The sequence below is a fragment of the Fastidiosipila sp. genome, from assembly GCA_012511175.1.
Taxonomy (GTDB): domain Bacteria; phylum Bacillota; class Clostridia; order Saccharofermentanales; family DTU023; genus UBA4923.
Genome location: JAAZGO010000011.1, coordinates 1 through 57,671 on the forward strand (window position 1 = coordinate 1; position 57,671 = coordinate 57,671).

Below are 57,671 nucleotides of genomic sequence, written 5' to 3' on the forward strand. Positions count from 1 at the left end.
CCTACGACGGCCCCATGGACCAACAAACGGGGGACTCCGCTCTACCGTTTGCAAAAAGCAATCACCGATGGCGGCTTAGGGAGAGTCCATTGAATTCTCTTCTGACCTACAATAACTTGACTCGGTCGCTGGGTCTTTGCTAGAGGGAGTTTGTACCCGATTATGCTAAACTGATTCCGTCATCGGGGCCCCCGGTGGTTGAATCAGGAAAGGAGCGGCTTGCCAGTGAAGCGACGCGGACCCAGGGTCATGCTCATTGTTCTTGTGACCGTTGCACTCTTGGCAGCTTTAATTCTGACGGCCCTTCCCGGAACAACGAGGTCCCGTATCGGCGATTATTTTGGGGGGATCTTCGACCCGCTCGTATCGAATTTCCAAAAGGGATTTTCACTGATAGGAGGTTATTTCGGGGCTGTCAGCGAGAATAGGAAACTGCATCGCCGGATCGAAGAACTGGAGGAGGAAAAAGCCGGCCTGAATATGCAAATTCTGCAAAACCTGAATAAAATCCGGGCCTACGAGGAATTGAAAGATGCCCTGAAACTGACGACTTCTTTTGAAGACAAGGATATTCATGGGGCGGCAGTCATTAACCGGGAACTGGGTCCGGCCTTTGATTTGATGAGAATCAAGGCGGGACGGGTACACGGGATTTCGCCCGGAGCCAACCAAACTCTTCCCGTCGTTGATCAGAACATGGCTCTGATCGGGCGCATTCACTCGTCGGAGCTGATGTCGAGCAAGGTGCTCCCCCTGCTCCACGAGGCCTTTGCTGTCAGCGCACAGGTGGAAGGCAGTTACCGGTCTTCTTTTCGCGTTCGCGGCGATCTTGAATGGCAGCAGCAGGGCATGTGCCTGGCGGACAATATTGCTGAGGGTATTCCCATTCGTGTGGGTGACCGGCTTGTCACTTCGGGTGAAAGCGGTATTTACCCTGAGGGAATTCTGATTGGAACCGTGGCGGAAATCATTCCGGATGCCAGTGGCAGCATAATGTCCTGCCTTGTGATACCGGCAGCTGATTTTGATGATCTTCGCTACGTGTTCGTATTGGCGGATCCAGATCATGAATCGTGAAGTGAATTTGGGAAGGCGCCTGGCTGTCTATGTGCCTGCCTTTATCATTTTGTCACTCCTGCAGCTTAGGATGTCCCTGGATACTGCTTTGCCCTTTCCTGACTTTCTTTTGATTTTCCCTTTGCTGGTCGCTTTGTGGACGCCGGGTTATGACAGTTTTTTCCTGGGTCTTGCAGCGGGATTTATCCGCGACTACGCAGCAGGAAGAGGCTATGGCCCGGGCATGCTGGCAGCTATGATTCTCAGTCTTTGCGCAAACGCTCTGGCGGGCAATGGCTGGAAAAACTTTGCCGTCCGGGGCGGGCTTCTTCTCCCGGGCGCAACAATGGTCCACGAGCTGACCATGGCCGTGTATGCCTGGCTGATTCCGCTCGATCAAAACCTTCCTTCATTCGGCACTGCCATCAAGGTGTCATTTTCCCAGCTGCCATTGAAGCTTGCGGCCAACATGGCGGGAGCGCTTGCGGTCACCGGATTTTTCAGCCTGGCCTTTTATGAAAGGCGGGCCGGCAAAGAAGCGGAGGGGCTGACGGGGATAGTCAGGGAGGTGGATCATGATTGATCAGGCTGGCAGACCTGAACCGGTGCAACCGTCCTTTCTGCCTGCAGCAACTGTCAGGAAGACAGAAGGGGACAGAACTTCCCTGCTCTTTCCCGGGGGCCGGAGGTTTGCCCTTCTGATCAGCATGGTTGTCGCAGCCCTCCTGATTATTCTGGTACGGACAGGGTCGCTTCAGCTCTTCGGCAGACACGACGCCTTCATTCCTGAAACGGTGGGAAAGATGAGCGAGATCACGCTTGAAGCGCCGCGAGGTGATATTGTGGACCGTAATGGGATACCGCTGGCTGTTTCCGATGCAGTTGACCGGGTTGAACTCGTCTCCACCCGGATGACCAACGAGCAATTGAACAGATTCTTGCTTGATTTGGCCATCCTTTTCGACGACTACCACAGCAGTTTTAACAGTCCTTTACTGAACTGGTTCGACCTGCCGCAGGAATACAGGGAAGAGAATCTTCTCAAGACCGAGGAATCGCTCCGGTTTGTATTCCGCCGGCCGGCTGACGAGATCAATTATTGGCAAACTGACAAGGATCTCTTCAACTTGATTGATCGCGACAAGGCAACCACGGAACGCCAGAAGCGCCGCATGGTCCGGGAAGACCCGGATGAGTTTTTCGACTTCCTGCTCTACGACTTCTTTCGGATTGAGCCGGACCGGGCTTCAGGCAGCAGACTTTATACCGATGGAGAGGCTTTCCTGATCATTCAGCTCCGCTATCTTCTTCTCGAAAACAACTGGCTCTTCGCCAGCCGCCGGCCTGTCACGCTGGCAGACGCAGTTCCGGAGGGGCTTTCGGCCAGACTCATCGAGCAAAACTATAAATACCCCGGCGTGGTTGTGACTAAACACTACAAGAGGCGCTACACCGAGAACAGCCGCTATCTTGGCCATGCACTCGGCTACATGGGCCGTATTTCATCGCCGGAATACAGCCGTTTGAAGTCGGCAGGCTATTCCATCAATGACTTGATTGGTAAAACGGGCGTCGAACAGGCAGCCGAACCTTATCTGCGTGGCGAGTCAGGGACGGCGACACTGGTTTCCTGGCACGGCGAGGGTTCAGCCAATCCGGTTACCTTCCCGGGGGAAACGTCTGTACGGCCCATGGCGGGGAAAGAAGTCAAACTCACCCTTGATCTGAACCTTCAGAAGGTAGCCCGTGAAGAGCTCGAGCGCAAAATCATGGAATTCCGGGGCGGCACACACAAGGACAGAAAGATGGAGGCGCCGGGCGGCTGTGTGATCGTCCTTGATGCCAGGACCGGCGCCGTACTGGCCAATGCCAATTACCCGGATTACGATCCAGCCGACTTTTTGCTGCAGGACAAGGACCCCGAGGCTGCGAAACGCGTGGCGGACCTGCTCAAAGATACCCGCTACCGTCCTCTCCTGAACAGGGGGATCTCGGAAGCCTACACGCCGGGATCGACATTCAAGCCTGTGACTGCCATGGCCGCACTGGAAGCCGGGGTCATCACACCCTACCGCAATGTATTGAAGTGCCGGGGTGTCCAGGAGATCGGCGGCTTTATCTGGCGCTGCTACGGATGGCATGGGGATATCGGACTGACCCGTGCCATCGTGACTTCCTGCAACCTGTACTTTTTCCAGATCGGGGTTGAGACGGGGATTGACCGGATCAGCGAACTGGCCCGGTCTCTGGGGCTGGGTGAGATGCCTGGCCTTGACATCTCCGGTGAAGCAGCTGGTGTGCGCCCTTCGCGGGAGGTCAAGAAACAGCTGAATGCCCTGGCTGAGGACCAGACATGGTTCATTGCCGATACCTGTCAGACTTCTATTGGCCAGTTTTACAACAGTTACAGCATGCTGCAGATGGCCAGGGCCATTGCCGGCCTTGCGACCAACCGGCTCCCTACACCCCACTTCATCAAGGAAATTACCTCCCCCGAAGGGGAAATTATCATCCCCGAGCAAATCGAATCGGTCGAGCTTGGACTTAATCCTCTTAATGTGTCCGCGCTTCGCGAAGGCATGGTTGGCCTGTCGAAGGAAATGAGCAACCGGACAGGAGTGCTCCTGCACGATTTTCCGGTTCGCGTGGCCTGCAAGACCGGAACAGCGGAATCCTATAATGAAAAAATGGAGCCCATCTCCAATTCTGTCTTTGTCTGTTACGCGCCGGCGGACGATCCTGAGATTGTCATCGCTCACGCCATATCGGACGGTGCCTACGGAGAGTACTCAGCAGATATCTCATACCGGATACTGTGTGAGTATTTCGGTGTCGAACCGGTCCACGCCCGGATGGGATCCTATGATGCCTATCGGGGCCGCTAGCTCTTGTGCTCCTGGCTGGCATCGTTTACAATAATGAACAGCGCTTCAGGTAAAGTGCATAGAATCGGGAAAGGGGATACGTCTGCGTTGCCGGCGTATCAGGGTATACGGCATGAAAATTGTACTGCTGTCTGATATGACCAGAAATGAATTGCTCGTAAACTTTTGCATTGCATATAAACAGATTTTGAGCAGGCATGATCTCATTTCGCCGCTTGGCACGGCCCGGCTTATCAAAGAAGCGACTTCGCTCCTGCCGGAAACCTATTCGTCAGATATTGACAGCATATACAGCCGACTGGCTTCGCTGGCCCTGTACAACGAAATTGATGCGGTCATCTGTTTGCGCGATCCGGCTCAAACCGCCACCGAATCCCAGCAGCGTCTTTTCCAGGCATGTGATGTGAACAGCATCCCCTTTGCGACCAACACGGCGACAGCCGAAATCCTGGTGCACGCAGTCAACCGGGGGGACCTTGACTGGCGCGAGCTCCTGCGTCAATGATGAGATGGCTGCCAATTACAAGTGAACTATCCTATTCCCCGGAAAGATTCCGCCGCTGCAATACTTTTTTGCTGACGCTTGCCGGTCAGTCAGTTCTCTTCGATCCTTCCATTTTGCCGGATTTAGTGCCGGGTTATGAAACTGTCAGGACCCTCTACGCAACACATGCACATTATGACCACATTGGCGCCATCAAGCTCTGGAAAGAAAAACTGCCCGCGGCTCACTTTGTCATGCATGCCGAAGATGAACCCATGCTGGGGGATGCGGTGGCCAATGCCTCCATTCTTTTTGGCCGGCCTTCCACCTTCTGCCGCCCCGACCTGATACTGGGGAACGATGACGAAAGGATCTTTGATGACCGCTTTGGTGTAAGGCTTGTCCACACACCCGGCCATACCATGGGTTCATCCTGCTTTTTGATTGCCAGACGAGACGGAAACCAATGGATTCCACAGGCCCTCCTTACAGGGGATACCCTGTTTGACTGCGGCTGGGGCCGGACAGACTTCGTGACAGGGAACGACCAGCTGATGCGCCGTTCACTGGAGGCCTTGTATCGTCTGCTGAAGGACTTGCCCGCCGATCTGCCCGTGTGTCCGGGGCATGGGGGGATTACCAATGCCTCCCAGGCATGCCGCTTTCTCCATAGCAGCGGCTTTTCCGGCTGATCCAAGAAGAAAACCCAAGGACAAAAAGGCCAAAGCCGACGGCCTGTGTCAGGAGCAGGCCGTCTTTGTCAGGCCAGTCCACGCCATGATAGGTGGCAAAGGAGGGGGACATGGGGTTTTCTCTTGAAGCCATGGTGGCGATTCCCTGCTGTCTGACCATTTTGGCTAATCTGACCGGCCTGGCCGGCCCTCTTGCTGTGAGCGTCAGGACGACAGGAAGCATTGCGGCCTATGCGGCCATGCGAAAAGAGGACAGCGGCTATACCTGCCGGCATTACACCGCAGAAGGTGCAGGGTCGGCCATTCCCGCCGTTGAGACATGTCCGCAAAAACTTGTTGAAGCACTTTCCCTGGCAAAAGATCTGGCAGGATATATCCGGCCAGGGGGGCATGGAGCGGCTCCTCCGTGATGCCACGCCAGCCCAAATCCCCCCCCGGGCTTAAAGCCGCCGGTTCAGTCAGCCTTGCCCTGTGCCTGGTGCTGCCTCTCATCATGGTTTTGTTCAGCAGCATTCTCTTGCATAGCAGGAGGACACGGGCCGAGGTCGACCTGGTCCGGGGAACGGCACTGACAGCCGAATCAATTCTCGCGCTTTATGACCGGGAGCTTTACCGGAAATTTGGCCTTTTCGCCTATGACTGCCTGTCAGCCGATCGCGCCTCCTCAACTTTGATAGGCCCCGGCAGCGATGTCCGTTACGGCTATACCCCGCAGGCACCTTTGAGCGATCCATCTGCCATCAGGCAGGGTATTGCGCGCCACATGACCATTCGGTCGGCGACCTCATTGATTGCTGAGGCGGTGGACAAATTCGGAAAGATTCGGGCACTGAAAAGGGACATACCGCTTGACGCCCTGGAAGATCTGATCCCCGGCGCAGCAGACAGCAGCTATGCGTCTGCTGACCCTGACCTGAGCTACGAGGACGAACCTGACTGGTTGGACCAATACCAGGCTTACATGGACGATGAGTTGCGTGCCGTTTACCAGAAAGGATTATCCCAGCTGGCGCCCGCCCTTCTTCCCGCTCCGGACGGGAAGATGGAATACTTGCATTACGACCCCTTTGACAACAGTGGGCTGGACCGCCTGGGAACCTTGGTCGATCATGCGCTTTTCGTAGTTCCCGACGGTTTCCTGGACCGAATCCTCCTCATGGAATACACCTTGTCTTATTTTTCGAATGGCGTTCCTTTTGTCGTCCGTGACGGGATCAGGATCGATGACAGGACGCCGGACGGCCGGGTGCTTGCATCTTTTTCAGCCCTGCGGGATCGCGAGGCTGAGGAGATCGCAACGGGCCTGGGCGGAAATGCAGGTTCATACGCCCTGACTCTTTTCATCAGCTCCATCCGCATGGTCATGCATTTTCTCCACGTATTGACGGATGAGTCGCTGCTGTCCATGTACGAAATTGCTGCCGGGGTTATCGCGACTGCTGTTGCGGCCATCACCCTTGGCGAGGTAGTCCTTCCCCCCGAGGCGGTGATGTGGGTGCTGGTGGCCGCAGCTGTCCTGGGTCAGGCGGCCCAGGATACCTTCCGCTTGCAGAGAGGTTATGAAGTAGACCTCTGGCCTGGAACCAGCTCAATCAACGTAGGCATGCGCTACCGCGACTACCTGCGCCTCCTGATTCTGGTGCAGCAGCCCGAGGTCATATCGGAAAGGATTGCCGTGGTGGTCGGCCGGCTTGTTCCCGGGCCTCATTATACGGAGGTGATATGCCATGGTGAATGGGAGGGTGTGAAGGTGACACATGCTGCCTCCTATCTTTCGCGGGAATATGCCCCCGCCTTGCCATGAAAAGCCTGAATGATAAAAGTGAGAAGGGTCGACTGCACGGGATGCTGTCCCTCGAGGCAGCTCTCATTTTTCCGGTCATCCTCACCCTGCTCCTTGTCTTCGTCGGGGCAATCCATGGTGAACAGGATGCCATGATCATTTCGCATGCGCTTGATCAGACCTCACGGGAAATCGCGCTCCTTTTGCCTCTGGCTGATTTGCTTGACAATATGGCTGAACCGCTTTCCGGAATCAGGGAGCTGATTCCGGACCGGACCTTGGCCGGCATGGTGGAGAGCGGCCTTTCCGACATTGCGGCAACCGTATTGGCATCACCTTTCATACTCCAGCGGGTTGATCACTGGGTCCGGGCCACGGCACACAGCCAGGGAAGAAGAGCGCCATCCGGAGCCAGGCGGCTTGCCATCGATTTTGACAAGGATCGGAGGACCATCTGGCTTTGCCTCTCATTTCAACAGAACGGATTTCTGGCCGGTCAAATAATTGAGGTCAAGTCACGGGTTCCTGTTTGGAATGCGCATCCGTTTTCTGAGGGGCCGGAAGAGGATGAGCAGTCTAAAGAAGGAATCTGGTCACTCCCCAATTTCGAACGGGGACAGGCCTTCAGAAGAATTTTTGGCGGCCATCTGCCGCACTTTTATCCGGTCATCGCCGGCTGGAACGGCCATGAAGCAGTCTCGATCAAGAGCATGGACTTGACCGCTCCCTCCTGGTCCTCGTCTGCAGCAGCCGGACGCCGTGTCAGGCAGCTGGTCGACCAGCTGGCTTCCTTTGAGGGAGCAGGGGGCGAAGGGCCCCTGCCCGGACAGATTCAATCAAGGAGGCTGATCCTGGTCATTCCAGACAATGAAATTGCCTGGAAGACATCCGAAACCCTTGGTCAATGGAGGTACCAGGCCAGCCTGGCCGGCGTTTCGCTCGATATCCGTGAATACGGCACCAGTCACGCCCATCAGTCTCCTGATTGGCCGGCAGGCGCACCTTAACTTAAAATAGAGTAAGATAAACAAGATATGACGATGGCCGGGATGAAATGAAATGAGTTTGATTGAAAGAGTAATCGGAACCTATTCAGATCGCGAGCTGAAGAAGATCCGCCCCCAGGTGGCTGCAGTGATCGCGCAGCAAGAGCGTTTTCGCGATATGTCCGAAGCTGAACTCCGGGGATCCACGGATCAGTTCAGGCAACGCCTCGGGCAGGGGGAAACACTGGACGACCTGCTCCCGGAAGCCTTTGCGGCTGTCCGCGAGGCCAGTACGCGTGTGCTCGGCATGACCCACTTCCCTGTCCAGATACAGGGTGGCATTATCCTGCATCAGGGCCGTATCGCAGAGATGCGGACCGGCGAGGGCAAAACACTGGTGGCTACTCTGCCAGCCTACCTCAATGCCCTGACGGGTGAGGGTGTCCATATCGTCACGGTCAACGATTATCTGGCAAGGCGGGACAGCGAGTGGATGGGAAAGATCTACCGCTATCTGGGCCTCGAGGTCGGACTGATTGTTCACGGCCTGGACCGGGATGAGCGGCGGCGCTCCTACGCTGCCCATGTGACCTACGGCACCAACAATGAATTCGGCTTTGACTATTTGCGCGACAACATGGTCATGTCCATTGAAGACTGCGTCCAGCGCCGGTTGAATTTTGCCATTGTTGACGAGGTTGACAGCATTCTGGTTGATGAGGCGCGCACACCCCTGATTATCTCCGGTGCAGGAACCGACTCTTCCGAGCTCTACCTGCGAGCCGAAGAGTTTGTCCGCAAATTGAAACCCAAATACGTCATTCAGAAGGAGGCCATGCGTACGGCGGAAGAGCTTGATGAGGCGGAATCCGGTGCGGATTATATTGTTGATGAGAAGGCAAAGAGCTCGGTTTTGACCAAGCGCGGCGTCAAACGGGCAGAAGACTATTTTGGCGTCGAAAACTTATCTGATCAGGAAAACTATGAGATCAACCATCACATCACCAATGCCTTGAAAGCGCACGGCACCATGCACGCCGACAAGGATTATGTCGTCAAGGACGGCGAAGTCATCATCGTCGATGACTTCACAGGCCGTCTTATGTTTGGAAGACGGTACAGCAACGGCCTTCATCAGGCGATCGAGGCCAAGGAAGGTGTCCATATCCAGGACGAAAATAAAACACTCGCAACCATCACCTTCCAGAATTATTTCCGCATGTATAAGAAGCTTTCCGGCATGACGGGCACGGCCCTGACAGAGGAAAATGAATTCCGTCAGATCTACAACCTCGATGTGGTATGCATTCCCACCAATATGCCCATGATTCGTTATGATGCGCCGGATGCCGTTTACCGTACGGAAGAGGGCAAGTACCGGGCTCTTCTGGAACAGGTCAGGGAGATCCACCAGACGGGCCAGCCGGTCCTGGTTGGTACCGTTTCAGTCGAAAAGTCCGAGCTCCTGTCGCGCCTTTTCCTGCGTGAAGGGATCAGGCACAACGTCCTGAATGCCCGCCATCACGAACGTGAAGCTGAGATCGTTGCCCAGGCGGGCCGTTTCGGTGCGGTTACCATCGCCACCAACATGGCAGGCCGGGGAACGGATATCCTGCTGGGAGGCAATCCTGAGTTTCTGGCAAGGCAGGAAATGCGCCGCCAGGGCTACGAAGATGAGCTTATCGAACAGTCAACGGCTCACAACGTCACGGATGATGAGGAGATCATCAGGGGGAGGCAGCTTTTTTCCTCCCTCCAGGACCGGTATGCAAAAGAGATCGCGGAAGAGAAAAAACGGGTGATTGAAGCCGGGGGGCTGTGCATCGTAGGGACTGAACGCCACGAGTCCCGCCGGATTGACAACCAGTTGAGGGGCCGGGCCGGCCGGCAGGGAGACCCGGGTTTTTCAAAATTCTTTCTCTCACTTGAAGATGATCTGATGAGGCTTTTCGGAGGCGATCGCATGGATCGGATCTTCTCCACTCTGGGTGTGGATGACGAGATGGAAATCGCGCATCCCATGTTGTCACGAAGCATTGAAACGGCGCAGAAGCGGGTGGAGGGCATGAACTTTGCCATCCGGAAAAATGTTCTGGAATATGACGATGTCATGAATATTCAGCGCAACCTGATCTACCGGCAGCGACGGGAGGTCCTGGAGGGCCAGAACCTGCATCCTTACTATCAGCGGATCATCCCGGCCATTTTGGAGAGCACCCTGGCGGACTTCGTCACTGCATCGGGAAACACTTCCAATTGGGATCTGGAAGCATTCTCTACCAGGCTGCTTGATCTCTTTGGGCCGCTGCCGTCGCTGGAACACTTTCTGCGGACAAAAGAACCGGAAGATGGCTACGAGTTGCAGCAGCTGCTCCAGGAAGATGCGCTTGGGAGGCTGGAGGCCAGGGCAGCCGAACTCGGTTCACAGGAATTACTGCAGGTCGCTGAACGCGTCATCCTGCTCCAGGCCGTCGACAGCCACTGGATGGACCATATTGATCTCATGGATGACCTGCGGGACAGCATCGGCATGAGAGGTTATGCCCAGCATGATCCCGTTGTTGAGTATAAGCGCGAAGGCTTTGAAATGTTTGAGGCCATGAATGACGCCATTCAGGTCGACGCGGTCCGCATGATCATGCGGGCCAGGCTGACCCGGGAAGAGGAGCCGGTAAAACGCCGCGTGCCCAAACGTTTGCTGGAAGGGCGCGGATCCAGCGGCTGGTCCAGGGAAGCTGCCATGACAGCCGCCCGCCAGCTGGCAGGGGAGAGCCAGTCCATGCAGGCCGGGGAACAGGCCCAGGCAAAGACCGATCCCGTGCGTGTGAAACAGCGGCCGGGGCGCAATGATCCCTGCTGGTGCGGCAGCGGAAAAAAATATAAGAACTGCCATCTGGCGCAGGATGAAAAGGAAATGAATTAATGGGGAGACAGACTTATGAAAAACAGATGGATGGATGATCGTGCGGTCACGGCAGTCCGTGTCCTTTCGATCGAGGCAGTGGAGAAGGCCCGTTCCGGCCACCCCGGCCTGCCTTTGGGGGCAGCGCCTATGGCCTTTGAGCTCTGGGCCCACCACATGAAACACAATCCGGCAAATCCCGGCTGGCTGAATCGGGATCGTTTTGTCCTGTCTGCCGGGCACGGTTCCATGCTTCTGTACGCGCTCCTTCACCTTTTTGGTTATGGGCTTCCCACTGAGGAACTGGCTTCCTTCAGACAGTGGGGCAGTCTGACTCCCGGCCACCCAGAGTATGGGCTCACCGTGGGGGTGGAGACAACGACCGGCCCCCTTGGCCAGGGATTTGCGACGGCCTGTGGCATGGCCATGGCAGAGGCGCATCTGGCAGCCATGCTCAACACTGCTGATCACCGGATCATCGATCACCGGACCTATGTCCTTTGCAGCGATGGCGACCTGATGGAAGGTATTTCAAGTGAGGCCGCCTCGCTTGCGGGATCGCTCAAACTGGGAAAACTGATTGTTCTCTATGATGACAATGACATCAGCATTGAAGGATCAACTGAGCTGGCTTTTACTGAAAATGTCAGCCTTCGATTTGAGGCTTATGGCTGGCATGTGCTCGAAGTGCCGGACGGCAATGACCGCGATGCGGTATCACGGGCGCTTGATGAGGCCAGGTCACGCGATGACCGCCCCTCGCTCATCCGGGTTAAAACCAGGATCGGCTACGGATCGCCTCTGGAAGGTTCAGAAGCCTCACACGGAGCGCCTCTCGGTCCGGAAAATCTCGAGATCACCAAGCGGAAACTTGGCTGGCCTGAAGATCTTGAGCCCTTTACGGTTCCGCAAGAGATTCTCGATTACTGCAAGTCGCTTACGGGCAGACTCAGCCAGGCCGAAGCGGGCTGGCAGGCGGTCTATGATGAATGGGCTCTGGCAAACCCCCTGCTTGCGGGCACTTTCCAGGCAGCCTTGGAAAAGAGAGATCTTGACGACCTCACCCTGGCGGAGCTTGTTGATTTGACGGACAAAGATGAAGCGACCCGTGTGACCTCGGGGCGTGCCTTGAACTATCTTTCGGGTAAAACACCCTACCTCTTCGGCGGCAGCGCAGATCTGGCGCCCTCCACCAATACTGCCATCCGGGGAGCCAGCTCTTTTTCGCACGCACACCCGGAAGGCGCCACCATCCATTTCGGCGTCCGCGAAGCCGCCATGGCAGCGGCGGCCAACGGCATCGCCCTGCATGGAAGCTTGAGGCCCTATGTAGGGACCTTCCTGGTCTTTTCCGATTATCTGAAGGGATCGATCAGGCTTTCTGCCTTAATGAAACTCCCGGTTATCTACATCCTTACCCATGACAGCATCGCTGTCGGCGAGGACGGGCCGACCCACCAACCGGTTGAGCATTTGAATATGCTCCGTTCCATCCCAGGGCTGAAAGTTTACCGGCCGGCAGGCTGCCGCGAGACTGCAGCCGCCTGGTACCAGGCCATCCACAACAAGGGACCCTCGGTGCTGGTTCTGTCACGCCAGTCAATCCCCGCAGCGGGGACGGATCCGCAGGGTGTCAGCAGGGGAGCCTACATTGCCCGAGACTGCGGGGAACCGGACATCCTGATCCTTGCCTCGGGATCCGAGCTGCCGCTTGCCCTGGAGGCCGCAAGCATGCTTGAGCCTGAAGGCATTAAAGCACGCGTTGTTTCCATGGTTTCCATGGAGGTTTTCGAAGATCAGGACCAGGAATACCGCGACAGGATTCTGCCGCCTGGCCTGCGAAAGAGGCTGGCCGTGGAAGCGGCTTCCCCGATTCCCTGGTACCGGTACACGGGGCTTGACGGCAGGATCATGGGAATCGGCCGCTTTGGAGCGTCGGCGCCTGGATCCAGGGTCATGAAGGAATACGGATTTACAGCCGAAGCCATCGTCGAGGCCTCCAAGAAGCTTGCCAGAGATTGAGAAAGGGTTGAGAATCCAAAGGGCTGTCTTTCATGGGGGATGGCGAACGCTTTGAGATTGAGCCGGATTAAAGCAAACCAGGTGAAAAGTCAGGGCTTCGTTGTTCGATTATCAAAAAGAAGATGTACTAAGAAAATGACATACGGTGAGCGTCGGCTTCCTTTAAGATACTTACTTTTATTTGACCTATACATCGAGTTGTGTGATTATACACTTTGGGAGTCGGGATTGATGTGAATCAACCACAGCCACTGAAAAGGAGATGCCGATGAAGAAGGGATTTGCAATTATTCTGGCCGTTATGCTGGCCTTGGGGGTGGTCGCGCTCTGGCAGGGTTCTGCTGAAGAGATCTTTGCGGATCCGCAATTGATTGATCCTCAGGATCCGAATGTTGATGGTAATATCAGGACCCATGGTACGGGAGGCTACCTGCTTATGGATCCTTTAGTAACGGAAACCGCGTATACGGCTACGAGTTTTCGATTCGATCTCACTTATGAAGTTCCCGCTAGTGTGCAGGCGGGTGACTTCACCTTCATCGAGCTCTGTGGGCCTCTTTTGCAAGGTTATGGCGAGGCTGAAATTACAGACGGCGCAACGACTCTCGCCCACCTTACCTTTGCCGACAAGCTCCTGACTGTCACTTATACGGACGCCTTCAGCAATGGCTACAAAGAGATCAGCTTTGAATTTTTTGCTGACCTTGATTGGCAAAATGCCATTGACGGTGAAACCTATGACGTCGGATTAAAGTTTAATAACGAAGAACCGGAGATACTGGGCAGAATCCAGTACGAATATGCTTTGGAATTTGATGATGAGGCTCTCAACAAACATTTCCAAGGGCTGGTATCAGCTGATGCGTCCGGTGTTGTGATGGGTTACAGGATTCGGATCAATGCCTCAGGATGTGAGCTCGGCGCTGTCTTGCTTGCGGATGAGATCAAAAAAGCGGGACCCTCTTACGTAAAAGACAGTGTGAAAATTTGGAAGGTGAAATTCACCTGGGATCCGGTTGAAAAAACCTACCAATTTGATGCCAACAAAAATTCCTGGATTGATGTTACAAATCAATTCCAGGCAGATATTATATTCGCAGAGAGCACTGAAGGGCTGCCCGTATTTGGCATCTGGCTTGGCAACCTGGAGGAAACCGATCAATACATTATCGAATACAATCTCAGGGCGGACTTCGCAGACAAAGTTTCGTTTGTAAACCAAGCAGAGCTCATGTCATTCGGCGAAATATTTCTCGGCCAAGTGACCTTGTTTAACGATTACATCAAGCCCGAAGGTGGTGAAAAAGAGTCCGCTGATTTCCGGATACACAAGGTGGATGAGAAAGGCTTGCCGCTGGAGGGCGCCAGCTTTATGTTGAGAAGTCTCGATGACAGTCAAAGTGAGTTTGAGCCTTATGTAACGAATGAGAGTACTGATGAAAACGGTGAAATTCTATTTGAAGGTCTTGAAATAAGAGATTATGAGCTTATCGAAACTTCTCCGCCCGAGGGTTACGAGTTGGATGACCAGGTCAATCGCTGGATTATCGAAGCAAAAGCCTTGAAGTCAGACGAAATCCTCGTCAAAAGAATTGTGAATAAGAAGAAAGCTGCGCCGCCTACGACCTCGGTTCAGGAAAAGGACGAGGAGTCGGTCCCCGCAACGGGCATCAAGACGCGCTTTGCCGTCGCGGGGGCCTTCTTCCTGTCACTGGCTGCCCTGCTGCTTGTATTCGGCCAAAGAAAAGTCGAAGAGAAATAAGGCGGGCCATCAATCGGTTCATCCCATCTTAAAATGGGTGCTGTCCCAAAAGGAGACAGCACCCATGGAGCCGAAGGTGAGAATCGAACTCACGACCTATTCATTACGAGTGAATTGCTCTACCGCTGAGCCACTTCGGCGGTCGATACCCATCTTACAAGTCAAAAAAAATCGTGTCAAGCAAAATTTTTCCGGAACCGCAAAGACGGCCCCTTCGGGGCCGCCTTTCAAGTCGGTTCTTTTTTTGTCTAGTCCTCGAGGTAGGGGATCTCATCGGGAACAAATTCGCGTGCGGCGTATTGCCTGTCCAGAGACAGGACGGCACCCGGATGATCACCGGCCCGCTTCCAGAACATGACGTTGTCGTTTCCGTTCACTTCCTCTTCAACCTGTTCAAGGATGTACCAGTCAAGGAAAAGCCTGGCGGCGCGATCGCCGTCCTCTTCAGCCGCGATGGCCATTTTATCGATGGAATCCGTGATGTATTCCTCATGCGCCAAAGCGGCTTCGAATACCTCAAGGGGGCTGTTCCACTGACCCTCGGGTGCCTCCATGGGCAGGAGCTCGACCGGTTCACCGCGCATCATCAGGTAGCGGATGAATCCCTCTGCGTGAACGACCTCCTCTTTGTACTGAACATACATCCAGTTGGCTGCCCCGGGCAGATCGTTCTGGTTGAGCCAGTTGCTCAAGGCCAGGTAGAGGTAAGCTGAAAAATACTCTTTGTTGATCTGTTCATTAAACAGTTTTCTTAATTTTCCGGTCATCTTCATCGTCGTTGTTCTCACTTTCATAAGATAGAGATGGTGGCTTGAACGGATGACAAGCCATCAAAAACTGATTTGAATATTGCTTCCAATATTATAGTCCCCCAGCGGCCGGTCACTGTTTCGCGTGTTACTGAGAATCGCAAGAATCCGGATTTTTGGCCTTGCATTTGGATCGGGCCCCGTGAATTCATGGTAAAGTAATGAGGCAGGTAAGAATGGGTGATTGGACGGGGGAGCGGGGCTACCATGCAGATTACGGAGATCCGATGGGCTACCGGACACCCCGGCAAGGAAGGTCCGCGTTACCGTATGACGCTCAGGCCGGGAATCACCTTCATTCATTTCCGACCGTCCGAACAATCCACCGCCCTGCTTTGCCGGCTCCAGTCAGACCTGACCCGCCCTCCGGACGATTTTCTGAATGATGACGGCAGCCCCGGGGATTACTGGCAATTTATTTTTCACGAAAAAGATCTTTTCTATTCGTATTCCAGCGATCAATCGACCCGGGAAGCTGACCAGTTTTTCCGGCAGGCCATTGTAGGCTGCGAAGGTGAGGTGCTTGAGAGCCGGATCAATTATGCCGCCCTGTGCAATACAGAGGAATCACCGGAGGTTAAAAGGGAGCGGCTGGAACAATTGCTTTCGAGACTGGATGAGTCACGCAGCTATCTGTACGACCAGGCCGGGGGGCAGGGGAAATTGCTCTCTCTCCAGGCGGGTATCCGGAAGTGCAGCCAGGAGATCAGCCGGTTGAGAGACTGTGCAGAAACCGCCCCCAATCTGTCTGAAGCCCTCACAGAGGCGGAAAAGCGGCTGGCAGGTCTGAAAGCAGAAGATCAGAAACTGGCAGACGAACAGCGGCGGATCAAGCATCTTATGACCCGGGCCGAATATGAGATCTACACCGGATTTCGGCGGGAACTGAAGGAAACTCTGGACAGAGAAGGGGTTTTTGGATCCCGCATCACTGAAAAAGGGCACAATATCACGGTGCACGAAATGACCTGCCTGACAGGTCTGCGAAAAGAGCTGGCCGACATTGAGGAGGAAGCCGGATCCGTCGAGCGAAAACTCGGATCCGTGAAAGCAGACCGGATCAAAGCGGAGCAGGAGCGGATCATGACCGGGCGCCAGCTCCAGGGGCTTAACCGCGAGAGAGATCAGATCCTGGAGCAGGTAAGGCAGGCGGAAGCAGGTGATCGACAGAAGGTGATTTCCTCCGACAAAGGGGGCCATCTCTTTCCGACGAAGACCCAGCTTGCCTGGCTGGCCGCCTTGCTGCTCTTCACAGCCGGTCTTCTCCTAACGCTTTTTGCGCGAATCCCGGGCTTGGTTCTCAGCGGCCTGGGAGTTTTGTCCTTCGTTGCAACCGCCCTATGGACTTTCAGACGGAATCTCCTGACAGGCATCCGGTCACTTTCCGGAAACCGCCGCCAGGAGGAATTAAGTCAGTTGCGAAGCCAAGGCCATCAGCTTTCAGCCCGAATCGCCACAAGCACAATCAATCTGGATCGGCTGGAGAAACACATCCTGGAGCTTGACAGCAAAGAAAAAGGGCTGCTGGCTGACGCCGCCAGGATAGGAAGAAAGTACAGGCAGACAGAAAGTGAGCTGATGCGCCTGATCAGGCAATACGCGGGGCCCAGTGAAAGCAGTGAAGCGGATGAAATTATTACCGCCCTGTCGCGGCAGCGGGAATCGAGCGCCTATTACAGTGAAATGGTTGCCGATCTGCAAAGGAAGATGGCTGACCTCAGGCATGGCCGGTCCGAAGAAGAGATGGAAAGGGAGTACCAGCACGCCTGCAAAGAGCTTGGTGAAACGGAGGAAGGGGGGGACATGGCCGGCCTGAAAGATCTGTCACTGGAGATTTCCAGACAACGGATTAAACTTGCCGCAGCCATTGAGGAAGGCCAGGAAACGCTTCGCGAAAGCAAAGAAAAACTGAAGACCTCGAGAGAATCGGTCCTTGCCCTGGGAGGGCTCGAACGCAAATGCCAGGCCTTGTCCGAATCATACCAGTCAACTGTCCACGATTACGTGTGCATCAGAGGGGCAATCGGCTGGCTGAAAGAAATACTCAGTCAATGGACGAAGATAGATGTCATGGCGTGGATGTCCTTGTCAGCGGGCTATCTCAATCGTTTGACCGGGAGGCGGCCGGAAGGTCAGCCCCTGTCGCTGCCCGGGGTGACCCCCCGCGAAAGAATTCGCCCGCCGAGATTCTCTCCTGCAAGATCAAAAGCGGATCAGGCCGGGGCGGCCGGCCTTTCTGCTTTTTCAACGGCACCCCAGTCCGCCCGCTATCTGGCAATCAGGCTGGCCTTGATTGCCGCCCAGATCAAGAGCGGATGGCCCGGGACACCGCTTTTGTTTTTTGACCCCGAGATCCCTGCCGGCCGCGCACAAAGAGAGAATATCCTCAGTACACTGGAAGAATGGTCCATGGAGACAGGTTTGCAAATCATTTATTTTAGTGATGACCAACAGCTGGTTTCGATCGCCAGGGCCAGGGAAATGACGATATACTATCCAGGGTGAGAGTCAGCTACATGATAAAGAGCAAAGGACGAGGTGAGCCATGAAAGAAGGAATCAGAATCATCGAACAGGAACTGGAAGCTCTGAAGGCATCGGGAGTCTACAGTGAGGAACGTGTCCTGACGGTGCCGCAGGGGAGCAGGATCGACACCAGCGACAAAAAGGATGTCGTCAACATGTGCGCCAATAATTACTTGGGGCTGTCCAATCATCAAGAGTTGCTTCAGGCGGCCAGGGACAGTTATGACCAATGGGGTTACGGCCTGTCCTCCGTCCGCTTCATCTGCGGAACCCAAGTTTTGCACAAGGAGCTGGAGGCCAGGCTGGCCGAATTTTTCGGCTTTGAGGATGCCATTCTCTACTCTTCCTGTTTCGATGCCAACGGAGGGCTCTTTGAGACCATTTTGACTGAGGCGGATGCGGTCATCAGCGACCGCTTGAATCATGCCAGCATCATCGACGGGATCCGCTTAAGCAAAGCCAGGCGGTATGTTTACGATAATAATGATATGCGCCAGCTGGAGGCCCGTCTCAAGGAAGCAGACGGGGCGGGGGCCCGCATCAAGCTGATCGCGACAGATGGCGTCTTTTCAATGGACGGGATTATCGCGGATCTGAAGACGATCTGCGACCTTGCTGACACTTACGGAGCCCTGGTCATGGTGGATGATTCACACGCGTCCGGTTTTGTCGGCAGGACGGGGCGCGGGACACCGGAGCACTGCGAAGTCAAAGGCAGGATCGATATCATGACCAGCACACTGGGCAAGGCCATGGGGGGGGCATCCGGCGGCTTCACCATGGCAAAAAAACCGGTCATCGACTGGCTCCGGCAGAAGAGCAGGCCCTACCTTTTTTCCAATACCCTGGCTCCGGCAATCGCCGCCACATCGCTCAAGGTTCTTGAGCTGCTCCAGCGTGACAGCCTTTTAATCGATCGCTTGAACGACAACACGCTTTATTTCCGGCAGGGGGCTGAAAGAATCGGTCTCGATGTCATCCCCGGTACGCATCCCATTGTTCCCGTCATGATCTATGACGCTGTCAAGTCCATCGAAGTGGCGGATTATCTGCTTGAACTTGGCCTTTATGTCATCGCTTTTAAATTTCCGGTTGTCCCTCAGGGCAAGGCCCGCATCCGGACGCAGGTATCAGCCGCCCACTCCCGGGAGGACCTTGATTTTGCCCTTGACTGCTTTGCCAGAGCCAAGGCCAAATTTGATCTTTGACAAATAAAATAAGTCCTCCTATAATGACCGGTGTTCGCACCATTAGCTCAGCTGGCAGAGCAACTGACTCTTAATCAGTGGGTCCGGGGTTCGAATCCCCGATGGTGTACCAGAAAAGGCGGCGACTGTTGGTCGCCGCCTTTTCCTGATTTGATTATTTGGCCGGTAAGTTACCGGTATTCCACGGTCTTGAGCGCGCTGTCATCCACGACAATCACCCAGGTCAGGCCCGGATTCAAAATCAGCTCCTCGCCGTCCAGGAAGTAAACAATGGGTTCCGTGTGCGACGCTTTCTTCCAGCTAATCTGATATTTACGGGCGCCGGTAAGATAGACAGCTTCCGCCTCATCGACCCAGTTGATCTTGTTATGGACACCGTTTGGCATCAAGCTGTGCGGGCGGTGCAGGACAATGATATTGGCGATATCCAGCACTTCACCCGTCGCTTCATCCACCAGCACTTCGCCATTGTTGAACTTGTGGTAAACCTTCTTGTCGGCGTCATACTTAAACGATTCCTGCAGACTCGTGTAGTGGTAATGGAGCTCGGTCACCCTTTCCCCGATGCCCGGCCGGGCGAAATGGTCACGGACGTGGAGGCCTTTGACAGGTTCCACGGGCAGAATGGAACCGTACTTCTTCTCAGCCCGGCTGTAACACTTTTCCAGGCTGGTGTAAAGATTGTGTGGCACCACCCGGTGGTCCGTGCGGTTAAAGATTGAATAATCACCTTTTAATGCGTCGAGAATCCGGATCTCATCAACCAGAGGGCTGGCCTCTATAACACGATAGTTGCCCGCATAGCAATAAAAGGCCTGATGCTGGGCGACCAGGTCAAGATAGGCGGGCCGGGCACTTCGGACGGGTCCGATGACCCCCTCGTCAGCATCGGTCAGAAGGAGCAGGCGGGTGGTGCGTGCCTCGGTCATCATCTGGTAGATCAGTTTTGCCTTGGACAAACCTGATTGAGGTCTGGCGGCAGCCACATTATTGATCATGAATGCAATCGGATACCGGTCAGGAAAAAGAAACCTGATGACCGGTACCGCTTCAGCTTCCGTCTCTGCCGGCCTGCTTGACGGGTCGGTTGCAGGCCTTTCAGGAACCGGCCCCGGGTCAGGCAGACCGGTTTCTGATCCTCCCGGCTCTCTTTTGCCGCAGGACATGGCGGTCACGGCAAGGAACACTATCAGCAACAGGGTTACCGTCTTTTTCATCTTCAGGCATGCAGGCAGACCTCCATCCGGCCGCTTGCTTTACCTCCCTACGTGATGGATATGGCTCAATCATAACACGGCGGCCTGTGCTATCATGCAAGTGTCCGGGGATGGCAGCAGCATACGGCTGCGTGGCATGGCCTGGATATGGGCAGACCATGACTGATCAAAGATTTATCTCTAAACTTACCCAATGGCTCCACGAATCGGCTGACACAGTTTTTTTCGGCGGAGCCGGCGTTTCGACGGAATCGGGTGTGGCTGATTTTCGAAGTGCCACGGGCATCTACTCCCAAATGGGCGGGGCGGAGCGCTATCTGACCCTTGAATTCATGAATAGTCAGCCAGAGGAGTTTTATTCATTTTACAGAAAATTTTTTATGAAGGCGGGGATACGCCCCAACCCTGCGCATACAAAGCTGGCGGAAATGGAAGCGGCAGGAAAGCTTTCCGCCATCGTTACGCAAAATGTTGACGGCCTGCATCAGGCAGCAGGCAGCAGGCGGGTTTACGAACTTCACGGGAACGGGAACAGATTCTATTGCCAGCGCTGCTCCCGTAAATATACTTTTGACGAAGCGGCATCAGCTGCCGGTGCTTTTTATTGCCGGGACAATAATTGCGGCGGTCTTGTGCGCCCGGATATTGTCATGTATGGCGAGCCGCTGGACGAAGAAGTGATTGGCGGCGCTGTCAATGCCATTGCCGGGGCTGATTTGCTTATCGTGGGCGGCTCATCCATGACCGTTTATCCGGCAGCCGGTATGATCCACTACAGAAAGCCCGGCTCCAGACTGGTACTCATTAACCTGGAAGCAACCCCTTACGACAGCACGGCCGACCTGGTGGCACATGAGTCGATCGGGGAGCTGTTCTCAAGCATTGAGCTCGAATCCCGTTGAAAACCAGGATGTTTTTTGCTAGCATGGCTTAGGTCCCTGTGGACAAGTGGAGGTAAAGCCCTTTGGACGGCAGCAGCTGTACCGGCCCTCTGATGAGGGCAATTCTGGAAAAACAAGTTATCGTCGCAAGCAATAGCGGTTCGCTTCTGTTCGATTTGATCCTGATATTCGTTCTCATACTCATCAATGGCTTTTTTTCGGCTGCCGAAATGGCGGTCGTGACACAAAATGACAACCGGATCAGGCAGATGGCGCAATCAGGCCACAGCAAGGCCAAGCGGCTCTTGAGGTTTGTCGATAACAAAAGCCGCTTTCTTTCGACGACTCAAGTGGCCATCACAATTGCGGGATTTCTCTCAAGCGCCTTCGCGGCTGATAAAATTGCGGGAAGGATCTACACTGCCCTTGATCCTCTTTATGAGACGCCATCGCTGCGAACCATCGCTGTCATTGGGCTCACCATCCTGCTTTCCTACATAAGCATGGTTCTGGGAGAACTGGTTCCGAAAAGGCTGGCCATGCGCAGGCCCGAAGCGCTGGCTCTGTCAATTGCAGGCATTTTGCGCGGATTCGATATCTTTTTCTATCCTTTTACCCGCTTGCTTGAATTCTCAGGCAACGTGGTCATCCGTCTTTTCGGCATCGATCCTTCCGAGACGGCCAAACAGGTCACGGAGGAGGAGATCAGAATCCTGGTTGAGGCGGGGACGGGAAGCGGTGACCTTCACGAAGAGGAAGCTACTTTGATCAATAACATATTTGCTTTTGACGATAAGTACGTTTCAGAGATCATGACACCCCGTGTATCCGTGACGGGGGTCCCGCTTGACTCCAGTTACGATGAGGCGGTTGAAATCGCGGCCAATGCACGTTATTCACGATTTCCCGTCTACGAAGAGGACATTGATGACATCGTGGGTGTCCTGACAGTTAAGGACCTTCTGCGGGTCACCCGGGACCAGCGGGAAAGCGGCTTCAATCTGGGCGACATACTCAGGCCGACCTATTTCGTCCCGGAAGGAAAAAAGATCGACGTCCTTTTCAATGAGATGAAGAGGCGCCAGATCACCATGGCGGTCGTTGTCGATGAGTATGGCGGAACGGAGGGCATTGTGACCCTGGAGGATCTGCTGGAGGAGATCGTCGGCGAGATTGAAGACGAGTACGATGCGCCTGAGACGAGTGTAACCCTGAATCCCGACGGATCCTATGTCTTCAGCGGTCTCCTCACCCCCGCAGAGGCGGGCCGCTATGTCCCTGAACTTGACGCCCTGAAGGAAGATGATGATTTTGATACCATTGCCGGCTTTGTTCTTTCCCTGCTGGGGCATATCCCCATGCAGGATGAAAAACCGGAGGTCATATTCAATCACCTGAAATTTACTGTCCTGGAGATGGAGGACAGGAGGATCGCCAAGATTAAGCTGGAGATCCTTCCGGAAAAGAGTAAGGACAGCGGCCCGAGGGACGGGGAAGCCTCCGGTTCACACGATCCCCTCTGAGTGAACAGAAATGAAGAAAGCGCTTGAAAAAGGGGCAGGGCCCCCGGCCGGGTTGATTTCCAATGAGGAGGCCTGTACAGTGCCGGTGCCCGAGGTCGTTGCCCTGCTGCAAACCGATCCCCTGGCGGGCCTGACTGTCAGTGAGGCAAAGGACAGGCTTGCCAGGGTCGGACCTAATGAACTGGAGGAGGAGAAGAAGACGCCCCTGGCTGTGAAACTCTTCTACCAGTTCAAGGATTTCCTGATTGTTATCCTGATCGGGGCCGCCGCCATTTCCGCTGCGCTTGGGGAAACAGCTGACGCCATCATCATCTTTGCGGTTGTCCTGATCAATGCCGTACTGGGAACCATTCAGGAGCACCAGGCGGAAAAGGCTCTGGATGCCCTGAAAAAAATGGCGGCGCCCTACGCCCGGGTCATCCGCTCCGGAGAAACACGCCAGGTTCCAGCCGCGGAACTGGTGCCGGGAGATCTCGTCCAGCTGGAGGCGGGTGACATTGTTCCGGCGGACATCCGGCTTCTGACAAGCGTCAATCTGAAAGCCAATGAATCAGCCCTGACAGGTGAGTCAGTACCTGTGGCCAAAGACGCCGCCGTCTATTTTGCGGAGATTCCCGGTCTTGGAGACCGGGTCAACATGGTCTTCAGCAGCATGGAAATCACTTACGGCAAGGGGGAGGGTCTGGTAGTATCGACCGGGCCAGCCACCGAGATCGGCAGGATTGCCGACCGCCTGAAACAGATTGAAACTGAAATGACCCCCCTCCAGGTCAATTTGAATAAGCTGGGTAAAGTTCTCGGGATCGGCTGTCTTCTAATCTGCGCGGTGATTTTCGGTGCAGGCCTGATCCAGGGAGGTGAGCCGCTGGCCCTCTTCATGGCAGCGATCAGTCTGGCTGTTGCCGCCATCCCCGAAGGCCTGCCTGCTGTTGTGACTATCCTGCTGGCAGTCGGAATGAAGAGGATGGCCAGGGAGAATGCCATCGTCAAACGCCTTCTGGCGGTTGAAACGCTGGGAAGCGTCAATACCATTTGCTCGGATAAGACGGGAACCCTGACCCGCAATGAAATGACGGTGACCCGCCTTTTCGCGGGCGGGCGGAGATTTCTCGTAACGGGAACCGGTTATACAAGGCAAGGGGCGATTTATCCGGAAGACGGGGAAGGGGAAGAGGCTTCTTCCCCGGTGGTTGACCGCATGCTCATCATCGGCGCACTCTGCAATGATGCGGTGCTGGTCGAGCCGGAACAAGAGGGCCAGGTTATTCTGATCGGGGATCCAACGGAAGGTGCCATCCTGGCAGCCGCCGCAAAGAGCGGTCTTTCTGTCGGAGATATCCGCCGTTCCTATCCGGTCGTCTGGGAGAAGCCCTTTGATTCGGAGCGGAAAATGATGTCTGTCGGATGCCTGTTCGATGACGGGCAGTTCCAATCGCTGACAAAGGGCGCGCCGGATCAACTTCTGATGCGATGTGACCGGGAGATGACTGATTCGGGACCGGCCCCCCTGACGGAGGAAAGGCGACGGTTCATTTTGGAGCAGAATTCCTCCTATGCCCGCCAAGCGCTTCGTGTGCTGGGTTTTGCCTTTAAGGTCCATAAGAACGACCGTTTCGACGGGGCGGAAGAAGGCATGGTATTCACCGGCCTGATGGGCATGATCGATCCGCCCAGGCCGGAAGTGAAAGTGGCCATTGAGGTTTGCCACCAAGCGGGAATCGATGTGGTCATGATCACGGGAGACCATGAGGAAACAGCCGCTGCCATCGCCGATGAACTCAAATTGCGGGCTCCTGGCGATGGGGTCCTGACCGGAAGTCAGCTTCAGCAGATGACGGATCAGGAACTCTTTGAAAGAAGCGTGGCTACGTCGGTTTACGCACGGGTCTCTCCGGATCACAAGGTCAGGATCGTTGAGGCCTTGAAGCGGGCTGGCAGGATCGTCTCCATGACGGGCGACGGCGTCAATGACGCACCCGCCCTGAAGCGGGCTGACATTGGAGTGGCCATGGGGATTACGGGAACTGAGGTGGCTAAGGGGGCCGCCGACATGATTCTGACCGATGACAACTTCGGCACCATTGTCAAGGCGGTGGAGGAGGGGCGGATCATCTACGCCAATATTCGCAAAGTTGTCGGTTTCCTTCTCTCCTGCAATGTCGGCGAAATCCTTGTAATTTTCTTAACCTCCATGCTTTTCGGTCCCGCTTACGCGCCGCTGATCCCAGTCCAGCTGCTCTGGCTCAACCTGGTGACCGACAGTTTCCCCGCCCTTGCGCTGGGCAGGGAACTGTCGGAGGAAGGCATTATGCTCCGCCCGCCACGCGCGAAAAATGAAAGAATCCTGGATCGCCCCATGACGGTGTCGATCGTCCTGCAATCCCTGGCAATTTTTGTGACGGTTTTCCTGGCCTTCAATGCCGGCAGGTATTTTTACCCGGATCTTCTGGCGGACGGCACAGCGGCGGCCTCTTTCACGCTGATGCCCCTGCCGGGCGCGCTTCCCTCCTGGGGCGCCCATACCTACGCCTTTGCCACCTTGATTCTGGCTGAACTGCTGCGGGTCTTTTCGGCAAGATCCGAACAAGCTTCCGTTTTTCAGCTCGGCCTCTTCACCAATAAGATGCTGAACGGGGCGGTAATCCTGTCCCTTGCCCTGACGCTGGCAGTGATCTACATTCCTTTGCTTGACCGCTATTTTCGAACCATTCCGCTTGCTCCCAGGGACTGGGCCATCATATTTCTCCTGGTCCTGATACCTTTTCTCTCGGGCGAATTCTTTAAAGGGATTCGCAGGAAGAAGGCGGGCTGGCGTGCAGGCACTTGACGGCAGGTGCTTCAAGGGCTATACTCACTTGCGTGTAAGTAGAAGTTCCGCTTCTCACCTCAAGCGCAAGCGAAAAGGTTGACAGATACCAGCCGGGGCAGGCGGTTTTGTGGAGCGGGGCTGATCCGCTTTTTTCTTGCCCGAAAAGGAGGCTCGATATCAGACAATCAAACAGGGCCCACGCGATAAATGAGGAGATCCGTTTTCCTCAGGTCAGACTGGTGGATGAAGAGGGAAAGATGGTGGGTGTTGTTCCCGTCGAGGACGCCAGGCGGAGAGCCTACGATGCCAATCTCGATCTTGTGCTTATTTCACCCTCCCCGGATAATCCGGTTTGCAAAATCATGGATTATGGGAAGTTTGTTTTTGAACAGGAGAAAAAGAAGCGAGAAGCGAGAAAGAACCAGAAAATCGTCAACGTAAAAGAAGTCCAGCTGAAGCTGACGACTGAGGAACACGATTTTGATGTCAAGGTTCGCAACGCTCGGCGTTTTCTTGAGGCGGGAGACCGCGTCAAGGTGGTGATTCGTTTCCGCGGCCGGGAAATGACCCATACTGACCAAGGCTACGATGTGATGGAGGACTTTGCCGACGCCGTGTCGGATCTTGGGTCCGTCGAACGCCAGGCCAAGGCCGAAGGCCGGAATATGATCATGTTTTTGTCGCCTCTTAAGGATTAAGATCGGGGCCGGGCCCCTGATCATACATAGAAGATAAAGAAAGGCTGAAGGGAGGCTAAAATGCCTAAGCAGAAAACACACAGCTCATCAAAGAAGCGCTATAAGGTGACCGGAACGGGGAAGTATCTCCGCTCGCAGGCGTTCACCAGCCATATTTTGACCAAAAAGACACCAAAAAGAAAACGCAAACTGCGTAAAACCACCCTGGTCTCGGCACAGGATGCCAAGCGGTTGCGCCGGCTTTTGCCATACGAGTGACAGGTGATTTTGTCAGGGAGGGGAGGAATACAGCATGTCCAGAGTGAGAAGAAGCACGGTTTTACGCCGTAGACATAAAAGAGTATTAAAGCAAGCCAAGGGTTATTTCGGCCGCAAGGGGGCACAATACCGTGTCGCCAACCAGGCGGTTATGAAATCAGGCCAGTACGCCTACAGGGACCGCCGCAGGAAGAAACGCGATTTCCGCCGCTTGTGGATCGCCCGCATCAATGCGGCCGCACGGGCCAACGGGATGAGCTACAGCCGTTTTATCAACGGACTGAACCTTGCCGGCGTAGCGCTTGACAGGAAGGCACTGGCGGATCTGGCCGTCAACGATAAGAACGGATTTACCGAGCTGGTCAATATCTCCAAGAGCGCCTTGAATCTTTCCTGAAGGAAGAAGCAGATCGGGATAGACTTGATATGAGGGCGGAGTGATCCGCCCTTGATGCGTTGATGCAGATTTGAAAGGGGGATCGCGTGAGAAAGATCCAATCCAGGCACAACCCGCTCTTCAAAAAGCTTGCCGCCCTGAAATCAGTGTCTTATGCCAGGAAAAACCAGCTGATACGGCTGGAGGGGCTGCGGCAGGTCCTGGATGCATTGGAATCGGGCTTTATTCCGGACCACATCTTTTTTTCCGATGACAGGAAGGGTCGCGGGCTTTTCCATCTTATCGGCAGCCGCCTGGGCGAAAAGGGGATTCAAATTGAAGACGATCGGATGATTCTGCTTTCCGCCTCCCTCTTTAGCCACGCGTCGGGGCAAAAATCGCCGCAGGGAGTGATGGCGTTCCTGACCTATCGACCGGGGCGGCTTTCGGCCTGTCTTGAATCGCTGCCAAAAGAAGCTTCCCCCAAGAGGCTCCTGGTTCTTGAGGCCATTCAAGATCCGGGCAACCTGGGGACTTTGATCCGGACAGCCGATGCCTTTGATTTTGATGGCATCATCCTGACAGATTCATCCGCTTCAGTCTGGAATTCCAAGACAGTTGCGGCCTCAATGGGGTCACTTTTTCATCTGCCCCTATTCGAGGAGGAGCATGACATCCGCACCACCTTGCGACTTCTGAAACAAGCGGACTTTGAGATAATTGCCTCGGTTCTGGAAGGAGAAGATTTGAGGGAGGCCAGGCCTTTTCATACCCGGATGGCCCTGCTGCTGGGAAATGAGGGGAGCGGCCTGTCAGCCGGGGCTGTTGAGGAATCCGACAGGCTGATTAAGATCCCTATGGCTGGCCGGGCCGAGTCGCTCAATGTCGCTTCGGCAGGTGCCATCATGCTATGGGAAATTGCCGGCCGGTATGGCGCAGTGAAGGACTTTGTGCTAGAATAGGCGCCGGTTCATTCCCTTTCATGGTCACGGGCCTTGTCCGGCCCTGACGCTGATACGGGAGTATAGGAGGAAAAATGGACAAAGAAACAAAACAAACCATTATTGACGCTTATGCGACGCATCCGGATGATACAGGATCTCCGGAGGTGCAGGTGGCGCTCCTCACCTGGAGGATCAACCACCTGACGGAGCATCTGAAGGTTCACAAAGGGGATTTCCATTCCCGGCGGGGGCTCCTGAAACTGGTCGGTCAAAGGCGGGCTTTGCTCGATTATCTTGCCAAGTCGGATATCGAGCGTTACCGGACTTTAATCGCCCGGCTGGGACTCAGACGTTAAAGCAAACAACCTGGACGGCGGCCTTCTGACCGCCGTCATCCTTGCGGGTTGGGGGACAGCCGACAGGCAGTGGGACGTAGATTGCGCCGCTCTTCACGGGGAAGGGATGCGGACTCTACACTCTATTGCCTGAAACCTGTCTCCAAGTGACAATTGAAACATTGCGCCTGCTCCCAACGAAGCAATTGCGGAGACGGGGCGCGCTACCTGTTATGGAGGAATAACAAGCATGGAAAAAAGAAACTATGAAATGGAGCTGACGGGATCTCCTCTTATTCTGGAGACGGGTGAACTGGCTCAGTTCGCCAATGGCGCTGTTCTTGTCCGTTACGGCGATACAGCGATCCTGACAACCGTTACAGCGTCAGCTGAGCCGCGTGAGGGGATTGATTTCTTTCCGCTTTCTGTTGACTACGAAGAAAAGATGTACAGTGTCGGGAGAATTCCCGGAGGCTTTTTGAAGAGGGAGGGACGGCCAACTGAAAACGCAGTGCTGACCGCGCGGTCCATCGACCGGCCTATCAGACCGCTTTTCCCTCATGATCTTCGAAATGATGTTGTCGTCAACAACCTGATTTTATCGGTTGATCATGACCATTCGCCGCAGGTTGCTGCCCTGATCGGAACTTCGGCAGCCGTTGCCATCTCCGACATTCCCTGGAATGGCCCGGTAGCTGGCGTCCAGGTCGCCATTGTTGATGGCCAGATACTGGTTAATCCCGATCTGGAAAACCAGAAGAAATCCGATCTGGATCTCTTCCTGGCAGGAACAGAAGACAAGATCTGCATGATCGAAGCGGGGGCCAATGAGGTATCCGACGAGATGATGCTCCAAGCGATTGAACAAGGTCATGAGGCCATCCGCGAGGTATGCAGGCTGATCAGCCGGATGCGAAGCGAAATCGGCAAGGAAAAATTTTCCTATGAGTCGAAAGATGTGCCGGCCAAGCTGTTTGATCTTGTGCATGAGCGCTATTTTGACCGCATGAAGGAAGCTGTTCTTTCGAAGGACAAATCCGTTCGGGATCAGACGGTTAAAGAACTCGCCGATGAGATCGGCCTCTTCATCAATGAAGAGCACGGAGACCTGGCCGCCTTTAAGGCAGATGCTGTCGATGCCCTGGAAAAACAGGTGGTGCGCCACTATCTGCTCAATGAGCAGCGGCGTGTTGACGGCCGGAATCTCGAAGAGATCCGGGAGCTTAAAGCTGAGATCGACCTCTTCCCCCGTGTTCACGGTTCCGCCCTCTTTTCGCGGGGTCAGACCCAGGTTATGACCATTTGCACCTTGGGCACGGTTGACGATGCCCAGCGCCTGGACGGTGTCGATACACAGGATTCCAAGCGTTATATGCACCAGTACAATTTCCCTGCCTACAGTGTGGGTGAGGCGAGGCCAAATCGTTCACCCGGCCGGCGGGAAATCGGCCACGGCGCCCTGGCTGAGCGTGCACTCATTCCCGTTTTGCCAAGCCTGGAAGAATTTCCCTACACCATCCGCTGCGTGTCCGAAGTGACCATGTCGAATGGCTCCACATCCCAGGCCTCGGTCTGTTCCAGCTCCCTGGCCCTCATGGCGGCCGGAGTACCGGTCAAGAAGCCCGTCGCTGGGATTTCTTCCGGCCTGATTATTGATCCCGAGGATGAGAGTCGTTACCGGGTGTTTATGGATATCCAGGGCATCGAAGACTTCTTCGGCGACATGGACTTCAAAGTGGCGGGAACCCGCGACGGTATCACGGCTGTTCAGGTTGACATCAAAGTAGATGGCCTGACACTTGATATCATCCGTGACGCCTTCGCCCTGACGCAAAAGGGCAGGCTCCAGATTCTTGACCAGGCCATGGATCCTGTTATCGCGAAGCCGAGATCCGAGCTGTCACCCTACGCTCCCAAGATCGATCAGCTTGACATTCCCTCCGACAAGATCAGGGACGTGATCGGCACGGGAGGCAAGGTCATCCGCAGAATCGTGGAATTGACCGGCGCCCAGATCGATGTGGAGGAGGAAGGCCCGGTAGGCCACGTTTACATCGCATCCACTGACACCGAAGCCCGGGAAAAGGCCATGGAGATTGTCCGTGCCATCGTCTTTGATCCTGAGCCCGGTACGGTCTTTGATGGCATCGTCACCCGCCTGATGACTTTCGGCGCTTTTGTCGAGATCGCCCCCGGCAAGGAGGGTCTGGTCCATATTTCAAAAATGGCCTGGCACCGTGTCAACAAGGTTGAAGACGCCGTCTCGGTCGGGGATCATGTCAAGGTCCTGGTTACTGAAATTGATGATCAGGGCAGGTTGAACCTTTCCATGCGCGACCTGATGGAAAAGCCGGAAAACTACGTCGAAAGAGACGAGGGACGGCCCGCAGGCCGCGGCGAAAGGAGGCCTGACGGCCAGCGGAGCAGGGGCTACCGCAGCAGCGGCGACCGTAGCAGCGGAGACCGTGGCAGCCGTGACGGCTCGCGCGGCAGCTCTGCCAGGGGAACTTATGAACGTCGCGAGAGGCGGGATGAAGAAGACCGCGGCAGCCAGCGGGGTGAACCGAGAAAAGGCCGTCAATTCTGAGTATTGCGGATTGACACGGCTTTCATCCCTTTGCTATGATGAACGCCGTCCGGTGACGCAAAACGCGTCGCCTGATAGGGGAGTGGCTCAATGGTAGAGCAACGGTCTCCAAAACCGTGGGTTGCGGGTTCGAATCCTGTCTCCCCTGCCAGAGGGGACCCCGGCAGACACGCCGGGGATCCCCATACAAGATCGGGGTGTAGCTCAGGTGGCTAGAGTGCTTGCTTGGGGTGCAAGAGGTCGCAAGTTCAAGTCTTGTCACTCCGACCATGATGAAAGGGACTGTTTCGTCTGAAGCAGTCCTTTTTTGCGGATAGGATGGACCAGCGCTCATGTATAATCATGTCATGAGTCTTGAAAAAAATCAGGAACAAGCGCTCACGCAGGTTATCATCCACACTGACGGAGCCTGCTCAGGCAACCCGGGCCCTGGCGGATGGGCTGCCATTATCCGGGCCATGGACGTCGAAAAGGAGATTTCCGGCTATGAACCCGTTGCGACCAATAACCGGATGGAATTGACCGCGGCGCTCAAGGCTCTGCAGTCGCTCAACCGCCCCTGCCGTGTCGACCTATACAGCGACAGTGCCTATCTGGTTTCAGCCTTCAATGAAGGCTGGATCGAAAACTGGCAGAAGCGCGGCTGGAAAAATGCCGCAAAAATGCCTGTTGCCAACCAGGATCTTTGGGAAGCGCTCCTTGCCGAACAGCTTCGCCATGACATCACCTGGCACAAGGTCAAGGGACATTCAGACAATGAATACAACAACCGCTGTGATAAAATGGCGGTCAATGAAATACTTCGAAATTCGACTCGGAGCTGAACCGGAGGACCAATCAGGATGAGTCAGCAGCCGGATAAGAACCGCAAAAAGCGGCTTCGCCAACCCGGGCGGCGGGCAGCAGATGTCCGTACGCCTCCGACAATGGCCGGGCAAGTTGGGGCAGCCGGACCGGGACGCCCTCACTGTGCTGCTGAACCGCTTTTATCTGAGGAAGTTCTCAGCCTTGACCCGAGATTTATCGGCCGGATCTTTTCCGTTGAAGTCCAGCAAGTCAAACTGCCCGACGGCCGGCTTACAAGCCGCGAAGTGGTCCGTCATCCCGGTGGTTCCTGCGTGGTGGCGCTTGACCAGGAGGGCTGCATCTATCTTGTTCATCAATACAGGGTAGGTACCGGCGGCCCTTCCCGGGAGATTCCTGCTGGCAAGCTGGATCCGCCGGAAGACGCTTTGAGCTGCGCCCGCAGAGAATTGGCTGAGGAAACTGGTTTGACTGCGGATCGCTGGGATCTGTTGATTCGCTTCTTCCCCTCGCCGGGCTATACCGATGAAGTGATCCATATTTACCTGGCCCGGGACTTGATTAAAGGACCCGCTAACCCGGACCAAGGTGAATTTATTTCCTGTGAACGCATTCGCCTCGAAACCGCACTTGATGAAGTATTGGACGGCATCCTGACAGACGGCAAAACCTGTCTCGGCATTCTTTTGACTGCCATTTCGGTGGGTCTTATGAGGTAGCAGGCTGATGGCTGAATCGGAAAGACAAGGGGGTTCTGCACTGACAAGGCGTCAGCAGCGTGATATTCTTGGGGTCTTATTTCTGGCCCTTTCATTGCTGATGGCCTTTGCTCTTTACGCCCCGGCGTCCTGGACGGGTTGGCTGGGCCGTGCGCTTTCCACCGTCAATACAGGCCTTTTCGGTACAGCGGCCCTTATTTTGCCTCTGATTCTTCTTGCTTTCTCTTTGATGTTCTTTCTCCAGCGGCTGGCCGCAGTTACAGCAAAGCACGCCGGAGCTTTTTTTATGATCTATCTGATCGGAACCTCATTGGTTTCGCTCTTTGTCCTGCCCTATAGCCAGCTTGAACTGGCAGTCGAACCCACCCCTCCGGGCGGGATTGCCGGATGGCATCTGGTCAGGGAGCTTTGGCGTTTCGGCCGCTTCCCCCAGGCCATCCAGCCGGGGAATCGCTGGAGCGGCGGACTGGCAGGTGGCCTGATCGCCAATTCCCTGGAGCGCGTTGCCGGACTGACGGGAGCCCTGATTATTCTCTTCGCCCTTCTTGTTACCCTGCTGGTTTTTGCCTTTGGCCTGTCGCCCTCGAGGATGGCCGGTCTGGCTTCACTGGTACGCGATGAGCTTCCAGGACCTCCTGAGGAGGGGAGCGGGGAAGCGGAAGCCGTGGAACGGCGGAGTTTCTTTGCCCGTCTCATCAAACGCCGCCCTCCCGCTGATGGGGAGGGGGAGGGGGAAAGTCCCGCCGACTCAGTTCCTCCGGCCGCTGCCGGGCCCGCAGGATGGACCACCCTTTGTCCGCCGTCCGAAGCCGGGGACCCGGCTTCGCAGGAAACGGGGAGGATTGCCTTTCAGAAGCCGCCGCCGGGATATCCCTCGTCGGGAGGGGAGACCAGGCCACGCATGCCCCTGCAGGGTGTTCCCTACTTGTTTACACCTTCAACGGCAGCTCCTTCCCGGTCCCTTGCAAGAGAAGCCGCCGAAGAGACTGCCGGTTCACGTGAAACATCCATGAGGCCGCCGGAACGCCTGACTTCAGCCAATGGGCGCGGCATACTGCCCAAGAAACCGGTCAAGCGCTACCGTGCCGAGCAGCTGAGTCTTTTATCCGAATACCGGCCGCCTCCTCTTTCGCTCTTGAAAGAGGACAGCGGCATGAAAAAGACCCCCCAGGAGATCAGGGAGATCCGTGAACTGGGGCGCAAGCTTGAACAGACCCTGGACAGCTTCGGTGTTGACGCCCACATCGTCAATTATACAACCGGCCCAACCATTACACGTTTTGAATTGGCGCCCGGACCGGGGATCAAGGTGAGCCGGATTGTCAATCTGGCCGATGACATCGCGCTCAGCCTTGCGGCCATGGGTGTCCGAATCGAAGCACCCATTCCGGGCAAGGCGGCCATCGGGATTGAGATTCCCAACAAGAACATGAGCCCTGTTTTGTTGAGAAGCCTGCTTGAGTCAAAGGAATTTCAGCAAAACCGCGGCCCGCTTGTCGCTGCACTTGGACGCAATGTCGGCGGTGAAGCCATCCTGTGTGATCTCAGCAAAATGCCCCACCTGCTGATTGCAGGGGCAACCGGTTCCGGCAAGTCGGTCTGCATCAACGCCATCCTGATCAGCATTCTCTACCGATCCTCGCCTGTTGATGTGCGGATGCTGATGATCGATCCCAAAATTGTTGAACTCAATGTCTACAATGGGATCCCGCATCTGCTTCAGCCTGTGGTAACCAATGCCGAAAAGGCATACGGTGTTCTCAATTACGCCTGTTCGGAAATGGAAAGACGCTACCGTCTGTTTGCGGACAAAAAAGTTCGGGATATCACTTCCTACAACCAGGCAGTCCGCCGTGCCGGCAAGACAGATCCGGAAGAAGGGCCGATTCCCAACATCCTGATCGTGATCGACGAACTGGCTGATCTGATGGCACTGACCCAGCACCAGGTTGAGAGTGCCATTTCGAGATTGATGGCAAAAGCCCGCGCGGTCGGCATCCATGTCATTATCGCGACTCAACGGCCTTCAGTAGATGTCATTACGGGGATCATCAAGGCCAACATCCCCTCACGTATCGCCTTTGCCGTTGCCTCTCAGGTCGATTCACGGACCATCATTGATTCGGGTGGAGCAGAGAAATTGCTTGGCAGAGGGGACATGCTTTACTTTCCGCTCGGTTCAATCAAAGCGATCAGAGGACAGGGAGCCTTCGTCAGCAACAGGGAAGTTGAGCGCATTCTGGCCCACATCAAGAGCTATTATCCGGAAAACTACGACGAAAGAGTAGCCGATGCCATCGAGAATCCGGAAACGGAGGACAAAGCTTCCATGGCGGAAGACGGTGAAGACGAATTGTTGATGGAAGCGCTGCGAGTGGTTGTGGAGGCTGATTACGCGGCCGTCTCCCTTTTGCAGAGAAAACTTCAGATCGGTTACCCCAGGGCCGCAAGGCTGGTGGATCGCCTGAGCGAACTCGGTTATGTCGGACCCTTTGAAGGCAGCAAACCCAGAAAACTCCTTATTACCCATGACCAGTACGAGCGGCTTTCACCCGAGGCTCCCGGCAAGGAAGACCATGACAGCCGCGCCTGAGAACTCTTTTGAAGCGGGTTCAGCTGAGGTGATCTCGGTCGGAACTGAGTTGCTGGTCGGGCAAATCATCGACAGCAATGCCTGCTTTTTATCACAGCAATTGGCCGAACTGGGTATCTCAACTTATCGGCACACTGTTGTCGGTGATAATCCGGATCGTCTGGAGAAGGCCATCCGGATGGCCCTGGAAGACAATGACCTGGTCGTCACCACAGGCGGACTGGGCCCGACAGCTGACGATTTGACCGCGGAGGTGGCCGCCTCGGTGGCCGGCCTCCCCCTCCTGAAAGACAAGGCGGTGACGGAGGAACTCCGAAGAAGATATCCTGACCGGACGCGTTACGATTTTTCTGTCTATCCAAAGGTTCCCTCAGGAGCCGTGGTTTTCAAAAATGAAACAGGAACGGCACCCGGCTCTTTCGTTTTTCTTAAAGCTTATGACAACAGAAAAGCCATACTGATGCTTCCCGGCCCGCCTGATGAGATGGAGCCGATGTTTCTGGTTTCTGTCAGGCCTTTTTTGGAAACTTTCAGCCGTTATCGCTTCAGGCACCGCTACGTCCGTTTATTTGGCATCGGAGAATCAAAGGCAGAGGAACGCATCCGGGATCTTGTCGAAAGCCAGAAAGAAGTGACCATCGCTCCCTATGCCTCAATCAAGGAGGTCGTGATTCGTGTTTCCCAGCGAATGGACAAAGCAGGAGGAGAAGATCTCACGAAAGCCATGACAGAGAGTCTGGCCGGGCGTTTCGGACCGGATGTGTTCGAGGTTGGCTCCCGGCCCCTGGAAGCCGTTCTTCTTGATTTACTGGCAGAAAGGCAAATGACCATGGCCCTTGCCGAGTCCTGTACAGCGGGGATGGCCGCATCAACGCTGGCAGGTATTCCCGGTTCATCGGCAGTTCTTCTGGGCGGAGTGGTCACCTACAATAATGAGATGAAGAATCGCTTGCTGGGGGTGTCCAGCAAGATCCTGACATCCGCGGGAGCCGTCAGCTGTCCGGTTGCTATTGCCATGGCCGAAGGCTGCAGGGCAAGAACAGGGGCTGATGTGGCCCTGTCCTTCACCGGGATTGCGGGGCCGGGAGGCGGCACTGAGGAGATGCCGGCGGGAACGGTTTGGATTGCCTGCGCCAGGGCCGGGGCATCAACCGTGGCAAAGAAATACCATTTCGCAGGAGACCGCAACCGTGTCCGCACACGGGCGGTGTACACCGGTCTGGATCTCGTTCGGAGGCTGTTGCTCGGCCTATGAGAAGGCGCAGGGAGGAACACAGCTGGCTCTTGACGGATCCGCGAAAGACCGGCATGCGCGTCTTATCCACGGGAAGAGCGACGGCCGTCCTGATGTTTTCACTTGCCACGGCCAAGCTGACGGGTTTCGCAAGGGAGATCCTGATCGCGCCGACTTTTGGGTACGGGGTCAACACCGACGCCTATTTCATCGGTTTCCAGATTCCCGATCTGTTTTACCAGCTGCTTATTGGCGGCACCTTTGCCGCGGCGGTCACACCCGCCATGTCTGCAGCCCTGGCCCGTGACGAAGAAAAGAAGATCTGGCGGAGCCTCAGCACCCTGATCAATGTCTTTCTGATTGCTTTTTTGACGGCTATCCTGTTGGGGGAACTATTCGCAGGCCCCATTATCCGGCTCTACAATCCAAACAAGGACGCTGCCATCATTGAACGGGCGATCTCGGTTGCCCGGATGCTTTTTCCCCAGATCATCTTTCTCTTTTTGGCCGGCATGTGCGTGGGAGTCTTGAACGGTCACAAACTCTTTCAACGGGCTGCTTTTACGACAACACTCTACAACCTGGTCTGCATCTTTTTCATGATCCGCTGGGGGGATCAGTCAGCAGGGGCGCCTGCCAGAGTGGCCCTCGGCGTCGTGATCTCTTCGGCCGTCAACTTTCTATACCTGGCCTTTATGGCCAGGCGCGTCATTCACTATAAACCGATTATTGATTTGCAGGACAGGGGATATAGGAAGCTGATGAGGCTCGCCGTCCCGACGCTGATTTCGGGTACGGCCATCCAGCTCAACTCCATCATTCAGACTGGTTTCGCCAACCAGTTTACCGGGGCCGTGACATCGCTCCGCCATGCTCAAACCATGTGGAAGCTGCCCTATGGGATATTTGCGCTCGCCGTCGCCAGCGTGATGTCCCCCAGCCTGACCCGGGCCTTTGCCAACCGTCGTTTTGAGGACATGAGGAAGATCTACACCGAATCGCTCCGCCGCGCGCTCTATTTTGTCACGCCCTTCGTCCTCATCTTCGCCGTCATGGCGGAGGAGACAGTCGAAGCGGTTTTTCAATGGCGGGGTGCCATCCCCCTTGAAAATCTCCTCATTGAAGGGAGCCTGCTGCGCCTGTATAGCCCGGCCATTTTCTTCCTGACCTTCTATGAAGTAGCCAACCAGGCTTTCTATGCCCGTCATATGACGCGCGTATCGCTTCTGACATCCATCGTTTCCCTGGTGCTCAACCCCCTGTTTTGTGTTTTGTTCACACAGGTTTTCGATTGGGGTATTTACGGCCTTCCAGTCGCTTACATCCTGAACAGCGCCATCAACATGGTCATGATTTCATTTCTCTACCGCCTCCACATAAAAAAGGCCAGACCCTACCGGATGTTGCCCTTCTACCTCCGGCTGGCCTTCTGCTCAGCGACAACGGTCATTGTGATACTGGGACTGAACACACTGCCATTGGAGCCGTCAGGGAAAATTGGCCAGCTCCTTATCTATTCCGTCAAGGCACTGATGGCCATCCTGACTTATTATCTGACGGGCCTTGCCATCAATTTCCGCGAATCAAAGGATTTGCAGGGCATGATCCGCCGGTTTTTAAAACTGTCACCCGCGCGTTCTTGACCGGCAGGACAAAAAGGCAGTCAAAAGCGGATTCAGAATGCCGGTTCCATTGACGGAGACAGACACTTTCGGTAAGATGGAATTAATCGAGAAGGAACAAAAGTTCTGAACAAAAGAATCATGAGATTGAATGAAATCTGCGGGAGGTTGCCATGGCCAAGGGAGCCAAATCGAAACAGGATATCAAGCCAAGAGAAGATAAAGACCGCCAGGCTGCACTCAAAGCGGCGCTGGACAGGATCGAAAAAGATTTCGGCAAGGGAGCCGTCCTGACACTCGGAGATACAGAAGTCATGGAGGTGGAGTCGATCCCGACAGGAGCGCTCTCCCTGGATGTGGCGCTTGGCATCGGCGGTTTGCCCAGAGGCAGGGTGATCGAGGTGTACGGGCCTGAGTCTTCCGGGAAAACGACCGTGGCCCTCCACAGCATCGCGGAGGCCCAGAAACGCGGAGGCATCGCGGCTTTCATTGACGCGGAGCATTCACTCGATCCGTCCTATGCTGAGAATTTGGGTGTTGATATTGAGAACCTGATTGTATCCCAGCCCGATTACGGGGAGCAGGCGCTTGAAATTGCCGAGGCATTGGCGCGGTCGGGAGCCGTTGACGTAATCGTGATTGATTCAGTGGCAGCACTTGTTCCCCGTGCCGAAATTGACGGGGAAATGGGTGATGCCGTCGTCGGCCTTCAGGCAAGGTTGATGTCCCAGGCTTTGCGCAAACTGGCTGCTGTCATCAATAAAAGCCGTACCATGGTCATTTTCATCAATCAGCTGCGCGAAAAGATCGGTGTTATGTTTGGCAGCCCGGAAACAACGACAGGGGGCAGGGCGCTTAAATTCTACGCCAGTGTCAGGCTCGACATCAGGCGAATCGGCAAGATCGAAATGGGAGATAAGCTGATCGGATCAAGGACCAGGGCCAAGGTGGTCAAGAATAAAGTGGCGCCCCCTTTTCACGAGGCGGAATTTGATATCCTCTATGGCCGGGGCATTTCCCAAACCGGCTGTGTCCTTGATATGGGTGTTGATGCAGACATTATCAAGAAGAGCGGATCATGGTTTTCCTATCAGGACAAGCGCCTGGGCCAGGGTCGGGACAATGTGCGGGCTTTTCTTGAAGAAGAGGCGAATCGTGAACTTTATGAGGAAATCGAAGAGCAGGTTCGCAGCTACTACCTGGACGAATCCGGCCGAAAAAGTGTCGATACCGGACAGGCGGGCCATGATGACAGTGACTTGCTTGATGCCGATGTTGACGCCATGCTCGGACTCGATTTATGAGCCTTCCGCAAGCATTCGAGGAAGCCCGGCAAAAGGCGGCAGCTTTCATTGGCATTGACCGTTCGAAGTCGTCCGGCCGTGTCAGGCAGAACCTGCTGAAAAAAGGAATCGATCCAAAAGTTGCCGATGAAGTCGTAGACTATTTCATCAAAATTGACTACATCAATGACCAGCGGGCAGCGGCAGCGGTTGCTGCCCGGTACCATGGGCGAAAAATCAGGTCAAGGCGCTGCATGAAGGATGTATTCATTCGAAATGGCATTGATGCGGATGTGGCCGGACAATACGTATTGCGTCTTGATGAAGACAGGGAAACGGCCACCCGGCTCTGCCGGCACGCTTTCCCGGACGCTTCGCCCGGCCAGGAAACAGAAATGATGAAACTCCTGACCCGGCGCGGCTATCCCGCGGGGCTGGCGCGTGAGGTGATCCGAAACCATCTGGAATTATGAATCAGTCTTATTATCTTCTGTCTCTTGGCTGTCCCAAAAATGAAGTTGATTCCGAATGCATGAGCGCCCTTCTGAAAGAGGCAGGGTATTCTTTCACCGATGATCCTTCCTCGGCCAGATATTTGATTGTCAATACTTGCGCCTTCATTGAGCCGGCCGTTGAAGAAGCCATCGGGGCCATTCTTGATCTGGCCGGGCAGAAGGGGGAGAACTCCTTTCTGGTTGTTGCCGGCTGTCTCTCCCAGCGTTACAAAGAAGAAATTTTCGAAGAATTTCCTGAAGTGGATGCCATTCTTGGAACCGGGGAGTTCAGCCGGATTGCGGACACGCTGAGAAGTCTGGCAGACGGGTTGGGACTGCGTTCGCACCGTCCCGGTCCCCCGGAGGATGTCTCCCATCTTGATGTTGTCCGGGTTCCGTCCGCTCCTCAAGGCACTTATGCCTACCTGAAAATTGCAGAAGGTTGTTCCAATGCCTGTGCCTATTGCACCATCCCCCGCTTGCGCGGGCCCCAGCGATCCAGGCCGCCTCAGGCCATTATAAAAGAGGCCCGCTGTTTGGCGGATCAGGGCGTCCGTGAACTGATTCTGATTGCCCAGGATACGACACGCTATGGTCATGACCTGCCGGGAAGGCCGACTTTGGCCTCGCTTTTAAAACAGCTGTCGCGGGAACTGCCCGCGATCGAGCTGATCCGCTGCCTCTATTTTTATGCCGGTGCAGTGACTGATGAATTGATCGAAGAGATGGCTGTCAACCCCAAGGTTGCGCACTACATCGATCTTCCCATTCAACACGCTTCCAACGCGGTTCTGGAACGGATGGGGCGGCACGAAACCATCGGGGAGATCACCGGAAAAATTGAACAATTCCGGCGATTGATTCCGGATGTCATCATTCGTTCGACTGTCATCACTGGTTTTCCTGGTGAAAAGGAAGAGGATTTCCAAAAACTGCTTGATTATGTCAGGGATATCCGATTTGACAGGCTGGGTTGTTTTGTCTTCTATCCGGAGGAGGGGACGCCTGCGGCTCTGATGGCGGATCAGGTCCCCCGCACCCTGGCGTCATCCCGGGCAACAAAAATCATGGAAGTCCAAAAAGGCATTGCGCTTGAGGCCAATCGAAAAAGGATCGGTTCAGTAACACCTGTCCTTTTTGAAGGGGTCCATGCGCGTGGTATACTCTTTCAAGGGAGAAGCTACGGCGAGGCGCCGGATATTGATCCTCTTATTTTTGTTGCGGCCACAAGGGACGACCTTGCGATTGGCAGCAGGCCGGCCGTACGAATTGTAGAGGCTCGTCCCTACGAGCTGATAGGAGTATCTGTTCATGAACATTGCCAATAAGCTGACGCTGTCAAGAATCATCATGATTCCCTTCATTCTGTTCTTTCTCCTGCCCTTGCCTTACTGTGAGACCTGCGCCTTTTCCGGCTTCATCGTATCGGCTCCTGGCCGCGTGATTGCCTTTGTCCTCTTTATTTTGGCAGCCATGACTGACCTGCTTGACGGAATGCTGGCGCGGAAGCAGGGCCTGGTTTCCAATTTCGGAAAGCTGGTTGATCCCATCGCTGACAAACTCCTGGTTTTATCTGTTTTTACCGCCTTTGTACAGCTGGGACGGATCTCCACTTACGTCATTGTCCTGATCGCGGCTCGCGAGTTTTTTGTGACGGGAATCCGTGTTGTCAGTATTGAACAGGGGCAGGTGATTGCGGCGAGCTGGTTTGGAAAAATCAAGACAATCTTCCAGATCATTGCCCTGGGATCTTTAATGTTTGAACCGATTATTGTCCAGTGGTTCGATCCATCCCTTCCTTTTTTGGGTTATGGACAGCCATGGACCATACCCGGGGATGTTCTGGTGGCCGTCACCCTGCTGCTGACCGTCTTCTCAGGTCTTGACTACTGGCTTAAAAATAGAGAGCTCTTGACGGGTGCTTTCCGGGTCTAGCGGATTTCATACCTGAAGGGCTGCCTGAAATTTGAATTTATGGAGGGTTCTTATGACGAAACAGGAAATCTTGGAACGTATCCGGACCATACTGGCGGATCAGCTCAGCATTGACAAAGAGTCAATCGAAATGACTTCAAGCATCATCGAAGATCTTAATGCGGACTCTCTTGACATCGTAGAAATGGTCATGTCCCTTGAATCTGAGTTTGACTTGCAAATCATGGACGAAGAAGCGGAACGCATCCGTACCGTCGGGGATGCCGTCGACTTCATCCACGCCCATTTATAGTGAGTGGCGTACCGTCCCTGAAAACCAGGGCGCACCCATCAGACGACGTGCCAATCGATTTTTCCATTTTGGAGAACCGTCTCGGTTACTCTTTTGAAAACCGCCGGTTGCTTGCAGAAGCGCTGACGCATCCTTCCTATGCCTACGAACAGCAAAATGCAACCCGGGATAATCAGCGGCTTGAGTTCCTGGGTGACGCTGTCCTCCAGCTGATCGTGACGGAACATCTATACGCAGAAAACCCGGATGCCCCCGAAGGAATGATGACCAAAATCCGCGCGGGTCTGGTCTGTGAGCGGACGCTTGCCCAGCTGGCACTGTCGCTCGAACTGGGGAACTTTCTCAGGCTCGGGCATGGCGAATTCCTGACAGGAGGCGGATCCAACCCTTCCAATTTATCCGACGCTGTCGAAGCGGTCCTCGGTGCCATTTACCTTGAAAGGGGAATGGAGGCTGCCCGGCAAGTGGTGATCCGCTTGCTGCAACCCTACTTCAAGCTGGCCGTCAACGGCGGTCTCGACAACGATTTTAAAAGCAGGCTTTTCGAGTGGACCCAGTCGCATAAAAAGATGGATCTGGAGTTTCGGGTTCTTGAAACAAGCGGACCGGACCATGACCGGCAATACACCGTAGGCCTTTACATCGACAGTCAGCTGAAAAAAACGGGTGTAGGGAAAACCAAAAAGGCAGCGGAACAGGAAGCTTCGCGCCGGTTTCTGGAAAGCTTGACGGGAGATGAAACAGGACCATGCTGAAATCGCTTGAGATCCAGGGGTTTAAATCATTTCCCGAATATACGCAAATCAATTTTCACAAAGGTATCACAGCGATCGTTGGTCCTAATGGGGCCGGCAAATCGAACATAACCGACGCCATCCGCTGGGTGCTGGGCGAGCAGAGCGCAAAAACCCTTCGGGGACAGCGAATGGAAGACGTGATCTTTGACGGGACCGCACAACGACGCCCGGTCAGCTTTTCTGAAGTGACCCTGACCCTTGACAATTCCAAGAAGATTCTACCCATTGACTACGAAACAGTTTCGCTCACCAGACGGTATTTCCGGTCGGGTGACAGTGAATATCTGATCAATAAAACTCCCTGCAGGCTGAAGGATATCAACAGGCTGCTGATGGACACAGCGGTGGGCCTGGACGGTTACTCGATCATCGGGCAGGGGCGTGTGGATGAAATTCTGAGCAATAAATCAGAGGATAGGCGGGCCATATTCGAGGAAGCGTCCGGCATTGTCCAGTTCAGAAGCCGCAAGGAAGAGGCACTGCGCAAGATTGAGCGGAGTGAACAGAATCTTGTCCGTGTCGACGATCTGCTCGCAGAACTGGAAAACCAGGCGGTACTGCTTGAAAAACAAGCTGAAGATGCGCGTTCCCACATGGATCTGGCGTCGCGGTTCCGCAAGCTTGACACAGCTCTTGTCTTGAGGCAGCTGGAAACGCTGGAAAGCCAGAAAGCGAAAAAGGAGAGCGAAGCCTCCCTGATTGAAGCAGATCTTGAAGAAGCAAGAAAAGCACAAGACCATGAGCGGGCAAACCATGAATCTTCTATACATACCATTGATCAGCTCGACCGTAAACTGGAGCTTGAACAGACGCATTTCAACGAGTTATCTGTGAAAGAGACCGAGCATATTGGCCTTGAAGCACTTTACAAGGAAAAATACTCCAGCTCCAAAGAGGGAGCGGAATCGCTTCTGGAAGAAAAGAACAGGCTGGTCATGCAGGTCATGGCAGCTGAGCAGGATCTGGCGGGACGTGCGTCTGAGCGTGATGATCTTATGCAGCGCCGCAATGTTCTGGAAAAACAACTGGAAGGCGAAAAGAAGCGGCTTTTGTCTTTGAAAGAAAGGGCTGACGGCCATGGAAAAGACCTCTCCGATCTGACTGTCAGGCGGGAAGAGAGAATGAGCCGGCTGGCGGACATCCGCGCCTCACTCCAGGAAATGGCGGGGGAAAAGCAGGCTCTGGAGAAAAGTTTCCAGCGCCTTAAAACTGACAAATCAACCTTGGCAGAAGAAATCGCCACCGCTGCCGAATACCTGAAAAATCTCGGCCGTGACAGGTCATCCTGTGAAGATGGCATTACGGTTTTGCAAAGCCGGGCGGCTGAAGCCAAAAAGAATACACAGCAGGGTCACCGTCAGACTGATTCCATTGAACAGGCGGCGGAGGAGCTCAGCCGAAAAATTAAACAATTGGCTTATGAGGCGGATACACTTGAACGGCTCGAACTGGATTATGAGGGATATTCGCAACCGGTCAGGCAAATCATGCAGGAAGAGGGGAAGACGGCCCGCGGGGGAATTTACGGCCCTCTGGGTTCTCTGCTGACCGTCCCTGAAACACTTCGGCAGGCGGTTGAAATAGCCCTTGGCGCCTCTGCCCATCACCTGGTGTGCGACAAGGAGGAAACAGCCGAGTACTGGATTGACTGGCTTCGGCGAACCCGTCAAGGCCGTGCCACCTTTTTGCCGGTTCAATCACTCTCCTTTGGCACCGTGGATCAAAAAACGCTGGATACCGCTTCAACAAGCAAAGGCTGGATAGGGCTTGCCAGTGAGGCCGTCATCTGTGATCAGGCTATCCTCCCCGCGGTCCGCTATACCCTGGGGCGGACCCTGCTGGTGCAAACGCTCGAGGATGCCGTCGAGCTGAGCCGGAAGACCGGCCGCCGTTATTCAGTGGTAACACGTGACGGTGACGTTGTCCACAGGGGAGGGTCCATGACAGGCGGTCACCGGTCGGCACGGTCAACGGGCGTGCTGGGGCGTCCCGGGCGCATCCAGGCAGCCAGGCAGGAGGCTGCGGAAATGGCGGGAGAGCTTGAAGAGACCAGGAGAAAGTTCGATGCAGCCAAAGAAGAACTCCGTTCCTTTGCCGAGTCGGAGGAAGGCATCCTGGAGGAATTGGCTCAGGCCCGGCGTGAACTTGTGAGGCTTGAAGCCGAAGAGGAAGCGAAAGAATCAGCTCTCCGGCGAATCCAAACAGAGAGGGAAAAGTTGGAGGAAGAGGAAGCCCGGCTCACGGAACGGCTTGCCGAGCTTGACGGCTCCATGGCCCGGATGGGGCAGGATATCCAGGAGGGGGAAAGAGAACGTCAGGATCTGGAGGAAGGCATCGGGACACTCAAAACGGAGCATGAAGAGGAGCTAAGCCTTTATCATGATTGCCGGGAAACCGTAACCAAACTGGAACTTTCCATCGCTTCGATCGCTGACTTGCTGGCTGGTTTTGATAAAAGGGCGGCGCAGTCGGACCGGGAAATCGAAGCAGCCCGTCTGCGGCTTTCTTCACTTGAACGGGAGTGGGAGAGCCAGACTCGGAAAATGGAACAAGCCAGGAACGACATTGAGCTGAATGAAAAGGCCCTGGGTCAGATCGGGGAAATGATTAAGGCGAGCCGGGCCTCTTTGGAGGACCTGCTGACCCGCCGCGAAGAGGCCTTTACCCGCCAGCGTGCTCTCTTGGGTTCCATGAACAGCGCGGGGGATCTCGTCGCCTCACTCCAAACGGTACTCGAACGCCGAAAGGCCGAAACGCAGCGGGCAGAGCAACAGATCGACGATCAGCTGAACCGGCTTTGGGAAACACATGGCTTGACGCGGGCGGAAGCGGAAGGTGAGGCGGACTCCATCCCGTCGCTTGCCAAGGCAACGGCAGAGCGCGACGAACTTAAGCGCCGGATTGACGAACTGGGCCCCATCAACCATAACGCCATCCGCGACTTTGAGTCTTTGAAGTCCAGAATCGATTTCACCGTATCACAGCGGCAGGACATCGAAGCGGCACAAGCTGAGCTCCAGAGTGTTATAGGCCAGCTTGATCAATCCATGCGGGAACAGTTCAGCGAAACCATCCATCAGGTAAATCAGAATTTTAACCAGGTCTTTGCTGAATTGTTTTCAGGAGGACAGGCGGAACTGGTCCTGGAGGGTGACGAAGATGTCCTGACAGCTGACATCGGGATCAGGGCACAGCCGCCGGGCAAGAAACTGCAAAAACTCTCTCTTTTATCGGGTGGTGAGCGGTGCCTGACCGCGATCGCGCTCCTTTTCGCCATCCTGAAGCTCAAACCCGCCCCTTTTTGCGTCTTTGACGAGGTGGAGTCGGCCCTGGATGATGCCAATGTCAAACGCTTTACCGACTATATCAGACGTTATGCCTGGTCCATGCAATTCATCCTTGTCACGCACCGTAAAGGTACCATGGAAGCTGCAGACAGGCTTTATGGCGTGACCATGCAGGAGCGGGGAATATCGCGCGTTTTGTCAATGGTACTCTCAACGGCGCTGCCCTACGGGGACTGATCAAATTCGAGGTGGCCGGGTGAGTTTGTTTGAAACCTTCAAGAATGGCCTGAAGAAGTCACGTGAATTCATGACGGCCAACCTCAACAGGATGGCCGCAGGGCTTGGCATTTTCGATGACGAGATGCTGGACGAACTCGAGATGATGCTGATCCAGGCCGACTGCGGCATGACCGCGTCAACGGAAGCCATCGAAGCCATCCGTGAACATATCCGGCTGACGGGAGATGCTTCAAGAGAAAGCGTTCTTGCTGTCTTGAAATCCTCGCTCGGTGCCATGATGGCGGAGAAAACCCTGACCGTCAAGGAAGGCATGCTGTCCCTTTACCTGATGGTCGGCGTAAACGGAACCGGCAAGACGACAACGGCGGCAAAACTGGCACAAAGGGCCAAGGAAAAAGACTTCCGGGTCATGATGGCTGCCGCTGATACCTTCCGTGCCGCAGCAATCGAACAGTTGAAAGTGTGGGGGGAGCGTACCCGGACAACGGTCATTGCGCACGCTGCCGGATCTGATCCTGCAGCCGTGGTATTTGACGCGATTCAGGCGGCCCATGCAAGAAAAACGGAACTGCTCATTGTTGATACAGCCGGCAGGCTTCATACGAAAAAGAACCTCATGGATGAGCTGGGGAAAATTCGTCGCGTTATTGACCGGGAGGCTCCGGACGCCGTTCTTGAAACCATTCTGGTTATCGATGCGACTACCGGCCAGAATGCCATTGTCCAAGCCCGAGCCTTCCATGAAGCGACTCAGGTAACCGGCCTGGCCGTCACTAAACTGGACGGCAGCGCCAAAGGCGGAGTTGCCATAGCCGTCGCCCGGGAGACCGGCCTGCCACTGTGCTTGGCCGGCCTGGGGGAGGGGGTGGGCGATCTGCAGGATTTTGACCGCTCGCTCTTTTTGGAAGCCTTATTGCCGCAAGCCTGAAGGTCTGTCAATACAATTACTTGACAGTATGGCGGCACCTGATTATACTGATTTCATGAAAGATGAAGCCAAGCCTTTACAGGCCTCTTTTCACACCGATGTTTGCCTTTGGCTGGACTACTATGGCGATCTGCTCAGCAGGCGTCAACGTCAGGTTCTGACCCTCTATTTTGATGAGGACTGGTCACTTTCAGAAATCGCCAAACACACCGGCTTGTCGCGGCAGGGAATCCATGACCAGATCAGGAGAGGGGTGGCACGGCTCAGCACCCTGGAGGACACGCTTGAGCTGGCCCGGCGTGATCGGCAGATGCAAGCCCTGATCAAAAAGGGCATGCATCTGCAGGAAACGGGGGATAGGGAGGAGCTTGGCCTGACACTTGAAGCCATGATGAAATTGCTGGAACAGGGGCCCGGCGGGAAGGATAACTTGAATGGCGCTCTTTGAGAATCTCAGTTCACGGCTGACCCGGATCACCGATGCCATGCGCGGCAAAAGCCGTGTGACCGAGAAGGACATCAAGGACATGATGCGGCAGATCCGGTTGGCTTTGCTGGAAGCTGATGTCAACTATCAGGTTGTCAAAGACCTGTCGGAGGAAATTGCCGAAAAAGCGCGCGGTGCTGAAGTTTTGCAGAGCCTGACGCCAGGCCAGCAAGTGGTTAAAATCGTGCACCAAGCCCTGGTCGGTGTCCTTGGAAAGGAAGAAAAACTTGCCGTCTCACCGACCGGCTTTACGGTCATCATGCTGTACGGATTGCAAGGAACCGGAAAGACAACAACGGCGGCAAAGCTGGCGCTTCATCTGAAAGAAAAAGGCAAGAAGCCAATGCTGGTGTCAGCCGACGTCCATCGGCCTGCCGCACAGGAACAATTGCAGATACTGGCGGACCAGACAGGCGTTGATTGCTTCATCAATCCCGAAGAGAAGAGCGCCCCGGCCCTCGCAAGGCAGGGCCTGGAGCGGGCTCGCTACATGATGTGCGATACCGTGATTATTGACACGGCCGGCCGCATGACGGTCGATGACGGGCTGATGGAAGAACTGAAATCCATCCATGAGGCTATCAAGCCGGATGAAAGTCTGCTGATTGTTGATGCCATGATCGGCCAGGAAGCCGTCCATATTGCGGAAGCTTTTGACAGCCAGGTCGGGCTGGACGGCTTTATTATGACCAAGCTGGACGGGGACGCCAGGGGCGGGGCGGCACTGTCTATCCGGCGGATGACCGGCAAGCCCATCAAAATGATCGGCACAGGTGAAAGGCCGGGCGACCTCGAGGTCTTTCGCCCTGATCGCCTGGCCTCCCGCATTCTCGGAATGGGTGACGTTTTGACCCTGATCGAAAAGGCCTCTGATATCTATGACGGGAAGCAGGCCGCAAAAACTGCCGAGCGCCTTAAGGCAAATACCTTCACCATGCAGGACATGCTGGAGCAGCTGGAACAGATCCAGGGCATGGGCTCCATCAAAGAAATGATGGCCATGATACCGGGGGCCGGCAGAAAACTCAAAGACATGGACATTGATGAGAAAGACCTGGCCAGGACAAAGGCCATCATCCAATCCATGACTTTGCGTGAACGGGAAAACCCGAGGGTACTGGATGCCTCACGCAGACGGCGTATCGCCAGGGGGAGCGGCCTTGAGGTACAGGATGTCAACCGGGTGGTACGACGCTACGATGATATGATGAAAATGATGAAACAATTCGGATTCCTGGGACAGGGCGGCAGACGCCGCCGGAGCAAGCTGCCCTTTGGGGGGCTCGGCTTCTAACGCTTATGACGGGCGCCAAGGCCCGGCAAAGATAAATCTACCTTATTATGGAGGAACTTATGGCAGTAAAAATCCGCCTCAAACGAGTAGGCAAGAAAAAACAACCGTACTACCGCGTTGTAGTCGCTGACGCGCGTTTCCCGCGCGATGGCCGCTTCATCGAGGAAATCGGCACTTACAACCCCCACACTGATCCGTCAACCTTCAAAGTCGACGGCGACAAAGTCAGGGACTGGATCGCCAAGGGTGCCCAGCCAACAGATACCGTAAAAAAATTACTCAAGTATAACGGAATTTTGGAGTAAAAAATGAAAGAATTGCTAAAATCTGTCATCGAACCACTGGTCCGTTTTCCTGAGGAACTGGTCATCGAGGAAAAAATCCAGGGAAGAGAAATCGTCCTTACTGTAAGCGCCAATCCTGATGACATTGGCCGGGTAATCGGCCGCGGCGGCCGGCGTGCACATGCGGTCAGAACCATCATGAAGGCCAAAGGGGCCATGGACAACAAACGTGTTTCTGTAGATATCCTTTCATGAAACGTCCCTTCTTCCTTATTGGCGCCTGTCAGAGGGCGCACGGTATCAAAGGCGAAGTACTGGTCAGAAGCCTGACCGACGACCCCGAGCGTTTTTTCCAGGGCCTGGTTTGTTATGCCATGGATGATGCCGGGGAGGAACCGGTCGAAAAACTGACTCTGTCCGGATGCCGGCCGGTACCTCAGGGTCTTCTGCTGACCTTCCAGGGAATTGCCGACCGGGAGGCAGCCCGCCGTTTGGCGGGGGTCAAGCTGGCTGTCAGGCGGGAAGATGCCCTTGAGCTGTCCGGCGAAGGCGAATTTTATTATGGCGACTTGCTGGGAGCAGCGGTGCGCGACCGTCAAAGAGGCCTGCTCGGCATGGTTACAGATGTAATGGACACGGGGAGCGGGGACATCCTGGTTGTTTCACAAGCAGGACAGGCCGATGTCCTCATTCCCTTTTTGCGATCCATTGTCAAGGAAGTTGACCCTGATTTCAGGTCCATGGAAGTGGAACTTCCGGATGGACTCTTTGAGCTTTACCGGCAGTTGGAAGACAGTCCGGTTGAGGACTGACCGTGCCGCTCAAGTTTTCTGTTTTGTCTCTTTTCCCCCAACAGGTGCGGCAGGCCCTGGATTTCAGCATGACCCGGCGTGCCCTGGAAAAAGGGCTGATCGAGCTGGAAACGGTTGACATCAGAGACTTCGCGGTCAACGAATACGGACAGGTCGATGACGCACCTTATGGAGGTGGTCGCGGCATGGTCATGATGTGTGAACCCATTTACAGGGCCTGGCAATCGGTGGTGTCTGATAGTCAGGATGTCCGGACCATTTACCTTTCACCTGCCGGGCAGGTCTTCGACCATCGAAAGGCCAGGGAGTATTCAGTGGAGGAACAGCTGGTTTTTATCTGCGGCCACTACGAGGGTGTTGACCGCCGGGTGCTGGACCAAATCGGGGTCGAGGAGGTGTCGATCGGCAACTTCATTTTAACCGGGGGTGAGTTGGCCGCCACTGTCATGATTGATGCCATCAGCCGTTTCATCCCCGGCGTGCTGCCCGATGAGGAGGCCTGGAGAATCGACTCATTTTCGGATGGCCTGCTTGAATGGCCGCAATACACCCGGCCCGCAGTCTGGAGGGAGAGAGAAGTTCCAGGGGTGCTCCGATCCGGACACCAGGCTGACATCGACCGTGAAAGACGTTTGATGCAACTTCTGGAAACCCTGCAAAAAAAGCCTTTCCTCTTGCAGCAAACCCCGATCGACCCCCAGCTTTGGGAGCTTCTGGCCGAGCGCCTGGCCATGCAAAGAGATGCTTTAGACGAATCAACTGAATAAATCAGGGCAGATCTGTCAAATCCCGTCACTGTCACAAAGTAACCTCAAAGATGGAACCGGCGTCGTATAAGGCGGCGGATGAATGATGCCGCCCATCATCGATTGAATCACAGGAGTTAAAAATGAAAAGATTTCTCGTAATGGTGCTGCTCTTGTCGCTGGTTTTCGTATCGGCCTGTAAAGCTGCCGACAGCAAAGCGACGGATGGTGGAGAAGAAGAGATGGTCGACTTAAAGGATCTTATGACCGGTATGGTTGAAAAGGCCGGCATGAAAGAATTGCTTGAAAGCGGAAGCCTGGAAGAGACCGGGCAGGAGGAAGCCGCCTTTCTGATAGGCGCAGAGCGTCTTGAAACCTCGTTTGAACAGGGATACTCATTGCAACCAATGATCAATGTCCATCCCTTTGCCATGGGGCTGTTCAAAGTGGCAGACAGTCAGGAAGCGTCCGCATTCGCCCGGGAGCTGAAGGAAAAAGCAGATCGCCGCAAGTGGATATGTGTCGAGGCTGAAACCATAGCTGCCGGCGTGAAGGGGCGCCTGGTCCTCTTTGTCATGGGAAGCGTTGAAGAGGTCAGCGCCATCACCGGCGCAGCAGAATTTGACCTTGTCCCTTAACAGGTCATTTCATGCTCTTTTCCAGCATCACCTTTCTCTATTATTTTCTGCCAGCCCTTCTTCTTGTCTATCACCTGACGCCGCGCCGGCTGAAGAATGCGGTTCTCCTCATGGCAAGCCTCCTTTTCTATGCCTGGGGGGAACCGCGTTTTACCCTGGTCATGGTCTTGACTGCCATGGCAGGCTATCTGTCCGGCATTACAGTCAATCGCCTGACAGGCAACCGCCTGCGCCGGCTGGCCCTTGCCTCGGCCATGGCGCTGATCACAGCCCCGCTTCTTGTTTACAAATACGGCGGATTCATCACCGGAAACTTGAATGCGGTCAGACCCGGCCTGATCGCCCCGCTGCAGCTTGTTTTGCCGATCGGTGTCAGTTTTTACACCTTTCAGATCCTGTCTTATGTGATTGATGTATACAGGATGGAGGTGGAAGCGGAACGCAACCCTTTCAACTTTCTTATGTACGTATCTCTTTTTCCGCAGCTGATCGCGGGGCCGATCGTACGTTTCCGGACCATTCAGGGGGAAATCAGGCAAAGAAAGGTGACGATGGAACTTTTTGAGTCCGGCATCGTCCGTTTTGTCGCGGGACTAGGAAAAAAAGTCCTCTTGGCCAACACACTGGCGGAATTCCAGCAGAATCTGGTTTCCGGCGGTTCAGCTTCCCTGCTTTCTTCATGGATGACCGCACTTGCCTTTACTTTGCAGATCTATTTTGATTTTTCAGGCTATTCTGACATGGCTATCGGGCTGGGACGGATGTTTGGTTTTCAATTTCTGGAAAACTTTGATTATCCCTACCTTTCCCGGAGCGTCACGGAATTTTGGCGCCGCTGGCACCAATCGCTTGGATCGTGGTTCAGGGACTACCTCTATATACCTTTGGGCGGAAGCCACGGCTCTGTTCTTAAAACCGGCCGCAATCTGCTGATCGTGTGGCTCCTGACCGGTCTTTGGCATGGCGCTTCATGGAATTTTGTGGCCTGGGGGTTTCTCTATTTCCTCCTCCTGATACTTGAACGCGCGGGCCTCGGGCGGCTGCTTGCGAAACTTCCGGCCCTTCTGAGCACCGCTTACACCTTTCTATTGGTTCTTTTGGGATTCGTCCTTTTCAATGCAGACAATCTGGCTGAGGCCTTGGGCAGGCTAAAGGGGATGTTCGGATTCAATTCCCTGCCGCTCACTGATGCCATGGCCGTCTATTACACAAAGAGTTATCTGCTGATCATGCTGATTGCGGCGATAGGTGCGACGCCCCTCCCCAAGCGGTTTATGGAAAGAATGAAGGGTTTTCTCGCGGGCACAATCCATAGTCTGGCCCAGGCGGCCGGCCTGGTTTTTGTTCTGCTTTTTTCAACAAGTTCACTGGTGGACGGATCCTTCAACCCATTCTTATACTTCAGGTTTTAGAAAGGCCTGCTATGAAATACCGGAGTCTTTCAGTCATCATCCTCTTCTTAACAATCCTGTTTGCTGTCCCCCTGTTTTCGCTGGCGACCGCGGACCGGTCCGTGTCAGAAGTCGAGCGGCGGCCGCTTGCCCAGTCCATGAGTTTTCAGGAATACCTCAGCACCCACCCGGGCGCCGGCCTTGCTGACTATCTTTCTTATCTGGAAACCTGCCTTCTTGACCAATTCCCGGCACGTGACGATTGGCGGGAACTGAATGCAGTCATCCGGGTTTTTGGCTTGCGTCAACGCGATTACAAGCTTTATTACCGGCAGGAAGGGCATCTGGGAAGATTGGATCCAATTCTGCATGACAGGGCAGTTGACAAGGCGCTGTCAGTTTTCAAGCAGGCGGACACAAGTTATCTGTATGGGAATGGCAAGCATTGTTTTGCCCTCATTCCCGACAAAAATGTCTTCATGGCTGACAGCGGCGGTTATCCGCACTATTCGTATAATTCCATGCTCAAACTGATCGAAGGGGGAATTGACCCCCGTATTTCACTATTGCCGCTCCTTGAGAACCTCTCCCTCGATGACTACTACAGGACTGATCCCCACTGGAAACAAACAGAGCTGCTGCAGGTTGCCAACCGGCTGCTGGAGGCACTGGGCTCACTGTACCGGGTGAGCGGCCGGGACTACCGGCTTAAAAGCCTTTCCCCCTACCTGGGCACCTACGCAGGCCAAGCGGCCTTGCCAGTCGAGGCCGACACCCTGTCCTGGTTTGTCAATGAGGAGTTGAGCGGGATCAGAGTTCTTGACCTTGTCACGGGTGAAGTTTCGGGTATCTACAGGGAAGACAGGCTGGAGGGAGCAGATCTTTACGATTTGTTTATGGGCGGGGCCAGGCCGCTTTTGCGTCTTGACAACCCCGCACAAGCGAACGGAAGGCAGCTCCTTGTCTTTCGCGATTCATTCGGATCCAGCCTGATTCCTCTTCTGACGGCTGCCTACAGCGAGATCCTTGTGATCGACCTGCGGTACATAACCATGGAGGCTGTGTCCAGACTTGCCGTCATCAACCCGGATGCCGACGTGCTCCATCTCTACTCAACTTCCGTGCTCAATTCGCCGGGAGCCTTTTTGGGCTAGGGTTACAGGCGCTTGCGATGGCCCTTTCCATCTGTTATGATGCTTGAGGCTTAACGGGTGGTCCGCTGCAATTGCGTGCAAGAACATCCGATGAATGTAAAGGAGGAACGCAATATGGACTACGTTAAAGCGGTTGAAGAACCTTTTTTGCGTGATCAGCATCATAAGGTGGAAATCGGAGACCGCGTCAATGTTCATCTCAGGATCACCGAAGGCTCGCGTGAGCGGATCCAGGTTTATGAAGGAACGGTAATCGGCCGCAAAGGCAAAGGATTGAATGAAACGATGACGGTCAGGCGGGTCGCCTATGGTGTGGGGGTCGAACGGGTGATTCCCGTCCATTCGCCGAAAGTCGCCAAAATTGAGGTGTTGCGCAAGGGCCGGGTCCGGCGCGCCAAACTGTTTTACCTGCGTGACCGGGTCGGCAAGGCAGCGCGTGTACGCGAGAAACTTCCGACCAAAAACTGATTGTCGTTATGCAAACAACAAGGATCAGACGGCAGTCATGCCGTCTTTTTCTTTGCCGCCGTTAGCGTATACTGTTTTGTGATGAAAGGCAGAAACAGAAAGAGCGACAGGCAAATCCACTGGTATCCCGGTCATATGGCGGGTGCCGCCCGCCAATTGGAAAACAACTGGCGTTACATTGACCTCGTCGTTGAAGTGGCTGACGCCCGCATCCCCCTGGCCAGCCGCAATCCTGTTTTTTTACAGTTTACCCCGGCCAAACCCCATTTGCTCATTCTCTCGCATGCCGACCTGGCTGATCAGGGCATCAGCGTGGACTGGGTGCGATCCTTCCAGGACCAGGGAATTCGAGCTTTGCCCTGTAATTTGAAAAAAAGGGCGGATATTGGCCTGATCCGGCAGGAATTGCTTCAATTCCATCGGCCCCTGCTCGAAAAAGCAAAGGGACGGGGCCGGATTGCCCGGCCGCTCAGGGTTCTTGTCGCGGGCATCCCCAATACGGGAAAATCAAGCCTGATCAATCAGTTTGTCGGGAAGCGATCGGCCCGTGTTGAGGCCCGGCCGGGAGTGACGCGGGATTTAAATTGGTTAAGGTCGAGCAATGAACTGCATTTTCTGGATACGCCGGGTATCCTGCCAGCCAAACTTGATGATCGGCAGGCGGCCCTGTCTTTGGCTGCAACCGGTGCCATACGCGACAGCATCCTGCCCCTGGAGGAGGTCGCCCGATGGCTCTATGTTCAACTCTTTCAGTCCTATCCGGCTGAGATGGAAGCCCGTTACGGTCAAGACGGGGGCTTTGAGGATGCTGCCCGGGAGATGGGTTGCCTCCTTTCGGGCAGGGAGGCCGATTTACTCAGGTTTTCCGCCATGCTGCTGGACGATTTCCGTTCCGGGAAAATTGGCCGCTTGACGCTTGAATGGCCGGCCGGGGACAAAACACTCCATGACTGAAAAAGACGAGAATCCTGTAATCCGGATCAGCCGGCGTGATATTGAACGGTTCGAGGCCATGGGTCTTTTTGAAGAAGAGCTTCGAGCCAAAGGCTATCGGGCACTGGCGGGCGTGGATGAAGCGGGCAGGGGGCCGCTTGCCGGGCCTGTCGTTGCAGCAGCCTGTATTTTGCCTGCAGATGTTTCCTTTTACGGGTTGAATGATTCAAAAAAAATGTCGGCCAGACGCAGGGAGGTTCTTTACGAGCGCATCCGCAAGGAATCGCCGGCCTGGGCAATCGCCATGACGGGGCCGGAAGAAATCGACCGGATCAATATTTTGCAGGCAACAAAGGCGGCCATGAAGCGGGCCTTGGATGACTTGCCCAGAAAGCCGGACATGGCTTTGGTCGATGCAGTGGCCCTGCAGGGTTTCGATTACCCGGTGCTTGCCGAACCGAAAGGTGATGCCAAACATAATGTGATCGCGGCGGCTTCTGTCCTGGCCAAGGTCGCAAGGGACAGGATGATGGAAAACTGGGATAAGGTTTATCCGGTCTATGGTTTTGCCGCCCATAAGGGCTACGGCACCCAGGCCCACAGGGATGCCATCAGGCAATACGGGCCCTGTCCGATTCACCGCAGGACCTTTCTGTCCGGGATCATAGGAAAACCTTTGCCCCAGACACCCTACCATATCGGTTTGAGGGTGGAGCGGCAGATTGCCCAGGAACTTATCAGCCGGGGGCATACCATCCTGGAGCATCGTTACGCTGTTCCTGGTATCGGAGAAATCGATTTTATTACACATCACAGGGGAAAACTCTACGTTATTGAATGCAAGGGAAGGAGCATTGGCAGCGAGTCATTCGGGGGCATCGAGCAGTCGCTTCAAAAGAGGCAGATGGAGCAAATCCGTCGCACGGCGGCCCGTTGGATCGGCGGGAAAACTAGCTTTGAAGATTGTCCGCTCACCTTTCTTTTCGCGGCAGCCAGGCTGGGGCCCAGGGGAGAGATTGACTCAATACAGTTTATTCCCTTCTAGTTTTGCGGGATCCGGCTCATCGAAAAAAGCTTGTGCTGACAACTATCTGCTCCCGGTGTCTATGATATGATGTAAGCATCAGTTTCGGAGGAGACATCAACATGAAACTTGACAGGCACAGCAGTGTTCCGCTCTATGCACAGCTTCGGGAATTAATTGTTGAGCGTATACAGGAAGGCGCTTACCGCCAGGGTGAGCGTATTCCTTCCGAGATGACCCTTTGCCAGGAACTTGACCTGTCCCGTCCGACGGTCAGGCAGGCGATCGCTGATTTGGTATCAGACGGCATCCTGGAGATCCGGAAGGGGAGAGGGACCTTCGTCGCCGTCGAACCGGAGCGTTTTTCAATTCCTCATTTTAATGCCCTGACTTTCAGTTTCCTCAACCTGGCTTCTTATGACGACATCAATTTGCAGCCGGTCCAGCACATGGATCCGGATCCTGAGCTTGACGCTGCCTTCAGTATCCCTGACATCAAACATGCAGGCTACTGGATGCTCCAGTGGCCCATCATGTTTGAGGAACGCATCTACGGCTGGTGTACTTCCCATATCTCCGCGCAGGTTTTCCCCAATCTTGGACAGAGTATTTCTTCGGGGAAACGCATGATTGAGATTAAAAGCAATAAGTATGCCTTCCTGCCGGTAAAAGGAAATGTGGCCCTTCTGGCAAGACCCGCAAAAAATAAGGAGGCCACAGCACTTGAGATCCCCCGCAGGACCATTGTTCTGGCCGTCACCGGTCAGCTCTACGGACGAAATGGAGCAGTCTGCGAGCACTTGCGGGTGGTACTCCGGCCGGATCTCCTGCAACTGGAAATCAACTGAAGACCTTGTTTTTCGACTTTGACACCACAGCCACTTCTCCGGTTCTGCCCCAGGTGATGGAGCTTTATGCTCTCCATCTGACCCGGGCCGCCAACAATCCCTCTTCCGCCCACGCCGGCGGAATTCAGGCTGCAGGGCTTTATGAAGAGGCCCGCCGTTCCATTGCACGGTCACTTGACTGTTTACCTGAAGAAGTCTTCTTTACTTCGGGCGGTACGGAATCGATCAACCTAGCCATCAAAGGAACAGCCGGCCTGGTGCGGAGGAAGCCGAAACGGGCGGTTACATCAGCCGGCGAACACGACGCTGTCCTGGCTTCAATGGCCTGGCTTGAGGAAAGCCAGGGTTTTGATCTGATCCGGATACCGCTGCTTAAGACCGGGCGGTTTGACCGCTCGGCGCTTGAGGGGGCCTTGCGGGATAATCCGCCTTTCCTTGTCAGCCTGATCACGGTAAGCAATGAAACCGGCGCAATCAACGACCCTCAGTCATTCGTTCCGGCCATTCGCAACCTGGCGCCTCAGGCCGTCATTCACAGCGATATCGTCCAGGCCTGCGGCAAACTGCCTTTTTCTTTCCGGGCTTCCGGTCTTGACCTGGCATCAGCGGCGGGCCACAAGAT

The 57,671-nt window shown here is 54.9% G+C and carries 51 protein-coding genes and 4 tRNA genes (1 of these 55 running past the window's edge); 52 read left to right on the forward strand and 3 right to left on the reverse strand.

Annotation, left to right across the window (positions count from 1 at the left end; all coding sequences use genetic code 11):
* Positions 1–225 precede the first annotated feature (225 nt).
* The 11 genes from mreC to GX839_02245 all read left to right on the forward strand — a co-directional run bounded on the left by mreC (position 226) and on the right by GX839_02245 (position 14,572).
* Positions 226–1,077 (forward strand): rod shape-determining protein MreC, encoded by an 852-nt coding sequence (gene mreC / locus GX839_02195; GenBank protein ID NLB04280.1) that lies wholly within the window; start codon positions 226–228, stop codon positions 1,075–1,077.
* Entirely contained in the window at positions 1,067–1,639 is a 573-nt protein-coding gene (locus GX839_02200) for a hypothetical protein (protein NLB04281.1), read from the forward strand. The genes mreC and GX839_02200 overlap by 11 nt, the downstream gene beginning before the upstream one ends.
* Positions 1,632–3,941 carry a hypothetical protein gene (locus GX839_02205; GenBank protein ID NLB04282.1) on the forward strand — a complete coding sequence of 770 codons (2,310 nt, stop codon included), beginning with the start codon at positions 1,632–1,634 and terminating at the stop codon, positions 3,939–3,941. The genes GX839_02200 and GX839_02205 overlap by 8 nt, the downstream gene beginning before the upstream one ends.
* A 112-nt stretch (positions 3,942–4,053) precedes the next feature.
* The gene (locus GX839_02210) at positions 4,054–4,446 is read left to right on the forward strand and encodes a methylglyoxal synthase (GenBank protein NLB04283.1); all 393 of its coding nucleotides are present in this window, start codon (positions 4,054–4,056) and stop codon (positions 4,444–4,446) included.
* A complete protein-coding gene (locus GX839_02215) occupies positions 4,443–5,117 on the forward strand; it encodes an MBL fold metallo-hydrolase (GenBank protein NLB04284.1) in 675 nt (224 codons plus the stop codon). The genes GX839_02210 and GX839_02215 overlap by 4 nt, the downstream gene beginning before the upstream one ends.
* Positions 5,118–5,227: 110 nt before the next feature.
* The gene (locus tag GX839_02220; protein NLB04285.1) at positions 5,228–5,527 is read left to right on the forward strand and encodes a hypothetical protein; all 300 of its coding nucleotides are present in this window, start codon (positions 5,228–5,230) and stop codon (positions 5,525–5,527) included.
* Positions 5,524–6,921, forward strand: a complete 1,398-nt coding sequence (locus GX839_02225; protein NLB04286.1) for a hypothetical protein — start codon at positions 5,524–5,526, stop codon at positions 6,919–6,921. The genes GX839_02220 and GX839_02225 overlap by 4 nt, the downstream gene beginning before the upstream one ends.
* Positions 6,922–6,962: 41 nt before the next feature.
* Positions 6,963–7,907, forward strand: a complete 945-nt coding sequence (locus tag GX839_02230; GenBank protein NLB04287.1) for a hypothetical protein — start codon at positions 6,963–6,965, stop codon at positions 7,905–7,907.
* Between the two features lie 52 nt (positions 7,908–7,959).
* Positions 7,960–10,809: a preprotein translocase subunit SecA gene (gene secA, locus GX839_02235; protein ID NLB04288.1), complete on the forward strand. Its 2,850-nt coding sequence runs from the start codon at positions 7,960–7,962 to the stop codon at positions 10,807–10,809.
* 15 nt (positions 10,810–10,824) lie between these two features.
* Positions 10,825–12,810, forward strand: coding sequence for a transketolase (tkt, locus tag GX839_02240; protein ID NLB04289.1), 1,986 nt, complete (start codon positions 10,825–10,827; stop codon positions 12,808–12,810).
* Positions 12,811–13,078: 268 nt separating this feature from the next.
* Complete coding sequence (locus GX839_02245) at positions 13,079–14,572, forward strand: hypothetical protein (GenBank protein NLB04290.1); 1,494 nt, start codon at positions 13,079–13,081, stop codon at positions 14,570–14,572.
* A 65-nt stretch (positions 14,573–14,637) separates the two neighbouring features.
* Here the strand turns inward: GX839_02245 and GX839_02250 are convergent.
* Positions 14,638–14,712, reverse strand: a tRNA-Thr gene (locus GX839_02250).
* A gap of 108 nt (positions 14,713–14,820) precedes the next feature.
* The gene (locus GX839_02255) at positions 14,821–15,339 is read right to left on the reverse strand and encodes a ferritin (GenBank protein ID NLB04291.1); all 519 of its coding nucleotides are present in this window, start codon (positions 15,337–15,339) and stop codon (positions 14,821–14,823) included.
* A 249-nt stretch (positions 15,340–15,588) separates the two neighbouring features.
* Here GX839_02255 and GX839_02260 point away from each other — a divergent pair, with 249 nt between their 5' ends.
* From GX839_02260 to GX839_02270, 3 genes are all read left to right on the forward strand, one after another.
* A complete protein-coding gene (locus GX839_02260) occupies positions 15,589–17,886 on the forward strand; it encodes a hypothetical protein (protein NLB04292.1) in 2,298 nt (765 codons plus the stop codon).
* A 40-nt stretch (positions 17,887–17,926) separates the two neighbouring features.
* On the forward strand, positions 17,927–19,114 hold the full coding sequence (locus GX839_02265; GenBank protein ID NLB04293.1) for a glycine C-acetyltransferase: 1,188 nt from the start codon (positions 17,927–17,929) through the stop codon (positions 19,112–19,114).
* Between the two features lie 36 nt (positions 19,115–19,150).
* A tRNA-Lys gene (locus GX839_02270) sits at positions 19,151–19,226 on the forward strand.
* Positions 19,227–19,284: 58 nt separating this feature from the next.
* Here GX839_02270 and GX839_02275 read toward each other — a convergent pair.
* The gene (locus GX839_02275; protein NLB04294.1) at positions 19,285–20,331 is read right to left on the reverse strand and encodes a DUF3048 domain-containing protein; all 1,047 of its coding nucleotides are present in this window, start codon (positions 20,329–20,331) and stop codon (positions 19,285–19,287) included.
* Positions 20,332–20,489: 158 nt separating this feature from the next.
* On the opposite strand from GX839_02275, the gene GX839_02280 reads away from it, so the two are divergent.
* The 38 genes from GX839_02280 to GX839_02465 all read left to right on the forward strand — a co-directional run.
* Positions 20,490–21,233 (forward strand): NAD-dependent protein deacylase, encoded by a 744-nt coding sequence (locus tag GX839_02280; GenBank protein ID NLB04295.1) that lies wholly within the window; start codon positions 20,490–20,492, stop codon positions 21,231–21,233.
* Between the two features lie 62 nt (positions 21,234–21,295).
* Positions 21,296–22,735 carry an HlyC/CorC family transporter gene (locus tag GX839_02285; protein ID NLB04296.1) on the forward strand — a complete coding sequence of 480 codons (1,440 nt, stop codon included), beginning with the start codon at positions 21,296–21,298 and terminating at the stop codon, positions 22,733–22,735.
* A gap of 10 nt (positions 22,736–22,745) precedes the next feature.
* Positions 22,746–25,562: a cation-translocating P-type ATPase gene (locus tag GX839_02290; protein NLB04297.1), complete on the forward strand. Its 2,817-nt coding sequence runs from the start codon at positions 22,746–22,748 to the stop codon at positions 25,560–25,562.
* A gap of 158 nt (positions 25,563–25,720) precedes the next feature.
* Positions 25,721–26,242 (forward strand): translation initiation factor IF-3, encoded by a 522-nt coding sequence (locus GX839_02295; protein NLB04298.1) that lies wholly within the window; start codon positions 25,721–25,723, stop codon positions 26,240–26,242.
* A gap of 60 nt (positions 26,243–26,302) precedes the next feature.
* Positions 26,303–26,500 carry a 50S ribosomal protein L35 gene (gene rpmI, locus GX839_02300; protein ID NLB04299.1) on the forward strand — a complete coding sequence of 66 codons (198 nt, stop codon included), beginning with the start codon at positions 26,303–26,305 and terminating at the stop codon, positions 26,498–26,500.
* Positions 26,501–26,534: 34 nt separating this feature from the next.
* On the forward strand, positions 26,535–26,897 hold the full coding sequence (gene rplT / locus GX839_02305) for a 50S ribosomal protein L20 (protein ID NLB04300.1): 363 nt from the start codon (positions 26,535–26,537) through the stop codon (positions 26,895–26,897).
* 86 nt (positions 26,898–26,983) lie between these two features.
* Positions 26,984–27,838, forward strand: a complete 855-nt coding sequence (locus GX839_02310; GenBank protein ID NLB04301.1) for an RNA methyltransferase — start codon at positions 26,984–26,986, stop codon at positions 27,836–27,838.
* A gap of 74 nt (positions 27,839–27,912) precedes the next feature.
* A complete protein-coding gene (gene rpsO / locus GX839_02315) occupies positions 27,913–28,176 on the forward strand; it encodes a 30S ribosomal protein S15 (protein ID NLB04302.1) in 264 nt (87 codons plus the stop codon).
* 229 nt (positions 28,177–28,405) lie between these two features.
* Positions 28,406–30,742, forward strand: coding sequence for a polyribonucleotide nucleotidyltransferase (locus tag GX839_02320; GenBank protein ID NLB04303.1), 2,337 nt, complete (start codon positions 28,406–28,408; stop codon positions 30,740–30,742).
* A 76-nt stretch (positions 30,743–30,818) separates the two neighbouring features.
* A tRNA-Trp gene (locus GX839_02325) sits at positions 30,819–30,893 on the forward strand.
* 42 nt (positions 30,894–30,935) lie between these two features.
* Positions 30,936–31,012 (forward strand) — tRNA-Pro (locus tag GX839_02330).
* Positions 31,013–31,089: 77 nt separating this feature from the next.
* Entirely contained in the window at positions 31,090–31,566 is a 477-nt protein-coding gene (gene rnhA, locus GX839_02335; GenBank protein ID NLB04304.1) for a ribonuclease HI, read from the forward strand.
* A gap of 18 nt (positions 31,567–31,584) precedes the next feature.
* Positions 31,585–32,265, forward strand: a complete 681-nt coding sequence (locus GX839_02340; protein ID NLB04305.1) for an NUDIX hydrolase — start codon at positions 31,585–31,587, stop codon at positions 32,263–32,265.
* Between the two features lie 229 nt (positions 32,266–32,494).
* On the forward strand, positions 32,495–34,858 hold the full coding sequence (locus GX839_02345; protein NLB04306.1) for a DNA translocase FtsK: 2,364 nt from the start codon (positions 32,495–32,497) through the stop codon (positions 34,856–34,858).
* The gene (locus GX839_02350; GenBank protein NLB04307.1) at positions 34,842–36,113 is read left to right on the forward strand and encodes a competence/damage-inducible protein A; all 1,272 of its coding nucleotides are present in this window, start codon (positions 34,842–34,844) and stop codon (positions 36,111–36,113) included. Before GX839_02345 ends, GX839_02350 begins: the two co-directional genes overlap by 17 nt.
* Positions 36,110–37,735 carry a murein biosynthesis integral membrane protein MurJ gene (locus GX839_02355; protein NLB04308.1) on the forward strand — a complete coding sequence of 542 codons (1,626 nt, stop codon included), beginning with the start codon at positions 36,110–36,112 and terminating at the stop codon, positions 37,733–37,735. Before GX839_02350 ends, GX839_02355 begins: the two co-directional genes overlap by 4 nt.
* A 152-nt stretch (positions 37,736–37,887) precedes the next feature.
* Positions 37,888–39,018 (forward strand): recombinase RecA, encoded by a 1,131-nt coding sequence (recA, locus tag GX839_02360; GenBank protein ID NLB04309.1) that lies wholly within the window; start codon positions 37,888–37,890, stop codon positions 39,016–39,018.
* The gene (locus GX839_02365; protein ID NLB04310.1) at positions 39,015–39,470 is read left to right on the forward strand and encodes a hypothetical protein; all 456 of its coding nucleotides are present in this window, start codon (positions 39,015–39,017) and stop codon (positions 39,468–39,470) included. The genes recA and GX839_02365 overlap by 4 nt, the downstream gene beginning before the upstream one ends.
* Positions 39,467–40,819 (forward strand): 30S ribosomal protein S12 methylthiotransferase RimO, encoded by a 1,353-nt coding sequence (gene rimO / locus GX839_02370; protein NLB04311.1) that lies wholly within the window; start codon positions 39,467–39,469, stop codon positions 40,817–40,819. Before GX839_02365 ends, rimO begins: the two co-directional genes overlap by 4 nt.
* Positions 40,803–41,426, forward strand: a complete 624-nt coding sequence (gene pgsA / locus GX839_02375; protein ID NLB04312.1) for a CDP-diacylglycerol--glycerol-3-phosphate 3-phosphatidyltransferase — start codon at positions 40,803–40,805, stop codon at positions 41,424–41,426. Before rimO ends, pgsA begins: the two co-directional genes overlap by 17 nt.
* A 52-nt stretch (positions 41,427–41,478) precedes the next feature.
* On the forward strand, positions 41,479–41,718 hold the full coding sequence (acpP, locus tag GX839_02380) for an acyl carrier protein (GenBank protein ID NLB04313.1): 240 nt from the start codon (positions 41,479–41,481) through the stop codon (positions 41,716–41,718).
* Between the two features lie 47 nt (positions 41,719–41,765).
* Entirely contained in the window at positions 41,766–42,473 is a 708-nt protein-coding gene (gene rnc / locus GX839_02385; GenBank protein NLB04314.1) for a ribonuclease III, read from the forward strand.
* A complete protein-coding gene (gene smc, locus GX839_02390; GenBank protein ID NLB04315.1) occupies positions 42,467–46,039 on the forward strand; it encodes a chromosome segregation protein SMC in 3,573 nt (1,190 codons plus the stop codon). Before rnc ends, smc begins: the two co-directional genes overlap by 7 nt.
* Positions 46,040–46,058: 19 nt before the next feature.
* On the forward strand, positions 46,059–46,970 hold the full coding sequence (gene ftsY, locus GX839_02395) for a signal recognition particle-docking protein FtsY (GenBank protein ID NLB04316.1): 912 nt from the start codon (positions 46,059–46,061) through the stop codon (positions 46,968–46,970).
* A gap of 55 nt (positions 46,971–47,025) precedes the next feature.
* Complete coding sequence (locus GX839_02400) at positions 47,026–47,418, forward strand: hypothetical protein (GenBank protein ID NLB04317.1); 393 nt, start codon at positions 47,026–47,028, stop codon at positions 47,416–47,418.
* Positions 47,405–48,751 carry a signal recognition particle protein gene (ffh, locus tag GX839_02405; protein ID NLB04318.1) on the forward strand — a complete coding sequence of 449 codons (1,347 nt, stop codon included), beginning with the start codon at positions 47,405–47,407 and terminating at the stop codon, positions 48,749–48,751. Before GX839_02400 ends, ffh begins: the two co-directional genes overlap by 14 nt.
* 59 nt (positions 48,752–48,810) lie before the next feature.
* Entirely contained in the window at positions 48,811–49,056 is a 246-nt protein-coding gene (gene rpsP / locus GX839_02410) for a 30S ribosomal protein S16 (protein NLB04319.1), read from the forward strand.
* Between the two features lie 3 nt (positions 49,057–49,059).
* On the forward strand, positions 49,060–49,290 hold the full coding sequence (locus GX839_02415) for a KH domain-containing protein (GenBank protein ID NLB04320.1): 231 nt from the start codon (positions 49,060–49,062) through the stop codon (positions 49,288–49,290).
* Positions 49,287–49,847: a 16S rRNA processing protein RimM gene (gene rimM / locus GX839_02420; GenBank protein ID NLB04321.1), complete on the forward strand. Its 561-nt coding sequence runs from the start codon at positions 49,287–49,289 to the stop codon at positions 49,845–49,847. The genes GX839_02415 and rimM overlap by 4 nt, the downstream gene beginning before the upstream one ends.
* A gap of 2 nt (positions 49,848–49,849) precedes the next feature.
* Positions 49,850–50,614, forward strand: coding sequence for a tRNA (guanosine(37)-N1)-methyltransferase TrmD (trmD, locus tag GX839_02425; protein NLB04322.1), 765 nt, complete (start codon positions 49,850–49,852; stop codon positions 50,612–50,614).
* A gap of 122 nt (positions 50,615–50,736) precedes the next feature.
* Positions 50,737–51,231 carry a hypothetical protein gene (locus tag GX839_02430; protein ID NLB04323.1) on the forward strand — a complete coding sequence of 165 codons (495 nt, stop codon included), beginning with the start codon at positions 50,737–50,739 and terminating at the stop codon, positions 51,229–51,231.
* Between the two features lie 11 nt (positions 51,232–51,242).
* Positions 51,243–52,643, forward strand: a complete 1,401-nt coding sequence (locus GX839_02435) for an MBOAT family protein (GenBank protein ID NLB04324.1) — start codon at positions 51,243–51,245, stop codon at positions 52,641–52,643.
* Positions 52,644–52,654: 11 nt separating this feature from the next.
* Positions 52,655–53,776, forward strand: a complete 1,122-nt coding sequence (locus GX839_02440) for a hypothetical protein (protein NLB04325.1) — start codon at positions 52,655–52,657, stop codon at positions 53,774–53,776.
* 114 nt (positions 53,777–53,890) lie between these two features.
* Positions 53,891–54,244, forward strand: a complete 354-nt coding sequence (gene rplS, locus GX839_02445; protein NLB04326.1) for a 50S ribosomal protein L19 — start codon at positions 53,891–53,893, stop codon at positions 54,242–54,244.
* Positions 54,245–54,325: 81 nt separating this feature from the next.
* Complete coding sequence (gene ylqF / locus GX839_02450) at positions 54,326–55,198, forward strand: ribosome biogenesis GTPase YlqF (protein NLB04327.1); 873 nt, start codon at positions 54,326–54,328, stop codon at positions 55,196–55,198.
* Positions 55,191–56,222 carry a ribonuclease HII gene (locus GX839_02455; protein NLB04328.1) on the forward strand — a complete coding sequence of 344 codons (1,032 nt, stop codon included), beginning with the start codon at positions 55,191–55,193 and terminating at the stop codon, positions 56,220–56,222. The genes ylqF and GX839_02455 overlap by 8 nt, the downstream gene beginning before the upstream one ends.
* A 101-nt stretch (positions 56,223–56,323) precedes the next feature.
* Positions 56,324–57,049 (forward strand): GntR family transcriptional regulator, encoded by a 726-nt coding sequence (locus GX839_02460; GenBank protein NLB04329.1) that lies wholly within the window; start codon positions 56,324–56,326, stop codon positions 57,047–57,049.
* A 5-nt stretch (positions 57,050–57,054) separates the two neighbouring features.
* On the forward strand, positions 57,055–57,671 hold the 5' portion of the coding sequence (locus GX839_02465; GenBank protein NLB04330.1) for a cysteine desulfurase. 538 nt of this gene lie beyond the right edge of the window; only the first 617 of its 1,155 coding nucleotides appear in the window; its start codon is at positions 57,055–57,057; its stop codon lies off the right edge, out of view.

Bases quoted from the DNA above. Each gene is read 5' to 3' on its own strand.
- GX839_02255 (NLB04291.1), bottom strand. From the start codon at position 15,339: ATGACCGGAAAATTAAGAAAACTGTTTAATGAACAGATCAACAAAGAG.
- GX839_02265 (NLB04293.1), top strand. From the start codon at position 17,927: ATGAAAGAAGGAATCAGAATCATCGAACAGGAACTGGAAGCTCTGAAG.
- rplT (NLB04300.1), top strand. From the start codon at position 26,535: ATGTCCAGAGTGAGAAGAAGCACGGTTTTACGCCGTAGACATAAAAGA.
- GX839_02455 (NLB04328.1), top strand. From the start codon at position 55,191: ATGACTGAAAAAGACGAGAATCCTGTAATCCGGATCAGCCGGCGTGAT.
- rpmI (NLB04299.1), top strand. From the start codon at position 26,303: ATGCCTAAGCAGAAAACACACAGCTCATCAAAGAAGCGCTATAAGGTG.
- GX839_02440 (NLB04325.1), top strand. From the start codon at position 52,655: ATGAAATACCGGAGTCTTTCAGTCATCATCCTCTTCTTAACAATCCTG.
- GX839_02435 (NLB04324.1), top strand. From the start codon at position 51,243: ATGCTCTTTTCCAGCATCACCTTTCTCTATTATTTTCTGCCAGCCCTT.
- GX839_02260 (NLB04292.1), top strand. From the start codon at position 15,589: ATGCAGATTACGGAGATCCGATGGGCTACCGGACACCCCGGCAAGGAA.
- GX839_02230 (NLB04287.1), top strand. From the start codon at position 6,963: ATGCTGTCCCTCGAGGCAGCTCTCATTTTTCCGGTCATCCTCACCCTG.
- GX839_02460 (NLB04329.1), top strand. From the start codon at position 56,324: ATGAAACTTGACAGGCACAGCAGTGTTCCGCTCTATGCACAGCTTCGG.
- rplS (NLB04326.1), top strand. From the start codon at position 53,891: ATGGACTACGTTAAAGCGGTTGAAGAACCTTTTTTGCGTGATCAGCAT.
- GX839_02215 (NLB04284.1), top strand. From the start codon at position 4,443: ATGATGAGATGGCTGCCAATTACAAGTGAACTATCCTATTCCCCGGAA.
- secA (NLB04288.1), top strand. From the start codon at position 7,960: ATGAGTTTGATTGAAAGAGTAATCGGAACCTATTCAGATCGCGAGCTG.
- smc (NLB04315.1), top strand. From the start codon at position 42,467: ATGCTGAAATCGCTTGAGATCCAGGGGTTTAAATCATTTCCCGAATAT.
- GX839_02245 (NLB04290.1), top strand. From the start codon at position 13,079: ATGAAGAAGGGATTTGCAATTATTCTGGCCGTTATGCTGGCCTTGGGG.
- GX839_02415 (NLB04320.1), top strand. From the start codon at position 49,060: ATGAAAGAATTGCTAAAATCTGTCATCGAACCACTGGTCCGTTTTCCT.
- GX839_02205 (NLB04282.1), top strand. From the start codon at position 1,632: ATGATTGATCAGGCTGGCAGACCTGAACCGGTGCAACCGTCCTTTCTG.
- recA (NLB04309.1), top strand. From the start codon at position 37,888: ATGGCCAAGGGAGCCAAATCGAAACAGGATATCAAGCCAAGAGAAGAT.
- GX839_02320 (NLB04303.1), top strand. From the start codon at position 28,406: ATGGAAAAAAGAAACTATGAAATGGAGCTGACGGGATCTCCTCTTATT.
- GX839_02365 (NLB04310.1), top strand. From the start codon at position 39,015: ATGAGCCTTCCGCAAGCATTCGAGGAAGCCCGGCAAAAGGCGGCAGCT.
- GX839_02220 (NLB04285.1), top strand. From the start codon at position 5,228: ATGGGGTTTTCTCTTGAAGCCATGGTGGCGATTCCCTGCTGTCTGACC.
- rpsO (NLB04302.1), top strand. From the start codon at position 27,913: ATGGACAAAGAAACAAAACAAACCATTATTGACGCTTATGCGACGCAT.
- ylqF (NLB04327.1), top strand. From the start codon at position 54,326: ATGAAAGGCAGAAACAGAAAGAGCGACAGGCAAATCCACTGGTATCCC.
- acpP (NLB04313.1), top strand. From the start codon at position 41,479: ATGACGAAACAGGAAATCTTGGAACGTATCCGGACCATACTGGCGGAT.
- GX839_02280 (NLB04295.1), top strand. From the start codon at position 20,490: ATGACTGATCAAAGATTTATCTCTAAACTTACCCAATGGCTCCACGAA.
- rimO (NLB04311.1), top strand. From the start codon at position 39,467: ATGAATCAGTCTTATTATCTTCTGTCTCTTGGCTGTCCCAAAAATGAA.
- GX839_02290 (NLB04297.1), top strand. From the start codon at position 22,746: ATGAAGAAAGCGCTTGAAAAAGGGGCAGGGCCCCCGGCCGGGTTGATT.
- tkt (NLB04289.1), top strand. From the start codon at position 10,825: ATGAAAAACAGATGGATGGATGATCGTGCGGTCACGGCAGTCCGTGTC.
- GX839_02400 (NLB04317.1), top strand. From the start codon at position 47,026: ATGAAAGATGAAGCCAAGCCTTTACAGGCCTCTTTTCACACCGATGTT.
- pgsA (NLB04312.1), top strand. From the start codon at position 40,803: ATGAACATTGCCAATAAGCTGACGCTGTCAAGAATCATCATGATTCCC.
- ffh (NLB04318.1), top strand. From the start codon at position 47,405: ATGGCGCTCTTTGAGAATCTCAGTTCACGGCTGACCCGGATCACCGAT.
- GX839_02430 (NLB04323.1), top strand. From the start codon at position 50,737: ATGAAAAGATTTCTCGTAATGGTGCTGCTCTTGTCGCTGGTTTTCGTA.
- GX839_02200 (NLB04281.1), top strand. From the start codon at position 1,067: ATGAATCGTGAAGTGAATTTGGGAAGGCGCCTGGCTGTCTATGTGCCT.
- GX839_02345 (NLB04306.1), top strand. From the start codon at position 32,495: ATGTTCTTTCTCCAGCGGCTGGCCGCAGTTACAGCAAAGCACGCCGGA.
- GX839_02275 (NLB04294.1), bottom strand. From the start codon at position 20,331: ATGAAAAAGACGGTAACCCTGTTGCTGATAGTGTTCCTTGCCGTGACC.
- GX839_02350 (NLB04307.1), top strand. From the start codon at position 34,842: ATGACAGCCGCGCCTGAGAACTCTTTTGAAGCGGGTTCAGCTGAGGTG.
- GX839_02210 (NLB04283.1), top strand. From the start codon at position 4,054: ATGAAAATTGTACTGCTGTCTGATATGACCAGAAATGAATTGCTCGTA.
- GX839_02340 (NLB04305.1), top strand. From the start codon at position 31,585: ATGAGTCAGCAGCCGGATAAGAACCGCAAAAAGCGGCTTCGCCAACCC.
- rimM (NLB04321.1), top strand. From the start codon at position 49,287: ATGAAACGTCCCTTCTTCCTTATTGGCGCCTGTCAGAGGGCGCACGGT.
- rnhA (NLB04304.1), top strand. From the start codon at position 31,090: ATGAGTCTTGAAAAAAATCAGGAACAAGCGCTCACGCAGGTTATCATC.
- rpsP (NLB04319.1), top strand. From the start codon at position 48,811: ATGGCAGTAAAAATCCGCCTCAAACGAGTAGGCAAGAAAAAACAACCG.
- GX839_02355 (NLB04308.1), top strand. From the start codon at position 36,110: ATGAGAAGGCGCAGGGAGGAACACAGCTGGCTCTTGACGGATCCGCGA.